At 37.5% G+C, this 57,671-nt stretch carries 62 protein-coding genes and 1 other RNA gene (3 of these 63 running past the window's edge); 49 read left to right on the forward strand and 14 right to left on the reverse strand.

Annotation, left to right across the window (positions count from 1 at the left end):
- Together queF and QA539_RS02700 are read right to left on the reverse strand one after the other, a co-directional pair.
- Positions 1-171 carry the start of a preQ(1) synthase gene (gene queF, locus QA539_RS02695; RefSeq protein WP_219494808.1) on the reverse strand. It extends 330 nt beyond the left edge of the window, so 171 of the gene's 501 nt are visible here — the first part of the coding sequence; the start codon lies at positions 169-171; its stop codon lies beyond the left edge, outside the window.
- A 10-nt stretch (positions 172-181) separates the two neighbouring features.
- Entirely contained in the window at positions 182-1,036 is an 855-nt protein-coding gene (locus QA539_RS02700; RefSeq protein WP_419895400.1) for a DMT family transporter, read from the reverse strand.
- 358 nt (positions 1,037-1,394) lie between these two features.
- On the opposite strand from QA539_RS02700, the gene nrdI reads away from it, so the two are divergent.
- From nrdI to QA539_RS02720, 4 genes are all read left to right on the forward strand, one after another.
- Entirely contained in the window at positions 1,395-1,784 is a 390-nt protein-coding gene (nrdI, locus tag QA539_RS02705; protein WP_283721821.1) for a class Ib ribonucleoside-diphosphate reductase assembly flavoprotein NrdI, read from the forward strand.
- The gene (nrdE, locus tag QA539_RS02710; protein WP_419895401.1) at positions 1,747-3,852 is read left to right on the forward strand and encodes a class 1b ribonucleoside-diphosphate reductase subunit alpha; all 2,106 of its coding nucleotides are present in this window, start codon (positions 1,747-1,749) and stop codon (positions 3,850-3,852) included. The genes nrdI and nrdE overlap by 38 nt, the downstream gene beginning before the upstream one ends.
- Before the next feature lie 61 nt (positions 3,853-3,913).
- Positions 3,914-4,882, forward strand: coding sequence for a class 1b ribonucleoside-diphosphate reductase subunit beta (gene nrdF / locus QA539_RS02715; RefSeq protein WP_283721819.1), 969 nt, complete (start codon positions 3,914-3,916; stop codon positions 4,880-4,882).
- 127 nt (positions 4,883-5,009) lie between these two features.
- Entirely contained in the window at positions 5,010-5,759 is a 750-nt protein-coding gene (locus QA539_RS02720; protein WP_419895402.1) for a FixH family protein, read from the forward strand.
- 76 nt (positions 5,760-5,835) lie between these two features.
- On the opposite strand, the gene murB is transcribed toward QA539_RS02720, so the two are convergent.
- Both murB and QA539_RS02730 read right to left on the reverse strand, forming a co-directional pair.
- Positions 5,836-6,750 (reverse strand): UDP-N-acetylmuramate dehydrogenase, encoded by a 915-nt coding sequence (gene murB, locus QA539_RS02725; RefSeq protein ID WP_413474199.1) that lies wholly within the window; start codon positions 6,748-6,750, stop codon positions 5,836-5,838.
- Positions 6,751-6,804: 54 nt separating this feature from the next.
- Entirely contained in the window at positions 6,805-7,302 is a 498-nt protein-coding gene (locus QA539_RS02730) for a GrpB family protein (RefSeq protein ID WP_219494051.1), read from the reverse strand.
- 90 nt (positions 7,303-7,392) lie between these two features.
- Here QA539_RS02730 and QA539_RS02735 point away from each other — a divergent pair, with 90 nt between their 5' ends.
- Positions 7,393-8,292: an EMYY motif lipoprotein gene (locus QA539_RS02735; protein WP_219494053.1), complete on the forward strand. Its 900-nt coding sequence runs from the start codon at positions 7,393-7,395 to the stop codon at positions 8,290-8,292.
- Between the two features lie 19 nt (positions 8,293-8,311).
- On the opposite strand, the gene QA539_RS02740 is transcribed toward QA539_RS02735, so the two are convergent.
- Positions 8,312-8,527 (reverse strand): hypothetical protein, encoded by a 216-nt coding sequence (locus QA539_RS02740; RefSeq protein WP_219494055.1) that lies wholly within the window; start codon positions 8,525-8,527, stop codon positions 8,312-8,314.
- Between the two features lie 144 nt (positions 8,528-8,671).
- Here QA539_RS02740 and ytxJ point away from each other — a divergent pair, with 144 nt between their 5' ends.
- Positions 8,672-8,992 carry a bacillithiol system redox-active protein YtxJ gene (ytxJ, locus tag QA539_RS02745; RefSeq protein ID WP_219494056.1) on the forward strand — a complete coding sequence of 107 codons (321 nt, stop codon included), beginning with the start codon at positions 8,672-8,674 and terminating at the stop codon, positions 8,990-8,992.
- 72 nt (positions 8,993-9,064) lie between these two features.
- Complete coding sequence (locus QA539_RS02750) at positions 9,065-10,135, forward strand: glycerate kinase (RefSeq protein ID WP_219494058.1); 1,071 nt, start codon at positions 9,065-9,067, stop codon at positions 10,133-10,135.
- A gap of 77 nt (positions 10,136-10,212) precedes the next feature.
- Here the strand turns inward: QA539_RS02750 and pepT are convergent, their stop codons facing one another.
- The 5 genes from pepT to QA539_RS02775 form a co-directional block, all read right to left on the reverse strand.
- A complete protein-coding gene (gene pepT / locus QA539_RS02755) occupies positions 10,213-11,436 on the reverse strand; it encodes a peptidase T (RefSeq protein WP_419895403.1) in 1,224 nt (407 codons plus the stop codon).
- Positions 11,437-11,551: 115 nt separating this feature from the next.
- Complete coding sequence (locus QA539_RS02760) at positions 11,552-12,016, reverse strand: threonine/serine exporter family protein (protein WP_419895404.1); 465 nt, start codon at positions 12,014-12,016, stop codon at positions 11,552-11,554.
- The gene (locus tag QA539_RS02765) at positions 12,013-12,783 is read right to left on the reverse strand and encodes a threonine/serine exporter family protein (RefSeq protein ID WP_120786624.1); all 771 of its coding nucleotides are present in this window, start codon (positions 12,781-12,783) and stop codon (positions 12,013-12,015) included. The genes QA539_RS02760 and QA539_RS02765 overlap by 4 nt, the downstream gene beginning before the upstream one ends.
- Positions 12,784-12,796: 13 nt before the next feature.
- Positions 12,797-13,861, reverse strand: a complete 1,065-nt coding sequence (gdpS, locus tag QA539_RS02770) for a GGDEF domain-containing protein GdpS (protein ID WP_219494062.1) — start codon at positions 13,859-13,861, stop codon at positions 12,797-12,799.
- Between the two features lie 14 nt (positions 13,862-13,875).
- Positions 13,876-14,733: a YitT family protein gene (locus QA539_RS02775; RefSeq protein WP_419895405.1), complete on the reverse strand. Its 858-nt coding sequence runs from the start codon at positions 14,731-14,733 to the stop codon at positions 13,876-13,878.
- Between the two features lie 190 nt (positions 14,734-14,923).
- Here QA539_RS02775 and QA539_RS02780 point away from each other — a divergent pair, with 190 nt between their 5' ends.
- Complete coding sequence (locus tag QA539_RS02780; protein WP_219494066.1) at positions 14,924-15,970, forward strand: glycosyltransferase family 4 protein; 1,047 nt, start codon at positions 14,924-14,926, stop codon at positions 15,968-15,970.
- 13 nt (positions 15,971-15,983) lie between these two features.
- Here QA539_RS02780 and QA539_RS02785 read toward each other — a convergent pair whose 3' ends face one another.
- Positions 15,984-16,622, reverse strand: a complete 639-nt coding sequence (locus QA539_RS02785) for a YigZ family protein (protein WP_219494068.1) — start codon at positions 16,620-16,622, stop codon at positions 15,984-15,986.
- Positions 16,623-16,755: 133 nt separating this feature from the next.
- On the opposite strand from QA539_RS02785, the gene fakB1 reads away from it, so the two are divergent.
- The 22 genes from fakB1 to whiA all read left to right on the forward strand — a co-directional run bounded on the left by fakB1 (position 16,756) and on the right by whiA (position 40,550).
- A complete protein-coding gene (fakB1, locus tag QA539_RS02790; RefSeq protein WP_419895406.1) occupies positions 16,756-17,607 on the forward strand; it encodes a fatty acid kinase binding subunit FakB1 in 852 nt (283 codons plus the stop codon).
- Between the two features lie 65 nt (positions 17,608-17,672).
- Positions 17,673-18,890 carry a DEAD/DEAH box helicase gene (locus QA539_RS02795; RefSeq protein WP_419895407.1) on the forward strand — a complete coding sequence of 406 codons (1,218 nt, stop codon included), beginning with the start codon at positions 17,673-17,675 and terminating at the stop codon, positions 18,888-18,890.
- Positions 18,865-19,545, forward strand: coding sequence for a ComF family protein (locus QA539_RS02800; RefSeq protein WP_219494074.1), 681 nt, complete (start codon positions 18,865-18,867; stop codon positions 19,543-19,545). The genes QA539_RS02795 and QA539_RS02800 overlap by 26 nt, the downstream gene beginning before the upstream one ends.
- A gap of 64 nt (positions 19,546-19,609) precedes the next feature.
- A complete protein-coding gene (hpf, locus tag QA539_RS02805; RefSeq protein WP_219494076.1) occupies positions 19,610-20,170 on the forward strand; it encodes a ribosome hibernation-promoting factor, HPF/YfiA family in 561 nt (186 codons plus the stop codon).
- Positions 20,171-20,462: 292 nt separating this feature from the next.
- Positions 20,463-22,991: a preprotein translocase subunit SecA gene (gene secA, locus QA539_RS02810; protein ID WP_419895408.1), complete on the forward strand. Its 2,529-nt coding sequence runs from the start codon at positions 20,463-20,465 to the stop codon at positions 22,989-22,991.
- Positions 22,992-22,997: 6 nt separating this feature from the next.
- Positions 22,998-24,099 (forward strand): peptide chain release factor 2 gene (gene prfB, locus QA539_RS02815; protein WP_419895409.1). Its coding sequence is split into 2 segments (ribosomal slippage): positions 22,998-23,069 and positions 23,071-24,099, totalling 1,101 coding nucleotides; the frame shifts between segments, so codons are not numbered across the junction.
- A 75-nt stretch (positions 24,100-24,174) separates the two neighbouring features.
- Positions 24,175-24,486 carry a cytochrome c551 gene (gene cccB / locus QA539_RS02820; protein ID WP_413474224.1) on the forward strand — a complete coding sequence of 104 codons (312 nt, stop codon included), beginning with the start codon at positions 24,175-24,177 and terminating at the stop codon, positions 24,484-24,486.
- 202 nt (positions 24,487-24,688) lie between these two features.
- Complete coding sequence (locus QA539_RS02825; RefSeq protein WP_419895410.1) at positions 24,689-25,705, forward strand: LysM peptidoglycan-binding domain-containing protein; 1,017 nt, start codon at positions 24,689-24,691, stop codon at positions 25,703-25,705.
- Positions 25,706-25,898: 193 nt separating this feature from the next.
- Positions 25,899-26,339: a CHAP domain-containing protein gene (locus tag QA539_RS02830; RefSeq protein ID WP_283721812.1), complete on the forward strand. Its 441-nt coding sequence runs from the start codon at positions 25,899-25,901 to the stop codon at positions 26,337-26,339.
- Between the two features lie 82 nt (positions 26,340-26,421).
- The gene (locus QA539_RS02835) at positions 26,422-26,961 is read left to right on the forward strand and encodes a TlpA family protein disulfide reductase (protein ID WP_283721811.1); all 540 of its coding nucleotides are present in this window, start codon (positions 26,422-26,424) and stop codon (positions 26,959-26,961) included.
- Positions 26,962-26,971: 10 nt separating this feature from the next.
- A complete protein-coding gene (locus tag QA539_RS02840) occupies positions 26,972-27,616 on the forward strand; it encodes a YfbR-like 5'-deoxynucleotidase (RefSeq protein WP_219494084.1) in 645 nt (214 codons plus the stop codon).
- Positions 27,616-27,849: a CsbA family protein gene (locus QA539_RS02845; protein ID WP_219494086.1), complete on the forward strand. Its 234-nt coding sequence runs from the start codon at positions 27,616-27,618 to the stop codon at positions 27,847-27,849. The genes QA539_RS02840 and QA539_RS02845 overlap by 1 nt, the downstream gene beginning before the upstream one ends.
- Before the next feature lie 168 nt (positions 27,850-28,017).
- On the forward strand, positions 28,018-30,006 hold the full coding sequence (uvrB, locus tag QA539_RS02850; protein WP_423245845.1) for an excinuclease ABC subunit UvrB: 1,989 nt from the start codon (positions 28,018-28,020) through the stop codon (positions 30,004-30,006).
- A 4-nt stretch (positions 30,007-30,010) separates the two neighbouring features.
- Complete coding sequence (gene uvrA / locus QA539_RS02855) at positions 30,011-32,830, forward strand: excinuclease ABC subunit UvrA (RefSeq protein WP_419895412.1); 2,820 nt, start codon at positions 30,011-30,013, stop codon at positions 32,828-32,830.
- A 155-nt stretch (positions 32,831-32,985) separates the two neighbouring features.
- Entirely contained in the window at positions 32,986-33,915 is a 930-nt protein-coding gene (gene hprK / locus QA539_RS02860; protein WP_283721808.1) for an HPr(Ser) kinase/phosphatase, read from the forward strand.
- 1 nt (position 33,916) lies between these two features.
- Positions 33,917-34,756: a prolipoprotein diacylglyceryl transferase gene (gene lgt, locus QA539_RS02865; RefSeq protein WP_419895413.1), complete on the forward strand. Its 840-nt coding sequence runs from the start codon at positions 33,917-33,919 to the stop codon at positions 34,754-34,756.
- A complete protein-coding gene (locus QA539_RS02870) occupies positions 34,734-35,207 on the forward strand; it encodes an acyltransferase (RefSeq protein WP_419895414.1) in 474 nt (157 codons plus the stop codon). Before lgt ends, QA539_RS02870 begins: the two co-directional genes overlap by 23 nt.
- 21 nt (positions 35,208-35,228) lie before the next feature.
- Complete coding sequence (locus QA539_RS02875; RefSeq protein WP_219494098.1) at positions 35,229-36,647, forward strand: tetratricopeptide repeat protein; 1,419 nt, start codon at positions 35,229-35,231, stop codon at positions 36,645-36,647.
- Between the two features lie 53 nt (positions 36,648-36,700).
- Positions 36,701-37,630: a thioredoxin-disulfide reductase gene (gene trxB, locus QA539_RS02880; protein ID WP_219494100.1), complete on the forward strand. Its 930-nt coding sequence runs from the start codon at positions 36,701-36,703 to the stop codon at positions 37,628-37,630.
- Positions 37,631-37,710: 80 nt separating this feature from the next.
- Positions 37,711-38,619, forward strand: a complete 909-nt coding sequence (gene rapZ, locus QA539_RS02885) for an RNase adapter RapZ (protein WP_413474230.1) — start codon at positions 37,711-37,713, stop codon at positions 38,617-38,619.
- Complete coding sequence (locus QA539_RS02890) at positions 38,606-39,598, forward strand: gluconeogenesis factor YvcK family protein (RefSeq protein ID WP_283721806.1); 993 nt, start codon at positions 38,606-38,608, stop codon at positions 39,596-39,598. The genes rapZ and QA539_RS02890 overlap by 14 nt, the downstream gene beginning before the upstream one ends.
- A 1-nt stretch (position 39,599) precedes the next feature.
- Positions 39,600-40,550, forward strand: a complete 951-nt coding sequence (gene whiA, locus QA539_RS02895) for a DNA-binding protein WhiA (RefSeq protein WP_219494106.1) — start codon at positions 39,600-39,602, stop codon at positions 40,548-40,550.
- Positions 40,551-40,632: 82 nt separating this feature from the next.
- Here whiA and clpP read toward each other — a convergent pair whose 3' ends face one another.
- Positions 40,633-41,217 carry an ATP-dependent Clp endopeptidase proteolytic subunit ClpP gene (clpP, locus tag QA539_RS02900; RefSeq protein WP_283719990.1) on the reverse strand — a complete coding sequence of 195 codons (585 nt, stop codon included), beginning with the start codon at positions 41,215-41,217 and terminating at the stop codon, positions 40,633-40,635.
- Positions 41,218-41,378: 161 nt separating this feature from the next.
- Between clpP and QA539_RS02905 the strand changes: the two genes are divergently transcribed.
- The 13 genes from QA539_RS02905 (at position 41,379) to QA539_RS02965 (ending at position 54,092) form a co-directional block, all read left to right on the forward strand.
- Positions 41,379-41,618: a glutaredoxin family protein gene (locus tag QA539_RS02905; RefSeq protein ID WP_219494110.1), complete on the forward strand. Its 240-nt coding sequence runs from the start codon at positions 41,379-41,381 to the stop codon at positions 41,616-41,618.
- Between the two features lie 133 nt (positions 41,619-41,751).
- On the forward strand, positions 41,752-42,774 hold the full coding sequence (locus QA539_RS02910) for a sugar-binding transcriptional regulator (protein ID WP_423245840.1): 1,023 nt from the start codon (positions 41,752-41,754) through the stop codon (positions 42,772-42,774).
- A gap of 137 nt (positions 42,775-42,911) precedes the next feature.
- On the forward strand, positions 42,912-43,925 hold the full coding sequence (gene gap, locus QA539_RS02915) for a type I glyceraldehyde-3-phosphate dehydrogenase (RefSeq protein ID WP_012656429.1): 1,014 nt from the start codon (positions 42,912-42,914) through the stop codon (positions 43,923-43,925).
- 106 nt (positions 43,926-44,031) lie between these two features.
- Positions 44,032-45,222, forward strand: a complete 1,191-nt coding sequence (locus QA539_RS02920; protein WP_283721804.1) for a phosphoglycerate kinase — start codon at positions 44,032-44,034, stop codon at positions 45,220-45,222.
- 16 nt (positions 45,223-45,238) lie between these two features.
- Complete coding sequence (gene tpiA, locus QA539_RS02925) at positions 45,239-45,985, forward strand: triose-phosphate isomerase (protein ID WP_219494115.1); 747 nt, start codon at positions 45,239-45,241, stop codon at positions 45,983-45,985.
- The gene (gene gpmI, locus QA539_RS02930; RefSeq protein ID WP_283721803.1) at positions 45,985-47,520 is read left to right on the forward strand and encodes a 2,3-bisphosphoglycerate-independent phosphoglycerate mutase; all 1,536 of its coding nucleotides are present in this window, start codon (positions 45,985-45,987) and stop codon (positions 47,518-47,520) included. Before tpiA ends, gpmI begins: the two co-directional genes overlap by 1 nt.
- A gap of 91 nt (positions 47,521-47,611) precedes the next feature.
- Entirely contained in the window at positions 47,612-48,916 is a 1,305-nt protein-coding gene (gene eno / locus QA539_RS02935) for a phosphopyruvate hydratase (RefSeq protein WP_219494118.1), read from the forward strand.
- A 93-nt stretch (positions 48,917-49,009) separates the two neighbouring features.
- Entirely contained in the window at positions 49,010-49,243 is a 234-nt protein-coding gene (gene secG / locus QA539_RS02940; RefSeq protein WP_012656434.1) for a preprotein translocase subunit SecG, read from the forward strand.
- A 95-nt stretch (positions 49,244-49,338) separates the two neighbouring features.
- A complete protein-coding gene (locus QA539_RS02945; protein WP_283721801.1) occupies positions 49,339-50,079 on the forward strand; it encodes an alpha/beta hydrolase in 741 nt (246 codons plus the stop codon).
- 12 nt (positions 50,080-50,091) lie between these two features.
- Positions 50,092-52,416 carry a ribonuclease R gene (gene rnr, locus QA539_RS02950; protein ID WP_219494123.1) on the forward strand — a complete coding sequence of 775 codons (2,325 nt, stop codon included), beginning with the start codon at positions 50,092-50,094 and terminating at the stop codon, positions 52,414-52,416.
- A gap of 10 nt (positions 52,417-52,426) precedes the next feature.
- Positions 52,427-52,888: an SsrA-binding protein SmpB gene (smpB, locus tag QA539_RS02955; protein ID WP_219494125.1), complete on the forward strand. Its 462-nt coding sequence runs from the start codon at positions 52,427-52,429 to the stop codon at positions 52,886-52,888.
- Positions 52,889-53,495: 607 nt separating this feature from the next.
- Positions 53,496-53,854: a transfer-messenger RNA gene (gene ssrA, locus QA539_RS02960) on the forward strand.
- Between the two features lie 76 nt (positions 53,855-53,930).
- The gene (locus tag QA539_RS02965; RefSeq protein ID WP_158552752.1) at positions 53,931-54,092 is read left to right on the forward strand and encodes a hypothetical protein; all 162 of its coding nucleotides are present in this window, start codon (positions 53,931-53,933) and stop codon (positions 54,090-54,092) included.
- Positions 54,093-54,179: 87 nt separating this feature from the next.
- Here QA539_RS02965 and QA539_RS02970 read toward each other — a convergent pair whose 3' ends face one another.
- A complete protein-coding gene (locus QA539_RS02970; protein ID WP_283721799.1) occupies positions 54,180-54,434 on the reverse strand; it encodes a hypothetical protein in 255 nt (84 codons plus the stop codon).
- 177 nt (positions 54,435-54,611) lie between these two features.
- Here QA539_RS02970 and aroD point away from each other — a divergent pair, with 177 nt between their 5' ends.
- Both aroD and QA539_RS02980 read left to right on the forward strand, forming a co-directional pair.
- Positions 54,612-55,334, forward strand: a complete 723-nt coding sequence (gene aroD / locus QA539_RS02975) for a type I 3-dehydroquinate dehydratase (protein WP_413474257.1) — start codon at positions 54,612-54,614, stop codon at positions 55,332-55,334.
- Positions 55,335-55,402: 68 nt separating this feature from the next.
- Entirely contained in the window at positions 55,403-55,936 is a 534-nt protein-coding gene (locus tag QA539_RS02980; protein ID WP_283721797.1) for a nitroreductase family protein, read from the forward strand.
- Between the two features lie 43 nt (positions 55,937-55,979).
- Here QA539_RS02980 and QA539_RS02985 read toward each other — a convergent pair whose 3' ends face one another.
- The gene (locus QA539_RS02985; RefSeq protein WP_012656442.1) at positions 55,980-56,303 is read right to left on the reverse strand and encodes a thioredoxin family protein; all 324 of its coding nucleotides are present in this window, start codon (positions 56,301-56,303) and stop codon (positions 55,980-55,982) included.
- Between the two features lie 127 nt (positions 56,304-56,430).
- Between QA539_RS02985 and QA539_RS02990 the strand changes: the two genes are divergently transcribed.
- Positions 56,431-56,784, forward strand: coding sequence for a Spx/MgsR family RNA polymerase-binding regulatory protein (locus QA539_RS02990; protein WP_219494133.1), 354 nt, complete (start codon positions 56,431-56,433; stop codon positions 56,782-56,784).
- 73 nt (positions 56,785-56,857) lie between these two features.
- A complete protein-coding gene (gcvH, locus tag QA539_RS02995; protein WP_419895415.1) occupies positions 56,858-57,226 on the forward strand; it encodes a glycine cleavage system protein GcvH in 369 nt (122 codons plus the stop codon).
- Positions 57,227-57,293: 67 nt separating this feature from the next.
- A protein-coding gene (locus tag QA539_RS03000) for a toprim domain-containing protein (RefSeq protein ID WP_219494136.1) crosses the window boundary here: on the forward strand, positions 57,294-57,671 show its 5' portion. The gene runs 12 nt beyond the window's last position; only the first 378 of its 390 coding nucleotides appear in the window; the start codon lies at positions 57,294-57,296; its stop codon lies off the right edge, out of view.
- Positions 57,655-57,671 carry the 5' end (the start) of a thioredoxin family protein gene (locus QA539_RS03005; protein WP_099482557.1) on the forward strand. Its footprint extends 295 nt past the window's final position, so the window shows 17 of its 312 coding nt (coding positions 1-17); its start codon is at positions 57,655-57,657; its stop codon lies beyond the right edge, outside the window. The genes QA539_RS03000 and QA539_RS03005 overlap by 29 nt, the downstream gene beginning before the upstream one ends.

Genomic DNA, 57,671 nt, shown 5'->3' on the forward strand with positions numbered 1-57,671 from the left:
ACATAAACTTGTGAACTCCGGACAATTAAACTTAACAAAATAGTCACGACCTTGATGTTTGTTATCAAATGACTCTAATATTGTCGGGTCATATTCATATAAATATTTATTGTTCTGATTACCAAGTAACGTAATATCCTGTAATTCTTCTTTTTGTCTTCCTGACATAATAGCCTCCTGATTAATGTTGTTTCACTTTTGCTTTTACAAACATATAGTAGCTCGCAAAGAATATTATAATATATCCGAGATAACTTAGTAAGTCCGGGGTCTCATTAAATAGAATAAATCCTATAATTGCACTGAATAACACAGTCGTATAAAAGAATATTGAAATATCTTTCGCTGGTGCATAGCTATAAGCGATTGTTAATCCGAATTGTCCGAGCGTAGCAAATAGGCCGGATAGAATCAGATAGATGATCTGCGCATTTGTCATGGGTTGATATGTCAGCAATGTGAGTGGAATAAGTACAATTGTTGATACGAACGAAAAGTAAAACACAGTCGTATAGAACTTCTCTTTTGAACCGAGTACACGTAATGTTGTATAGGCAAGTCCTGCAAACATGGCGCCAAGGACACCTATTATGGCAATATACATATCTGAACTGAAATTCGGCTTAATGATAAATAGAGCACCAATAAATGCAATTATCATGCTGATGAATTGATACTTTTTAATATATTCCTTTAAAAACCATGCACAAAATAAAATAGTGAAGAATGGACTGAGTTTATTCAGCATATCTGCATCACTTAACACCATGCGGTCAATTGCATAATAGTTAAGAAGCACACCAATCATTCCAAAGACACTTCTTAAAATAAGCGTTAGCTGGTTCTCTCTATGACCAAAAAGAGGCGCTTTATACTTGTATACGAAATACAGAGGAAGGATTATTCCGATAATATTACGAAACAATGATTTCTGTATGACTGGCAAATCTCCAGAGAGCTTTACGAAGGCACCCATTAAACTGAAACCAACCGAAGCAGCAACCAACCATAATATTCCTTTTATTTTATTATTCATATGTGTCCTCCTTTTTCAGTAATATGAATATATTTTCAATAATTTAAATACAAAATTTCTTACGTTTATCAAAGTGAGCAGTAGCAAAGGTTTGCTCGTTTTCTTCAAAAGTCAACCCTAAAAATATAAATTTTTACAAGGTTTAAACGTTGAAAACCCCTTTATAAATGCTATAATTATTCGTATATCTTGTGGTTGTTGGAAAATATACCACTATATCTTGTGTTCGGTATTGATGCGAACACAATACTTGCGAATTGCTAAAAGTCAAGCACATAATACATAAATTTTTGGGTAGTTTTAAAGATAGTTTTAATATTATTGTTCACAACTGCTTTTAAATGAGAGGAGTGATATTATGCTCATCGTCTATTATTCGCTCACTGGAAATGTGAAACGTTTTATACAGAAAACAAAGTATGCAAATACATTAACTCTAGATCAAGCGGAAGGTATAAATGAACCGTATATCATTGTAACAGGAACGATAGGGTTTGGCGAGATACCGGATCCAGTTAGACAGTTTCTGGACCGTCATAGTGCAAATTTAATAGCTGTAGCAGCCAGCGGTAACAGAAACTGGGGTCAGAACTTTGCACGTGCAGGAGACTTAATAAGTAGTACATATCATGTGCCATTATTAATGAAGTTTGAACTACACGGTAATGATAAAGATGTGAAAGAATTTAATATAAAGGTGGAAGAAATCAGTGAATATCGCACAAGAGAAACAGTACAATCATATTGAACTTAATAACCAGGTCACAAAACGTCGAGAAGATGGCTTCTTTGATATTGATAAAGATCAAGAAGCGCTTAAAGTTTACTTAGAAGAAATAAAAGATAAAACGATAACATTTGATACACCGATTGCGCGTCTTAAGTATCTCGTTGAACAAGATTTTTATTATGATTTATTTAATGAATATAACGAAACAGATTTGAACGATATTATTAAGTATGCACAAGACATTGAATTTAACTTTGCGAGTTATATGTCGGCAAGTAAATTCTTTAAAGATTATGCATTGAAAACAAATGATAAACAGCAATATCTAGAAGATTATAAAGAGCATGTTATTATTGTAAGCCTATATTTAGCTAAAGGTGATGTAAATAAGGCGAAACAATTAATCTCTGCGATGATTGAGCAACGTTATCAACCGGCGACACCTACATTTTTAAATGCAGGCCGTGCAAGACGCGGTGAGCTTGTATCTTGTTTCTTATTAGAAGTAGATGATAGTTTAAATTCTATCAACTATATCGACTCAACTGCGAAACAATTATCTAAAATTGGTGGCGGTGTTGCAATTAACTTGTCAAAGTTACGCGCACGAGGAGAAGCAATTAAAGGCATTAAAGGTGTGGCTAAAGGTGTATTACCTGTAGCTAAAGCGCTCGAAGGCGGATTTAGTTATGCGGACCAGCTAGGACAACGTCCAGGTGCAGGTGCTGTATACTTAAACATCTTCCATTATGACGTGCTTGAGTTCTTGGATACGAAGAAGGTAAATGCTGATGAAGACTTACGTTTATCAACGATTTCTACTGGACTTATCGTACCAAGTAAATTCTTTGATTTGGCGAAAGAGGGCAAAGATTTCTTTATGTTTGCACCACATACAGTGGAACGTGAATATGGTTTAACGCTAGACGATCTAAACATTGATGAAATGTATGACGAACTTGTGGAAAATCCAAATATTATGAAGAAATCTAAAGATGCACGTGAAATGTTAAACTTGATTGCTCAAACGCAACTTCAATCGGGTTATCCATACTTAATGTTTAAAGACAATGCGAACAAAGTGCATGCAAATTCGAATATCGGTCAGATTAAGATGAGCAATTTATGTACAGAAATCTTCCAATTACAAGAAACATCCATTATTAATGATTATGGCACTGAAGATGAAATCAAACGAGATATTTCATGTAACTTAGGATCATTGAATATTGTGAATGTAATGGAATCTAAGAAATTTAAAGATTCAGTACATACTGGTATGGATGCACTTACAACTGTGAGTGATGAAGCGGATATTAAAAATGCTCCTGGTGTGGCAAAAGCAAATCGCGAACTGCATTCGGTTGGGCTTGGTGTCATGAACCTACATGGCTACTTAGCAAAGAATAAAATTGGATATGAATCAGAGGAAGCGAAAGAATTCGCAGCGACGTTCTTTATGATGTTAAACTATTATTCATTAGAACGCTCTATGGAAATTGCCCTTGAACGAAATGAGACATTCGCAGACTTCGAAAAGTCAGATTATGCATCTGGTACTTATTTCGACAAATATATTGTGAAAGACTATAGACCTACAACAGACAAAGTTGTTGAACTTTTTGAAGGGATAGCAATCCCAACGCCAGAAGATTGGGCAGGTCTTAAAGAAAAAGTGATGGAAAATGGACTATTCCATGCATATCGTCTTGCTATTGCACCGACACAAAGTATCTCTTATGTGCAAAATGCAACAAGTTCTGTTATGCCGATCGTTGATCAGATTGAGCGTAGAACTTATGGTAATGCTGAAACATTCTATCCTATGCCATTTTTATCACCTGAAACAATGTGGTTCTACAAATCAGCATTTAATACAGATCAAATGAAGTTGATTGATCTAATTGCGACAATTCAGGAACATATAGACCAAGGTATCAGTACAATATTATTTGTGAACAGTGATATTTCTACGAGAGAACTTGCAAGACTATACGTATATGCACATCATAAAGGTTTAAAATCACTGTATTACACAAGAAATAAATTGTTAAGTGTTGAAGAATGTACAAGCTGCGCAATCTAAATCATTAAAGGCTGAATTATCAGCCTTTAAAATATGTATAACAATCAAAAGGACTGAAAATATGATAGCCGTTAACTGGAATACACAAGAAGACATGACAAATATGTTCTGGAGACAGAATATCTCACAGATGTGGGTAGAATCAGAATTTAAAGTTTCAAAAGATATTGCAAGCTGGAAAGAGTTGACTGAAGATGAAAAGTATACATTCAACCATGCACTTGCTGGTCTCACAGGATTAGATACACATCAAGCGGACGATGGTATGCCACTCATCGGTCTGCATACGAAAGATTTACGTAAAAAAGCAGTTTATTCATTTATGGGGATGATGGAGCAGATCCATGCAAAAAGTTATTCTCATATTTTCACTACGCTCTTACCATCTGCTGAAACGAACGATTTACTTGATAACTGGGTTGTGAATGAACCACATCTAAAGTTTAAATCAGAAAAGATCGTTTCTAGATACCATAAACTTTGGGGCAAAGAAGCAACAATCTATGATCAGTATATGGCACGTGTTGCCAGCGTATTCTTAGAGACATTCTTATTCTATAGTGGATTTTATTATCCACTATACTTAGCTGGTCAAGGTCGCATGACGACGAGTGGAGAGATTATTCGTAAGATTCTGCTAGACGAATCTATTCACGGTGTATTTACAGGATTAGATGCACAAAGTTTACGCAATGAATTAACAGATGATGAGAAATTGCGTGCAGATAAAGAGATGTATGATTTATTAAAGGAACTCTATGCAAATGAAGAGCGTTATACTAAGATGCTGTATGACCGTGTCGGGCTCACAGAGGATGTCTTAAATTATGTACAGTATAACGGTAACAAAGCATTAGCAAACTTAGGATTTGAACCTTATTTTGAAGAGAAAGGCTTCAATCCAATCATTGAGAATGCCTTAAACACTTCTACGAAAAACCACGACTTCTTCAGTGTTAAAGGTGATGGTTATGTCATTGCATTAAACGTAGAAGCATTAACAGACGAAGACTTCCAATTTGAATCTTAATATTTGACGAGCTTGTGACAAATGTCGCAAGCTCTTTTTAAGTACAGTATTTGTCACAAATTGGACATTGCTACAAATATATAAAACAGACATAATTGTAAGCGTATAAATATTGAGGAGGAACATTATGAACGCTAAAAGATTATTGATGATAGGTCTATGCACAGTTGCTTTAGCAGCATGTGGCAAAGAAGAAAAGAAAGAAGGGCATGAAAGGCATGAAAATCATGCAACAACATCTGATAAAAAAGTACAACCGTTAACGGTAGATCTAACTGTACCTGAGCATGTAGAAAAGGGGAAAACAGTAGAAATTAAAGCACTCGTGAAACATGGAAAAGAAAAAGTGAATGATGCTGATGAAGTAATGTTTGAAGTGATTAAAGATGGCGATACAAAAAATTCTGTTAAAGAAAAAGTTAAAGAAGCGAAAGATGGTGTTTACACGTTTACATATAACTTTAAAGAAGATGGCACATATAACATTATTAGCCATGTTACAGCATTTAACCAGCATACAATGCCGAATAAAGAAATAACGATTGGAGATGCTGCACAACAGCATAGTCATCAAGATCACCATCATGCCGGTATGATACATATAATGGATATTAAAGCAGAGAAAGATAAAGAAACAACATTAATGATGCATGTAATGGATGCAGAAGGCAAGCCGTTAACAGAGGCATCTGTTGCAAGATTTGAAGTGAAGACACCTTCTGGAAAGACTGAGTGGGTGGACTTGCAGGAAAGTAAACTCGGAGAATATGAAACAAAACATACATTTGCTGAGAGTGGAAAATATACCGTTACAGCACATGCAGAAAAGCAACCTGACTTTCATGTTCATAATGATACAGAATTTGAAGTGAAATAAGCGCGTCAATAATAAAGAGCTTGAGATATCATACTGTATATCTCAAGCTCTTTTTGGCTAATATTAACTCTTTTTATTATAATGGTTCTCCGATAATTCTTACTTCTGTTTCTAGCGCAATGCCTGAATTTTTATAGACAGTTTCCTGAATGTGGGCAATCATATTTTCGTAATCAGTCGCAGTTCCTTCGTTCACATTTACGATAAAACCAGCATGTTTTTCAGACACTTGCACGCCGCCGATGATGTGACCTTGTAACTGTGCCTCTTGAATAAGTTTACCAGCAAAGTGACCCGGTGGACGTCTAAACACACTGCCGCAAGATGGGTATTCTAGTGGCTGCTTTGATTCTCGACGTTCAGTGAGTATGTCCATTTGTGACTGGATAGACTGAATATCCCCAGGAGCAAGCTTAAAACTAGCTTCAAGTACGACAAAATGTTCTTTTTGGATAATACTAGTACGGTAGTCAAGTTCTAATGCCTGATTATCAAGTGAGATGATTTCACCCTCATGGTTAATGACTAAAGCATGATCAATCACATCCTTAATTTCACCGCCATAAGCTCCAGCGTTCATAAATACAGCACCGCCAACAGAGCCTGGAATACCACACGCAAATTCAAGACCGGTTAAATGATGGTCTCTTGCAGTTCTGCTAACATCGATAATCGCTGCACCACTGCTGGCAGTTATACACTGCCCATTAACTTTTATTTTGGTAAGGTTAAGTAGACTGATAACAATGCCTCTAATGCCACCATCTCGAATGATAATATTTGAACCATTTCCTAAAAATGTAACTGGGATATCATTTTGTTTAGCTACATTTAATGCGGCCTGTACCTCTGCATAGTTTGTCGGTATGACATATATATCAGCATTGCCACCAGTTTTCGTATAAGTATATTTCTTTAATGGTTCATTGATTTTTATATGTTCTGACTGAATAGATTTCTTCAGCTGATCGACTATAGTATGTAATTGCATAAATGTTCGCCCTTTCATTGAATTCATTCCTCATTATAGCAAAGGATAGCATAATTAGACAGAAAGACATTGATGAAACCATGACGATTTTTCATCTTCATATTGTTTCAAGTTGAGATGTGCATCAATCTTCTGTTTAAAATGATTATATTCCGTAATATGATTCAGTAAATAGCGTTGCCCTTCCAAATATTGAACTTGTTTTTTACTATCTTTCTCAACAATATGAAGTCGAACTTGTTCATTAAGTGTTTTAAGACTATCAAACTGAGAAAAGACACATTTTTTCTTATATGGATGATGTAATCTATAAAATCCTGATAAGTTTAAACGTTTTTCATCCAATGTCGTTATTTCATGAAGTCGCTTCACAATTACAAGAATATCGATAATTCCTGAAGTATTTGCTCCTTCAATTGCAGTTGAGCCGATATGATATGTTTTAATCACTGGTGAATCGAGCAGGTTTAATAAACTTTGCTGTATTATTTTGTACTCTGATACATAGCGATCAGGGGAATAGTTGATAAAATTATTAGGTTTTACTTTCATTTTAAATCTTCCTTTCAAGTTTGAAAAAATAAATCATGTTTTCATTCTAATCATTTTTAGGTATAATATTGATATCTAAGGAGAGCCGATATGAATAAAATTAATATATTTATATATTTAATAATGAGTATATCAATTATTCTTGCAGCGTGTGGGGATAAAGTGACATCTGATATTAAAAATTATAAAGCGGAAATGCATGATGTACAATCAGAAGAAAAGAAGCTTGTACATGAATTGGATAAACTAGGTTTAGATAAAGCTGATCAATTGCTCGGATCGGAAGTAACAGAAGAAAAGAAAAAGAAGTTGAAGTTAATTGAAGAATCGATACATAACAAGATAAGACCTCAGTTGAAAGTTTATGAACAAAAAGTGAAAGCCATTAACCCTGAAACCTCTGAAGTAAAGGAAGTTCATAACATTTATAAAAGAAATTTAATCAAGAAAAAACAGTTTATTCTGGATCTGGAACACTATATGAAGTTGTTTAATCAATCGATTCAATCTAATGAAAAGATACTTCAGTATACGGAAGTATTTGAAAAAAATAAGGCTTTAAGTGAACAATATGCAAATCAAGTTTCAGCCAATGGGAAAGACGCAAAGGAATACGAACTATTAGCGGATGTTATTAATGACAATAGTGAGCAGCTTAAAAACAAAGTTGAATATTTATCAACTGATGCAACGGTTAAACAAAAGCAGCAGTATATTGAAAGTAAACTACTCCCATTTCTAAAATCGAATATTGACAAACTTAATCAGACTCAGATCTCTTCAAAAAATGTATTGGGTATGCGTAAAGCAACAATTGAAATTTATTATAGCCTGATGAATTATTATAGAGAACGTAAGCTTGCGATGAATATTGAAACCAAGTTACAAAATATGCCGATTCAAGATATTCTGAAAAACACAAAATATATCCAGTCAATCGATGATGAATATTATGAAGCATTAGGAAAGCTAGAAGAAAAAAATAAATGATACCATTATAAGGTATCATTTATTTTTTTAAATATTGTTGTTCCTTCTGTTTCTTTGATATGATGATGTTTTTAGAAATTACTGTAAGCACCCAGATGATAAATGCAGCAATAATGATGAATGAAAGTCCACTATGATTTTTGAAATCAATGACAAACAATACTACGTAAATAAACAGACATAAATTAATAGTATCTACGAAAGTCCAGCGTTTTAATGGATATTTTTGATTCATTATAACCTCCAATAAAGATATTTATTTCATTATATCATGTGTATTATATTAAGATAGGGGTATAATAAATATTAATGCGATTGCTAAATACGTAGAAGCGTGATATATTTTATCTTTGAAGGCACAGATAGGTGGAAAAATAAGATGATGATTAAAATTAATACAATCGAGCAGTTCGAGAAGTTATTAGAAGAACATACGAATGTATATTTCCTGAAACACTCTGACACTTGTCCGATCTCTGCAAGTGCATATGACCAGTTCGAGAACTTTATGTATGAAAGAGATATTAATGGTTATTACTTAATTGTTCAGCAGGCTAGAGAACTTTCAGACTATATTGCTGATTTAACTAAAGTAAAGCATGAATCTCCTCAAGCTTTTTATTTCTCAGATAAAACTGTGAAATGGCATGACAGTCATAGAAATATTACAATAGCAAATCTTTCTAAAGCAGAAGAATAGAATGTACGATGCTTTATCAAAACAATCGATAACTAATAGAATTTCTATTAGTTATTTATTTTGGAGGAAACGATGAAGATATTAATAGCGATGGATACTTTCTTTAATACGTTGTATTCTCAACATGCGAATCAGTATGTATATGACGGGATAGAGACAGAAGATGCAAATGTAGTGATGGTACCATTATTTGAGAGCGATAAAAATATGATTGATGCTCTGCTCACATGGGAAAAAGGCGCGAAACTCTCACAGCAAGTATATAATGGCAATTTAGTTGAAACAGATATTCAAGTCGCACGTGTTGCTCACGATACAATGCTAATTGATGCAGGACAGTTCTTAAATAGTGAAGTGCCTGAAGAAACGTCAAGTTACGGACTTGGTCAGATGCTGATGAATGGTTTGGATATGGGAATGACATCCTTTATTATCTCGTTAGGAAATGTTGCAGTATTCGATGCAGGTGCAGGGATGCTACAGGCATTAGGTGCTAAGTTCTATGATCGAGATCACCAGTTGATTGATAGTGTGATGCATCAAGGGCTGCTTAAATTTGTACGTTACATGCATTTTGATGATATGGATTCAAGATTAAAACATGTGAACTTCAAAATTATTTCTGACCATAAATATCATAATTACGGAAAAAAAAGTCAAGTCAGTGCGCAGGACTATGCTTTTGACGTTAAGCAACGAGTAGATAATAGTATATGGTATATGCTACAGCAATTTAAAAAGCACGGCTTAGATTATACATACTCTCCATATGGAGGGGATGGTGGAGCGCTTAGAACAATCTTTGAACAATACTTTAAAGCAGATATCAGAACTTCCGCACAACTCATCTTTGAACGAACGCATATTGAATCTTTATTAGAAGAAGCAGATGTGATTATTTATGGTGGAGGAAGTAACGAAGAGACATCAGGCTCATTGATCGTCAGTGAAATCAACAATCGCATCGATGAAAGTAAGCAATATATTTATCTTTCTGCAGGCAAACAATTTCTTGCGCATCATATAAAGGATAGCGTCGTACCACTAAATGTCTATCCAGAAGTTACTGAGCTTACAGAAGATATACAGATCGGATTACAGTTGCAGCAAGCTATTCAAAGTATCATGAAATTAAGTAAGTAATATAAGACCCGAACAGTGTAGACATAAATTATGCCTGCGTTGTTCGGGTCTTGTTATAGTGATGAGGATGTTGAAGCTTAAGCTTTCTCTTCAAACTTCTGTAATATACCAACGATATTCATAACAGCACGTTCCATATCATCAACAGAGACGTATTCATATGGGCCATGATAATTTTCTCCACCTGTAAATAAGTTTGGTGTAGGTAAACCCATATATGATAACTGACTGCCATCAGTACCCCCACGAATCGGTTCAACAATTGGTTCTATGTTTAATGATTTCATTACTTCAAGTGGGATATCTATAAGCTGTGGATGTGGTGTAATTTTCTCGCCCATATTATAATACTGATCATTAATCTCGATATGCGCAGCTTGTTCACCATATTCTTTCTGTATAGACGTTATGATGTCACGCATCGTTACTTTACGTGCTTCAAACTGCTCACGAGAATGATCTCTTATAATATATGAAAGTTGTGCACGTTCAACATTTCCATTCAACTCCATCAAATGGAAGAAGCCTTCATAACCTTCTGTATGTTCCGGTACTTCGTTTGCCGGTAAAGAAGACTGGAAGCGTACTGCAAGGTTGAGCGCATTCACCATTTTATCTTTAGCGCTTCCCGGATGCACATTTACCCCGTTAAACGTAATATTGACGCCTGCTGCATTAAAACTTTCATATTGTAGTTCTCCACGACGGCCTCCGTCGATCGTATATGCAAAATCACAACCAAAACGTTCTACGTCAAAGTTATGCGGCCCGCGTCCGATTTCTTCATCTGGAGTAAAGCCGAAACGAATCTTGCCGTGTTTGATCTCAGGGTGGGCAATCAAGTATTCTATTGCTGTCATAATTTCAGCGATACCTGCTTTGTTATCCGCCCCAAGCAATGTAGTACCATCTGTCGTAATTAATGTGTGTCCTTTGTAAAGCGAGAGTTCTGGGAACTTTTCAGTTTCAATCTTAAGCCCACTCTTTAAAGTGATAGCATCACCATCATAAGATTGAATAATCTGAGGATTAACATTTGTTCCAGTGAAATCTGTAGCTGTATCTACATGTGCTAACAGACCGATAACAGGAACTTCTTTATCAGTATTGGATGGCAATGTTGCAAATAAGTAACCAAATTCATCGATATCCGTTTCAAGACCTAATTGCTCAATTTCCTGTTTAAGCTGATTAAGAAGATTCCACTGTTTATCCGTTGATGGTGTTGTTGTACTAGAAGCATCGGACTGTGTATCGATAACAACATAAGAAGTAAGTCTATCAATTAGTTTTTCTTTCATCTGTATTCCTCCTGTCTTCATTATTATTATTCTATACTTAAAATGAATATGTGTCATGAATAAACTACGAAATCCGAAAGAAAAATTTTAAAAAACTAGGAACGTTTATTTAACATCAAACGTTCCTAGTTTTTTTATTCTTATGTTTAAAATGTTTATACATTTTCATAGTCGTTAAAAATAGCATTTCCGCAATCAATAGACCAAATGCAATTGCGCCAGAAGATAATGTCGCCTGACTCCCTTTAATAATTGCTTCACTAAAATCAGAGATAATCAGGTTCTTTGTTGCATCGTAAGCGACACCACCGGGAACGAGTGGTATGATACCTGATACATTAAAGATGATAACAGGACGTTTATAAATTCGTGCAAGAATATGTGCACATAGACTAAGAGCGAAGCTTCCAAGGAATATACTCACAGCATCAGATAATCCATTTGAATTCGCAATGTAATAGACAATCCAGCCAATGGCACCAACAAATCCACAAGCAATAAGTAATTTTCTTGGCGCATTAAAGATAATCGAGAAGAATAAAGTCGCGAAAAAACTGATGAAAGTTTGAAAAATGATCATATTGTACCTCCAAAGATGATGAAGATCACGCCGACACCTGCACCAATTGCGAAAGCGGTAAGCGCCGCTTCTACACCTTTAGTAATACCGGCAATGAGCTGACCTGCCATCATATCACGAATTGCATTTGTGATTGGGACCCCTGGTACAAGGGGCATAACACCCGATATGATGATTTTATCGAGCGATTCACTGAAAAAGTACTGCACACATGCGATGGCAATTAAAGCAATCACGACTGAACCTGCAAACTCAGCGAAAAAACGAATCTTAAAATATGCTCCTATACGCTCACAAATATAATATCCAGCGAGTCCGCTAATAAATGCAGGTATTGCATCTGACGGGCTACCGTCAAACATAAATAGAAACAGTAAGGATACAATACCTGAAGACAAAACTTTAAGCCAGAATTTGTATTGAAGGTTTTCTTTATCTAATATAGACAGTGCCATCTTTGCGGATTCTAAAGAAACTTTTCCTGATGTAATCGCTCGTGAGATTTCATTGACTTCTGAAATCTTTTCGAGGTCGGTAGTACGGTCTGATACACGATATAAGCGTGTCGAACTTTTTTCGTTAAGAGAGAAGATGATCGCAGTAGGTGTTACAAAACTATGCGTGTTATGAAGTCCGTAAAATTCTGCGATTCGCGTCATCGTATCTTCCACCCGATAGGTTTCTGCTCCTGACTCGAGAAGGATTCTACCTGCAAGCATTGCAACATCTTTTACTTTTTGTTCATCGTAAAGTTGATTTGAAAGCATCTTTTTCTCCTTTTTACTTAATGATAGGGTTGAACATAATCGTATTTGCTCCTTGTTTTTTCGCAGCATGCAACATTTCATCTGCTTCTTTAAAGATTTTACGATGTGTCTTAATTTCAGATCTTGGAATATATCCGACTCCAATTGTTACTGTAAGATGAATCGTTTCTCTATTTTGCAGGTGGAACGTAGAGTTTATTACACCGTTTTTTATGCTTTCTGCAATCTTTACTGTATCATTTAATGACTTGTCATTAAAGATAACTGAGAATTCTTCGCCGCCATTTCTGAAGATTTTAGATTGATCAGGAACATAGTTGTTTAGAACTTGCGACATTTGTTTTAATACTGCATCTCCAGCATCATGACCAAACTTATCATTGACCTCTTTAAAGTCATCGATATCGATAAGTAATAGTGAAAGTGACTGTTTTTGCTCAGAGGACTGGCGGCTGATGACGTTTAAATATCTGTCAAATGCACGCACATTTCCTAAGCCGGTTAAATAATCCACGACATGTTCTTTGTTGAAGCGACTCAGCATTTTCTGTACACGCCATATATCCACAAACATCACGCTCGAACTTAAAGATAGTATGAAACTGGAAATAATCAAAAGTATCATCTCATTAATGATAAACATCTGTTTAATCCAGGTATATACTGCGATGATTAAGATACTGATTAAATTCAGCACTTGAATAGCTTGTATGTCCTGTAATTTGATGAACGGTCCAATCATGCTCACTACAGTAGCGATGATCAGCAAATAGAGTGAAGAAGGAAATGACGTTCCTAATAGATATATATCTACTACAACAATAATGCATGCACTTAAAAATGTATAAAAAAAGTTTGTAAATCTACCGAGAAAAAGTAGAGGAACAAAGGCAAGGTTGAACGAAATTTCTTTATAGCCAATCGGATACGTCAATAACAGTATAGCGATAGTGGTCATGAGTAGTGCGATATAAGGTTTCTTGAAGATGATTTCCCTATCTTCAAAAAACTGAATTCTATGGAATAAGTAAATACCACTGACAGTTACAGCGATATTATAGATAATTGCTTCAATCATATAAGTTCTCCTTCCTATTTTGAGCGGTATATTTTTGCAGCGCTGAACCCTCGTCCTATTATTTCAGAAGTGTTAATAAAGATTACGAAAGAATCTGGTTCTTCTTCTGTTATCAGATTTTTAAAATAAATTGCTTCTGTTTGTTCCATGACAGAAAACAATATGGTTTTACCATTGCGGTCAAAGCCACCAAAGGCATTGACAGAGGTTACACCACGCTCAATTTTATTGTGAATAATATCTATCACTTGTGCTTCCTTTGAAGTAATGATAAAAACAAGTTTGTTGTCACCAGTTCTAAGTTGAACGATATCTATTACTTTACTTGTAACAAATATAGAAATTAATGCATATAATGCAAGTTCGAAATTAAATACAAAAGCACTTAAAATTACGACAAACGCATCGACAACGAGCTGTGCATATCCACTTGATAGACCGCTATACTTTCTGACGATCTGAGCAAGGGTCGCTGTCCCACCTGTAGAACCGTTTCCTCTATAGACAAGTCCAAGCCCGATACCGAGCACGATACCACCATAGAGTGAAGCTAATAATGCATCTTTAGTGCCGTATTGTACAATATCTTGTGTTAAAAAAATTGTAAGTGGCACGAGGAACGTTGCAATTAAAGTCTTCAGGCTAAACGAACGGCCTAATGCAAACCAACCAATTATAAAAATAGGTAAGTTGAAGATAAACTGCACAATCGACGGGTCTAGATGGAATAGGTGATTAAGGATTGTACTTAAACCTGAAATCCCACCTGCAGCAATCTTGCCAGGTAACAAAAATAGATTGTAGCTTATGCCTACAATAATCGACCCGATTAAAGTATAGAGAATATCCATTATTGTTCTGTTCAATTGCATATTATCCTCTCCATCCATTAAAAAATAAGCAAAGCAAGATGCTTTGCGTAAATAATTTCATAATTAGACCTTAACCGTCTTATTATGAAATAAATAAAATGCATAGTCAATTATTACTTATTATAGAAATTAATTGATAACATCATTAATTGTGATATTATTAAGAAGAATGAATTCAAGAGGTGTACACATGCTCACATTAAAACTAATCATTATAACAGCATTATTCTCTTTCGTACTTACACCTATAATTATCAGATTTTCATACTTCATTGGTGCTGTCGATAAACCCAATTACCGTAAAGTACATACTAAACCAGTATCGATGCTGGGTGGGGTGATAATCCTATGTGCATTTTTGTTCGGTTTATGGATTGGACAGCCAGTTGAAAAAGAAATATATCCAATTATTATCGGTGCGATACTCATACAAATAACGGGCCTTATTGATGATTTTATTGATCTTCCGGCTATAATCAAGCTCATTGCACAAATCGGGGTTGCAACAATCGTCGTCTATCACGGAATTACGTTAGACTTGATTACTTTACCATTCGGTATCGTCATTGAATTTGGAATATTTAGTATTCCAATGACAATACTATGGATTGTAGCTGTAACAAATGCAATCAATCTTGTTGATGGTCTAGATGGTCTTGCAGCAGGAGTTTCCGGTATTGCCTTAGCGACGATAGGGTTTATCGCCATCATTCAGCAGAATATATTTATCATGATGCTCTGTAGTGTACTCATCGGAGCATTACTCGGCTTCTTGAAATATAACTTTTATCCGGCACGTATCTTTCTTGGAGATAACGGTGCGTTAATGCTAGGATTTATTATCGGTGTCCTTAGTCTTCTTGGGTTTAAGAATATCACGTTAATTTCTCTGTTCTTCCCTGTCATTATCCTTGCAGTGCCGTTTATCGATATGTCGTTTGCAATGATTCGTAGATATAGACAAGGCAAGCCGATTATGCAGGCAGATAAGTCACATCTGCATCACAAATTACTGCAGCTTGGTTATACGCATCCTCAGACAGTGATGCTCATCTATTCAATTGCAGCATTGTTTAGCGTTGCCTCAGTCATCTTATATCTATCCTCAGTGTGGGGTGCGATATTAATCGTGCTGCTGTTGATTATCACGATTGAATTAATCGTTGAATTTACTGGATTAATAGATGATACCCATCAGCCATTACTCAACTTCATGCGCAGCATTATAAAGAAATAACATCTAGAGCACTCTAGATGTTATTTCTGATGTCGAATGGGAGCATCAGTTCAGATTTCACTTGGATAACTGGGAGGCCTTGTGTGAGTTCTGTAACAAAGTTAATGAATTCATCTTTATCTTCAGAAACAAGTTGTACGTCATATATCACTTTATCTGTATATGTTTGATTTATGATGATAAATTTGTCGTCGATGGCGTGTTCAAACTTTCCCGAGAGCTCATAGGGTAATGTTACCTGAATCATCAGCCCGTTTTTATAGATTACTTTACCAGCTAGCTGAATCGCTTCAGACACCCTACCTTGATAAGCGCGGATTAAACCACCACTGCCAAGCTTGATACCACCGAAGTAACGTGTGACAATGGCCACAACGTTATGGATGTCATTTTTCTTCAAAGATTCTAACATCGGTACGCCTGCAGTACCACTAGGTTCGCCATCATCATTTGCTTTTTGAATCTGGTGGCTGTCACCGACTGTATAAGCTGAGCAATTGTGAGTAGCATCTTTATGTAATGCTTTTATCTCGTCAATCTTTGCCTTTGCCTCATCTTCGTTTTCGACTTTAAATAGATATGTAATAAATCGTGATTTATTAATCACTGTTTCTTGTTCAATATTCTGCTTAATTGTGATAAAGTTTTTCAAGTAGGTCACCTCTTTATATTATAATCATTATTTTAACAAAAATTTTAAAATTCTATCATATATCTTTATCCTTTATTTTTATTTATAAACTGTATAGAATATAAAATGGGATGTATTGGAATGGAGGGTATAAATGAAAACGGCAATAATTACTGATTCAACGAGCTATCTTTCACAGGAAATGATCGATCGTTATGATATACGCGTAATTTCACTGAATGTAATATTCAAAGATCAAGTCTTTGTTGAAGCTGAATATGCTGCAACGCAGTTCTACGAGCGTATGCGTTCTGAGAGACAGCTTCCTACGACAAGTCAGCCAACAACAGGCGAATATATTACATTACTAGAACAGCTGAAATCTGATGGTTATACGGATTGTATTGCGATACATTTATCAAGCGGGATCAGTGGAACATATCAGAATGCAATTACTGCAGGAGAGATGGTAGAAGGCATCAATATGCATGCCTTTGACAGTGAAATTGCGTGTATGGTAGCAGGTATGTATACACTTCGTGCAGCTGAGCTTAAGGATATATTATCACCACAACAAATTATCGAAGAATTAAAGCTGTTAAGAGCACATTCAAATGCTTATCTTCTGGTTGATGACTTGAAGAATCTTCAAAAAGGTGGTCGGCTTAATGGTGCACAGGCAATTATAGGAAGTATGCTGCAAGTAAAACCGATATTATATTTTGAAGATAAGATCATAGTTCCTTATGATAAAGTTCGCACGAAGAAAAAAGCAGTGCAGTTCGTCCAGAATAAAATTAAACAAGAAGTGGCTGCGCCAGCTACACTTGTAGTCATACATGCCAACGCAGAGGAAGAAGCAGAAGTGATCATGCAACATTTGAAATCTCAGTTTCCGGATGCAGATGTCATTAAAAGTTATTTCGGTCCGGTTATCGGTACGCATGTTGGAGAAAAAGCACTTGGTATTGGCTATGTACACCATAAGTTTGAATTTTTTCAGTAAAGTCTTTCATATTATTATTATTTCAGCACACTTATTTAAGTGTGCTTATTTTTATGGAGGTAAATATGCTGCAATATATAACTGATAATGCTGATATTCCTTCTGTAATAAAAAAAGGAAATAAATATCACTGTAACTATTGTCTGAACGATAAACAATATTTGTTTCATAGCTATTATCACGAAGGAATAGACAAGGAGATTGTATATTGTCGCACCTGTCTCTCTCATTATGCGACAACGAAAAACTTTATAGCACTTGAACCATGTCAGAAGAAGGCAGAAGTTGTAACACTACATCTCCCGTTCGAACTTACAGCCCAGCAAAAGCGTGCGAGTGATTATATTGTAGGACAGTTTCATAAGAATCAAGATAGTCTGCTCTATGCTGTGACGGGTGCAGGTAAGACAGAAATGATGTTGCAGGCAGTTGTTGAAGCTAGAAAGGAAGGATGTAACGTTGCGATTGCAGCACCGAGAACTGACGTTGTAAAAGAATTAGCACTACGCATGCAGGAATATATGCCAAGAATACAGATTGATGTGCTGTACGGAGGTCATCAGGGGCTAACAGCAGGTCGCCTCGTCGTTACAACTGTGCAGCAGCTTATTCAGTTCAATGAGCATTTTGAATTAATTATCGTGGATGAAATTGATGCCTTCCCGATGAGCTACGATCCACGCCTGTCAGAAGTACTTAAACGAGCTATGCATGAAAAAGGAACAATCATCTATCTGTCAGCCACACCACCAGCACATTTAATGAAGCTCCCTCATATTTATTTACCGTCACGATATCATAATCGTCCCTTGCCGCTACCGAAACTTCACTATTACAAAATTAATAGCAGATCGTTAGAACAGAAACTTAAAGATATTGTTAATACGACGCTCATCTTCTTTAATGATATTAAGCAAATGGAAAAATATTATGCTGCGCTTCCTGAATCTCTACAAGCGGATGGGACGATTGTTTACTCAAATGATGATGAACGCCATGATAAGGTAGAAGCCATTCGATGTGGAGAATATCGCTTCATATTTACAACGACCATATTGGAGCGTGGATTTACGCAAGAGAACTTATCGGTCTGGGTCATCAATAGTGAACGGTTCACGTGGGACAGCCTCGTACAGATTGCAGGCAGGGTCGATAGAAAAGGGGCAAGTATGAATGGAGAAGTCGTCTTCTTTCACGAAGGCCTAAGCGGCCATATGACGAGAGCGATACAAACAATTAAAAGGATGAATAAAAAGCATGGTCAATCGATGTCTGCAGTGTGAAGAGCTGATACCACTCACCCTTACAATTAATACATTATTCCATAAGCCGAAGTTTTTATGTGAACAGTGTACCGCATCATTTACGAAGATGGATACGAGACGTTGTGAACACTGTCATAAAAAACTTGCTGAGGATGAAATGGAATGCAGAGACTGCCTATTTCTTGCAAAATTAAATGTAAAAATAGAAAAAATTTATACTATTGCTGATTACACGCCCTTTGTAAAATCTATGATCTTACAGTATAAAGGACTGGGTGACTATATCCTTAGCAAGGCATTTGCGGAAATATTATTACTCCATTACTCAGCGCACTTCTTTAAAAAGTATGACCATATCATCGCGATGCCGATATCAAAAACGCGACTGCACGATAGAGGATTCAATCAAGTTGCTGCAATATTAGACGCAGCACAAATACTCCATCATGATGTGTTAGGAACGCATTATCGCGATAAGCAGTCCAGAATGACGAAGAAAGAACGCCTGCAGCAAACCAACCCTTTCTATATGAAACAACCGCTAAAACCAGGAGCACGTATATTACTAATAGATGATATTTATACGACAGGTTTAACTGTGCATCAGGCAGCGAGTGTATTATTATCCAATAAAGATTGTCGAGTAGAGGTGTTAGCGTTTGCAAGAGCCTGAATATTTGGTAAAATAGAGTTAGGAAGAAACATCATAAGAATAGTTTCAAAAGGAGCGATGCTTTATGTTTAGATTTGAAATTCATGGTGACAACATCACTGTAACGGATGCAATCAGAAATTATATCGAGGAGAAGCTTAGCAAACTTGAAAGATACTTCACGAACGTGCCGGAAGCGAATGCACATGTGAAGATTAAAACTTATCAAGACGGTAAATCTAAAGTAGAAGTTACGATTCCTCTTAAAAATGTGACATTGCGTGCAGAAGAACGTCATAATGATTTGTATGCTGCAGTCGACTTAATCGTTGAGAAATTAGAACGTCAAATGCGTAAACATAAAACGAAAGTAAACCGTAAATTCCGTGAAAAAGGTGTGGAAAATGATATTTTCCCTGTATTGCCTGGTACTGAACCTGAAGAGGAAAAAGGGGATGAAATCGAAATCATTCGTTCTAAGCAATTTGATCTTAAACCGATGGATGCAGAAGAAGCCGTGTTGCAGATGAATATGTTAGGTCATGATTTCTTCATCTTCAATGATGGTGAAACAAACGAAACAAATATTGTTTACAAACGTAAAGATGGTAAGTATGGATTAATCGAGACATCAGTTGAGCGATAGTGAGTGAAGAAAGAAGTCGGAACCTCAGTTCCGGCTTCTTTCTTTGCATGTCCTGTATTTTGCTATAGCTCATAACGCTTTTGTCATAACCTTGTTGACGGTATTCCAAAAGCTGAGCTTACGACAGAATCCAGGCCATGCAGAAAACACAAACCATTTTCTTTGCATATCCTGTATTTTGCTATAGCTCATAACGCTTTTGTCATAACCTTTATATTTCAATTACAATTAAATACATGCTATAGTTATATGTTGTATACAAATGTACTTTGTAACTAAAGGAGAGAACACGATGGGATTTATTAAGAAGATGTTTGACGGCAACAAGAAGGAAGTAAAATCCTTGAGAAAAGTTGCTGATCAAGTGCAGGCTTTCGAAGAAGAGATGAAATCTTTATCAGATGAAGCATTGCAGAATAAAACGAAAGAATATCAAGTAGAATTACAAAAGATAGAAGAATATAAACAACAAGAAGCTTATTTAAATAAGATTTTACCCGAAGCATACGCAGTAGTGCGTGAAGCATCACGTCGTGTTTTAGGAATGTTCCCTTTCCCGGTACAAATTATGGGGGGAGTGGCAATTCATCGCGGTGACATTGCAGAGATGAGAACCGGTGAAGGTAAGACGTTAACGGCGACGATGCCGGTTTATTTAAATGCGCTTACAGGTCGTGGTGTACATGTTGTTACAGTCAATGAGTATCTAGCAAGTGTACAAGCAGAAGAAATGTCTCACCTATATAATTTTTTAGGACTAACGGTAGGTGTTAATTTAAATAGTTTAACTACGGAAGAAAAACGTGCAGCCTATGCTTGTGATATTACATATAGTACGAATAATGAACTTGGGTTTGATTATTTGCGTGATAACATGGTGACATATAAGGAAGAACGTGTTATGCGTCCACTGAACTTCGCGATTATTGATGAGGTTGACTCAATCTTAATTGACGAAGCGCGTACGCCTTTAATTATTTCGGGTCAAGCGGAGAAATCGACGAGCATGTACATTCAGGCCAATGTCTTTGTTAAGATGCTTAAAGATGAAGTTGATTACAACTATGATGAGAAGACAAAAGGTATTCAGTTAACTGAAAATGGTATCGATAAAGCAGAACGTATGTTTAAGGTTGATAATTTATATGATGTAAAGAATGTTAACTTAATGCATCATATTAACATTGCTTTAAAGGCACAACGCGCTATGTTAAAGGATATCGACTATGTTGTAGAGGATGGCGAGATTGTCATCGTTGATCAGTTTACAGGCCGTACAATGCCGGGTCGTCGATTCTCTGAAGGGTTACACCAGGCGATTGAAGCGAAAGAAGCAGTTGAAATTCAAAATGAATCTAAGACGATGGCTTCTGTTACATTCCAGAACTTCTTCCGTATGTATAATAAACTATCGGGGATGACCGGGACTGCAAAAACCGAAGAAGAAGAATTATTAAATATCTATAATATGGCCGTTACTCAGATCCCTACTAACAAACCCGTACAACGTATTGATGGTGCTGATTTGATCTACGCTTCAGAAAAAGGGAAGTTCCATGCTGTTGTGGATGAAGTGATTCGTCGTCATAAAGAAGGACAACCTGTCTTATTAGGTACTGTGGCAGTTGAAACAAGTGAATATATTTCAGAGTTGCTAAAGAAAAAAGGGATACGCCATAACGTATTGAATGCGAAAAACCATGAACGAGAAGCTGAAATTGTACAAAATGCAGGTCAAAAAGGTGCTGTGACCATCGCAACGAATATGGCAGGTCGTGGTACGGATATCAAGCTCGGAGAGGGCGTTAAAGAACGCGGTGGCTTAGCAGTTATCGGTACCGAACGCCATGAGTCTCGCCGTATTGACGATCAGTTACGTGGTCGTGCAGGACGTCAAGGAGACCCGGGTTATTCTAGATTCTATTTGTCGTTACAAGATGAACTGATGGTTCGTTTTGGTTCGGAACGTATGTCTACGATGATGACAAAGCTCGGCATGAATGATGATCAGCCGATTGAATCTAAGATGGTGTCGCGCGCTGTAGAATCTGCTCAAAAACGTGTTGAAGGAAATAACTATGATAGCCGTAAACGTACGTTAGAATATGATGATGTATTGCGTAAGCAGCGTGAGATCATCTATGCGGAACGTAATGAAATCCTTGAGAAAGATGATTGTTCAGATCAAGTGAAAGCAATGATTGAACAATCTGTGCGTCGTGCAGTGGACTACCACTTTACCGGTGATGAGAGTACACATGATTATGAAGCTTTTAAAAATTATGCAGAAGATATGTATCTGACAGAAGGCGCACTATCAGTTGACGAGATTAGTCGACGAGATAACGAAGAAATCTATGACATTGTAATGAGTAAAGTTATGGCGCAATATGAACATCAAAAAGTAGAATTGCAGGAGCAGTTCCATGAGTTTGAACGCATGATCATGTTACGTACGATTGATATGAAATGGACAGATCATATCGATACGATGGATCAGTTACGTACAGGAATTCACCTGCGTAGTTATGGTCAGATTAACCCACTTCGTGAATATCAGAACGAAGGATTAACTTTGTTTGATACAATGCTTGAATCTATTGAAGATGATGTTTCGAAATACATTCTGAAATCAATCGTTGATAGAGGAGAACAAGTAGAACGAGAACAAGTCGGTAAAGGTGAAGCGATGGTTGCAAATGATGGCAAAGAAAAAGTGAAGCAACAGCCAAAAGTTAAATCAGAACCAGATATCGGTCGTAATGAATCTTGTCCTTGTGGTAGTGGAAAGAAATATAAAAATTGTCACGGAAGAGGGTAAATTGATTTGGAACAATTTGAAATAAAAAATACACTTGAAACTTTGACTGAAAAGATTGATAGTTTCAGGGGGTCTCTTTGACTTAGAAGAAAAAGAGACGAGTATTAAGGAATACGAAGAAATGATGTCTGACCCGGATTTCTGGAATGATGGAGATAAGGCTCAAGATATCATCAATAAGAATAATGCACTTAAATCAGTTGTTCAGGAGTTTAGTACACTCGAAGAAGGACTGGAAAACAGTGAAGTGCTGTTTGAGATGTATAAAGAAGAAACAGATGAGGATACACATCAGGAACTCATCGAGCAGCTCAATACACTCCAGCAAATTGCGAATGACTTTGAACTTAAGATGTTATTGAGTGGAGAATTTGATGCGAATAATGCAATATTAGAATTGCATCCAGGTGCTGGTGGTACAGAATCACAGGACTGGGGAGAAATGCTGTTAAGGATGTATCAACGATTTGCGGATAAAAAGGGTTTCAAAGTTGAAACTGTAGATTACTTACCGGGAGATGAAGCGGGGATTAAAAGTGTGACCTTACTGATTAAAGGACATAATGCTTATGGCTATTTAAAGGCTGAAAAAGGTGTTCATCGTCTCGTAAGGATTTCTCCCTTCGACTCATCCGGACGCCGTCATACTTCATTCGTTTCATGTGATGTTACACCAGAGTTTGACAATGACAATATTGAGATTGAAATTAATACAGAAGACATTAAGATCGATACGTATCGTGCAAGTGGCGCTGGAGGGCAGCACGTTAATACAACGGATTCAGCCGTGCGTATTACCCATCAGCCGACAGGTATTGTAGTAACCTGTCAGAATGAACGTTCTCAAATAAAGAATAGAGAGCAAGCAATGAAGATGCTTAAAGCGAAACTTTATCAAAAGAAAATAGAAGAACAAGAAGCAGAGCTTGCAGCCATCCGTGGTGAACAAAAAGAGATTGGCTGGGGAAGCCAGATCCGTTCATACGTATTCCACCCGTATGCTATGGTAAAAGACCATAGAACAAACGCTGAAACCGGAAATACAAATGCGGTAATGGATGGCGATATAGACTTATTTATCGATGCATACTTAAAGAGTCAGCTGTAAGATTATTTTATAAATTTTCCTTTTTTATGAATTATAAGCTATAATTAAAGTAATCATAAATTAGGGGGCTGACCGATGAAAAAATTATATGCAGGTATCATTACTTTATCGTTATTAGGTCTTGCAGCATGCGGATCAGATGAAGCGGAGAAGAAGACTACTTCATCTGATCCGGGACAAGAAATTTATGCAAATAATTCCTGTGTAGGGTGTCATGGACGTAACCTTGAAGGTGCAAGCGGGCCGAATCTACAAAAGGTAGGCAGCAAATACTCTGAGCAGCAAATTCATGATATCATCATTAAAGGTAAAGGGAATATGCCAGCAAAAGTAGTCGATGGCGAAGATGCAAAAAAAGTTGCAGCATATTTAGCAAAACAGAAATAATAATATAAAGTAGGTGAAATGATTAATATTTCATCTACTTTTTTCGTTATGAAATGATATTTCTGAAAATTACGTTCTATGATAGAAACATAACGATTACATTACAAAAATATTACATTGGTAGATATTGTGTAAGGATATGGTATATTATGTCTTGTAGAAATTTACTAAGAACACTAAAACTCAGGAGGCAACACATATAATGAAAAAAGCATTAGTTACGATTGCGGGAATCACAGCAGTTACAGGAGTAGCTTCACAAGCATACGCAAGTGAACATCATGTTCAAGCAGGTGACACATTATGGGCGATTGCACAAGAGAATGGTACAAGCGTAGATGCACTTAAAACATTAAATAATTTAAATAGCGATCTTATCTTAGTGGGACAAACATTAAAGGTAGAGAATACTGATACTTATACAGTTAAAAAAGGCGATACATTACACACAATCGCATCTCAATTTGATTTAACAGTGAATGATATTATGTCATGGAACAACTTAACTTCAGATACGATTGAAGTAGGTACAAAGTTAAACTTGACAGCACCTATTGCTAAAGTTCAATCAGAAACAGTTCAACCTGTTACACAAGCGAACGCACCAGTAGGACAACAAGCTGAAGCACCAGTACAAACGGCAGCAGTACAACAAGCTGAAGCACCAGCGCAACAGTCATACCAAGCGCCAGTACAACAATCATACCAAGCACCAGCACAGCAAACGGCAGCACCAGCGCAACAGTCATACCAAGCGCCAGCACAACAGTCATACCAAGCACCAGCGCAACAGTCATACCAAGCGCCAGCACAACAGTCATACCAAGCGCCTGCGCAACAGTCATACCAAGCACCAGCGAAGAGCTATAAAGCACCTGTAAATGGTAATGTAGCGCAAGTCGCAAATGGTATAGCGGCAGGAAAATCTTATGTTTACGGTGCGAACTCTGCTAGTGCAGTAGATTGTTCAGCATTTGCTCAACAAGTACTCGCTGCTCAAGGGAAATCAATTCCACGTACAACATATGCACAAATGGCTGCAGGAACACGTGTTTCAACACCTCAAGCAGGAGATTTAGTATATTTCAATGGTGGAAGCCACGTTGGGGTATACATTGGTAACGGTCAAATGATCGATGCTTTAAATCCATCTGAAGGTATTGGACAACGTCCAGTAAGTTACGTAAATGGTTCAGTAGCAGGATATTACAGATTCTAATAAGTCATGGGACAACCTGTCCCATGATTTTTTTAATTTTAACAATTAACTTGGAGCTGCAATCATTATGTAATAATCAAATTATTATATGTTAGTTGTATTAACCATATATTACATGTAAGTTACATTGAATTTTTCGCTTTTTCTATATGGTAATATCTATTTAGCTAATAAAACAACCGGAGGATATTACATGAAAAAAGTTATACTTTCAATAATTGCAATAATCATGCTGGGGACTACAACTGAAGCAATTTATCCAAATAGTCAACAGGCACATGCTTATAATAATCCTGTAAAGAAAGCTGGATACAATTATTATTATAAAGGGAGCTGTGTATATTATGCGTTTAATAGACGTGCACAACTTAAACGTCCTGTAAGTAACAATTGGAACAGTGCAAAATACTGGCCATCGAATGCACGACGAATGGGTTATAAAGTGAGTCGTACGCCTGTATATGGTGCAGTCATGATTTCTCAAAAAGGTTATCATGGGCATGCAGCAGTTGTAGAACGTATCAATCGCAATGGAAGTATACTCGTCTCTGAAATGAACTATCCACGTAGTGGCGTGAAGACTTATAGAACAATTTCAAAAGCACAGCGCTCTCAGTTTGAATATATTTACTAATAAAATAATATTAAAATGATTAAATCTTACACACCGTTCGTGTTGTAAGGTTTTTTTGTTATAATATGTCATGAGGTGTCCTATGAGAAGATTGATAACAATTCTGTTAGCTGCTATATTTGTTGCACTAGCAACTTATTCAATTTATACTGTAATACAATTTAATAAAGGCAATGAGAAGCCGGGTAATATTGTGACACATAATCACCCGCTTAATAATAAGCAGATTGGTGATATAGCTGTTACAGATATGAATGGTCAGAAAAAAGAAATTGCATCACTTTTAAAACATGATATTACGATAATCAATGTTTGGGCATCGTGGTGCGAGCCGTGTAAGAAAGAGATGCCTGAGCTTGTGACGTATGGAAAAGAGAAACCTAATCATGTCGGTCTTATTGGATTCAACGTGCAGGATAAAATAGAAAAAAGAGACGCGTTTATCGATAACTATAAACCGACATATCCGATGTACACGTTAGATGAAGCGTCGATGAAACGATATAAAATCTACAATATTCCTACGACGGTATTCGTCGATAAACAAGGTAAAGTATTGAAGACATATGTAGGCGAACTTAATCAACAGAAAATAGAAGAAATTATCATGCAGATTCAATAGGAGGGATTCAATGGGTGTCCATCAATATTTCAAAAGTTTGTCGGATCTGGAAAAGTTAATACGATGTCCCGGCAAATTTAAATACCAGGAACATAATGTTGCCGCACATTCATTTAAGGTCACTAAGATTGCACAATACTTAGCAACTGTCGAGGAGTATCATGGCGCAGAGATTAACTGGAAAAATGTATATGAGAAAGCATTAAACCATGATTACCCTGAAATCTTCACCGGAGATATAAAGACGCCTGTTAAATATGCGTCGAAAGAATTGAAACGCTTATTCAGTGAAGTTGAAGAAGAAATGATCGGTAAGTTTATTGACAGTGAGTTTCCGGAAGCTTATAGAGAAATATATCGAGAACGCTTAAAAGAAGGTAAAGACGATACACTTGAAGGTCAGATTCTGTCTGTAGCAGATAAGATTGATTTGTTATATGAATCTTTTGGAGAGATTCAAAAGCGGAACCCAGAACCATTATACTTTGAAATTTATGACAAAAGTTTAAGAACGATTATAAAATTCAAGCACCTTTATTGTGTGCAGGATTTTCTGGATAATATTCTTCCGGATATGCTTCAGGAGAAATTTATTCCAAGATCTGAACTGCGTGAAATAACGATGGCAATCTTGCAGCAAAAGGACAATATATAATGACAATATGGTATATATTAGCATGTACATTACCTGCATTTCTGGTGATTTGTTTCAGTATGATTGTACGTAATAAATATACAGGATTACTGTTGTCGGTTATTGTTATCGGCGTATCTGTTTACAAAGGATTCTTTCATTCACAGATGATTGTGTTTTTAGATACGCTGAGCCTGATAGTCGGCTATTTGTTCGTAGAGATGTACAACCTGGATAAAGATAATCAAACATAGGAAGTTGAATACTAAAGGCGACTTTTCAAAATAGAATCCGGTAAATGCAAGACATTTAATAGTGTCTATACGTTTATCGGGTTTTGTCATATGATGCACGTTAAACGAATGAAGATTTACGAACAAATGTTTGTACCTTAAGCGTATATTTTGGTAAAATGTAAATCGATGAGGAGGGGACGTATGGAACATCATGACTTTAAGATACATTCAGACTATCAGCCAGCAGGAGATCAGCCTGATGCGATAGAGAAAATCGTACAAGGAATCAAAGAAGGTAAACGCTATCAGACGTTATTGGGTGCTACTGGTACAGGGAAGACGTTTACGATGAGTAATGTCATTGAACGTATCGGTAAACCTACGCTGATCATGGCGCATAATAAAACATTAGCAGGTCAGCTCTATAGTGAGTTTAAAGAGTTTTTCCCAGAGAACAGAGTTGAATATTTTGTAAGTTACTATGATTATTATCAGCCCGAAGCTTATGTACCTTCTACAGATACATTTATAGAGAAAGACGCATCGATTAACGATGAAATTGATAAGTTACGTCACTCAGCGACAAGTGCCTTATTTGAGCGTGATGATGTGATTATTATTTCTTCCGTCAGCTGTATATATGGTTTAGGGAACCCAGAAGAGTATCGGGATCTTGTTGTCAGCGTACGTGTAGGTATGGAGATGGAACGCAACCAATTATTACGCAAGCTTGTAGATGTGCAGTATACGCGTAATGATATAGATTTTCGTCGTGGTACATTTCGTGTTCGAGGAGATGTTGTGGAAATCTTTCCTGCATCTCGTGATGAGCAGTGTATACGTATCGAGTTCTTCGGTGATGAGATAGAACGCATACGTGAAATCAATTATTTAACAGGTGAAGTGCTGAAAGAACGAGAGCACTTTGCGATATTCCCGGCAAGTCACTTCGTCACACGTGAAGAGAAGATGAAGCTTGCGATTGAAAGAATAGAGAAGGAACTAGAGGAACAACTGAAGAAGTTTCGTGACGAGGGGAAGCTGCTTGAGGCACAGAGACTTGAACAACGTACGAATTACGATCTTGAAATGATGCGAGAAATGGGCTTTTGCTCAGGAATAGAAAACTATTCTTTACATCTGACTTTAAGACCTAGAGGGTCGACGCCATATACGTTGCTGGATTATTTCGGTGACGACTGGCTGATCATGATGGATGAGTCTCATGTTACGGTGCCACAAGTTCGTGGTATGTATAATGGGGATCAGGCGAGAAAGAATGTTCTCGTAGAGCATGGTTTCAGATTGCCGAGCGCGCTGGATAATCGTCCGCTGAAGTTTGAAGAGTTTGAACAAAAAGGACATCAGTTTCTCTATGTTTCTGCTACACCTGGTCCTTATGAGATTGAGCATACAGACGAGATGGTGGAACAAATTATCCGACCGACAGGATTGCTGGATCCTATTATAGAAGTGCGACCATCACAACATCAGATAGATGATTTGATGGAAGAGATTCGTGTGCGTATCGAAAAGAATGAGCGTGTACTTATTACGACACTTACTAAGAAAATGAGTGAAGACTTAACAATTTACTTAAAAGAAGCTGGAATAAAAGTTAATTACCTGCATTCAGAGATTAAGACGTTAGAGCGTATAGAGATTATCCGTGATCTAAGACTAGGAGTATTTGATGTATTGGTCGGCATCAACCTGCTTAGAGAAGGTCTGGATATTCCCGAAGTGTCGCTCGTCGCGATATTAGATGCGGACAAAGAAGGATTTTTGCGCAGTCAGCGTTCATTGATTCAGACGATTGGACGTGCTGCCCGAAATGAACAGGGGCGCGTCATTATGTATGCAGATAAGATAACAGAGTCTATGCAGTTTGCGATTGATGAAACATCACGTCGTCGTTCGATACAAGAAGCATATAATGAAGAACATGGAATAACTCCGACAACCATCAATAAGAAGATTCGTGATGTCATCAGTGCCACATTAGAAACAGATGAGGAACAAAAACCCGTACAGAAGAAGAAATTAACGAAGAAGGAAAGATCACGTACAATAGAGCAGCTTGAACATGAAATGAAAGAAGCGGCAAAAGCTTTAGATTTTGAACGTGCTACAGAACTCAGAGATGCACTGTTTGAGTTAAAAGCAGAAGGGTGAGCGGATGAAGAATAAATCTATTATCGTCAAAGGCGCAAGAGCGCATAATTTAAAGAATGTTGATATTGAAATTCCGAGAGATAAACTCATTGTTATGACAGGATTATCAGGTTCAGGTAAATCTAGTCTTGCATTCGATACCATCTATGCTGAAGGTCAGCGTAGATATGTGGAATCATTGAGTGCATATGCCAGACAATTCTTAGGACAGATGGATAAACCGGATGTGGATACGATAGAAGGTTTATCCCCTGCAATTTCGATTGACCAGAAGACAACAAGTAAGAACCCGAGAAGTACAGTTGCAACTGTTACAGAAATTTATGATTATTTAAGACTGCTATATGCTAGAATCGGCACACCTTATTGTCCGAATCATGGTATCCCTATCGAGTCACAGACGGTACAGCAGATGGTGGATCAAGTTATGGCATTAGAGGAAAGAACAAAGATACAAGTTATGGCTCCAATAGTGCAGGGCCGAAAGGGAACGCACAAGAAACTCATAGAAGAGATCTCAAAAAAAGGATATGCACGTATCATGGTAGATGGTGAAGTTTATGATGCTTCTGAAACAATCGATCTCAATAAAAATACAAATCATGATATCCATGTTATCGTAGACCGACTTGTTGTGAAACCAGGCATTGAGACCCGCCTGGCAGATTCTCTCGAAAATGCATTGAAACTTGCAGAAGGTAACGTTGTCATTGATTTGATCGACGGAGATGAATTGAAGTTTTCAGAGCATCATGCCTGTCCAATTTGTGGATTTTCAATAGATAAGCTAGAACCTCGAATGTTCTCGTTTAATAGCCCGTTTGGTGCATGTCCCGATTGTGATGGACTAGGTACAAAATTAACAGTTGATTTAAATCTTGTCATTCCTGATGATAGCAAATCATTAACAAATGGTGCATTAGTGCCATGGGAGCCCATCAGTTCGAACTATTATCCGACATTACTCAAGCAGGCATGTAAACATTTTGGAATTTCTATGAAAGCACCTTTTAGAGATTTATCTAAGAAAGATCAGGACATCATCCTGTATGGACATTCAGACGATATTTCCTTTACATTCAGACAGGATAATGGTGTATCACGTAAACGTGTAATGAAGTTTGAAGGTATTGTGAATAATATCGAACGTAGATACAAGGAAAGTCCTTCAGAATATACACGTGAACAGATGAAGAAATATATGGTGGATGAGGTCTGTGATACGTGTCATGGCTATCGTCTTTCTGAAGAAGCGATGAGTGTTAAGATTAATAATCAGCATATAGGAGAAGTTGTAACGTTATCTATCAGAGAGGCATTACAATATTTCAGTAAGCTTGAACTTTCAAAGAAAGAACAGCAAATTGCTGAACTCGTGCTGAAAGAAATCACTGAAAGGTTGGCGTTCTTATATAATGTAGGGCTGGAATACCTCACTTTAAATAGAACAGCAGGAACGCTTTCTGGTGGAGAAGCCCAACGTATCCGACTTGCAACGCAGATTGGTTCAAGATTAACAGGTGTAATGTATGTTCTGGATGAACCGTCCATAGGTCTGCATCAGAGAGATAACGACCGTCTCATTGATACATTGAAATCGATGAGAGATATTGGGAATACCCTTATTGTCGTTGAACATGATGAAGATACGATGCTTGCCGCTGATTATTTGATTGACATTGGTCCAGGAGCCGGCGTGCACGGAGGAGAGATTGTCGCACAAGGTACACCTAAGCAAGTGATGAAGAACAAGAAATCGCTGACAGGTCAGTATTTGAGCGGTGCAAAAAAAATAGAGCTTCCTGAAAAAAGACGTACACCGGATGGAAGATTCTTATCGGTAGAAGGTGCAATAAGTAATAACTTGAAGGACGTGGACGTTCAGATTCCACTGGGTATGATGACGGTGGTAACCGGAGTCTCCGGTTCCGGAAAGAGTACGCTTGTTAACGATGTGCTGTATAAGGCACTTGCTCAGAAGCTATATAAATCGAAAGAAAAACCGGGACCTCATAAAGCGGTAAAGGGGATAGAGCATATTGATAAGATAATCGATATTGATCAATCTCCTATAGGTAGAACACCACGTTCAAATCCTGCGACGTATACGAGTCTCTTTGATGATATACGTGATGTCTTTGCGCAGACGAATGAAGCGAAGTTAAGAGGCTATCAAAAAGGTCGATTCAGCTTTAACGTTAAAGGCGGACGCTGTGAGGCTTGTCACGGAGACGGCATTATCAAGATAGAGATGCACTTTCTTCCTGACGTCTATGTGCCATGCGAAGTCTGCCATGGCAAACGCTATAATCGTGAAACGCTGGAAGTGAAATATAAAGATAAGAATATTGCAGATGTACTCGAGATGACGATAGAAGATGCGTATCATTTCTTTGAGAACATTCCTAAGATTAAGCGTAAACTTAAGACCATCATGGACGTCGGACTAGGATATATTCAGCTTGGACAACCTGCTACAACACTTTCAGGGGGTGAGGCACAACGTGTCAAATTAGCTTCGGAACTGCATAAACGCAGTACAGGTAAAACGTTATATATTCTAGATGAACCGACGACTGGATTACACGTTGATGATATTGCAAGGCTACTGAAAGTTTTGCAGCAACTTGTTGACAATGGGGATACGGTTCTGATCATCGAGCATAATCTGGACGTCATCAAGATGGCCGATTACATTGTTGACCTCGGTCCAGAAGGTGGAGATAACGGTGGACAGATTATCGCAAGCGGCACTCCAGAACAGATTATGCAAGTGCGTGAGTCATACACAGGTCAATATTTAAAACATCATATAGAGAAATAACTGTTGAGATCATTGTCAAATCATCTCTAGCTAAACCCGGGCGCTGTAGAAATTGTTAATAATTTTCTGCAGCGCTCGGGTTTTGTTGGTGATTATGAATTGTAAATTGATATAAAGTTATTTAATATAAATGATAAGAGAAAGTGAGGATAATTATGATAACAAGTATAGAACTAATTGATAAATTTGACCTTAAGTTTTTAGCGGGCAATGTCGCAATAGAAATCCCGGTGGCTAATGCAGATATTTCGCGACCGGGCCTTGAGATGGCAGGCTTCTTCTCTCACTATTCTTCCGATCGCATACAAATACTGGGGACGACTGAGATGTCTTTCTTTGAAACGTTGTCGAAGGAAGAACGTGCAGAACGAATGGTAAAGCTTTGTCGTAAGGAAACACCGTGTATTATCTTAACAAGAAACATTCCGGCCCCGCAGGAACTAATCGATGCATGTAATCGTAAAGGGACACCACTCCTGCAGAGCAAAGAAGCGACGACAAGTTTAATCAGCAAGATTACATCTTATCTTGAGAGTGAGCTTGCGCCTGAAACGACGATGCACGGAGTTCTGGTCGATGTATATGGGGTAGGTGTATTGATTACCGGTGATTCTGGAGTAGGTAAGAGTGAGACAGCACTGGAACTTGTCAAGCGTGGACATCGACTCGTTGCAGATGACAATGTGGAGATAAAGGAAGTTTCACGTAATGTACTGATGGGCAAAGCACCAAAGCTGATAGAACATCTTCTTGAAATTAGAGGACTAGGAATCATCAATGTAATGACCTTATTTGGCGCAGGGAGTGTCCTTCCAGAGAAACGTCTAATGCTCAATATGAATCTAGAAACATGGGATAAAGATAAAGTTTACGACCGCATAGGATTAATCGAAGAAAAATTATCGATCCTTGATTCTCAAATTACGAAGAAGACGATCCCTATCAGACCAGGGCGTAACTTAGCAGTAATCATAGAAGTTGCTGCGATGAACTATCGTCTCAATAAGATGGGAACAAACACCGCAAAAGATTTTAATGAACGCCTGAATGAACAAATTAGAAAGCAGTCGATAAAGGAGATTTAACATGACACCATTTAATCCAGTTGCATTCGAGCTCTTTGGCTATCCTGTAAGATGGTACGGTATTATTATTGCATTTGGTATTTTAGTCGGATATCTTATCGCTCAAAAAGAGACAGAAAAAAAGCATTTTAAAGAAGATACGTTGATCGATATTGTTATGTGGTCTATCATTTCGGGGATAATTTGTGCTCGTATCTATTATGTATTATTTAAATGGGATTATTATCAGGATCATTTTTCTGAAATTCCGTTGATTATGAACGGTGGCATAGCAATACACGGTGGTTTGATCGGTGCAATTGGTATGGCATATTTCTTATGTAAAAAGAAAGGAATATCGTTTTTTCAGCTTGGAGATATTGCGGCACCGAGTATCATTCTCGGACAGGCAATTGGTAGGTGGGGAAACTTTATGAATCAGGAAGCTCATGGTGGTATGGTTTCAAGAAGTTTTCTGGAGTCATTGCATTTACCAAAATTTATAATCGATCAGATGAATATTGGTGGAGCATATTATCATCCGACCTTCCTCTATGAATCGTTATGGAGCTTCACAGGATTTGTTATATTATTATTGATACGTAAACGACTGAAGATTGGTCAGACATTTCTTTTATATACGATATGGTATTCGATTGGGCGTGTGTTTGTGGAAGGATTAAGAACAGATAGTTTGATGCTCACATCAAATCTGCGTATTGCCCAAGTGATTTCGATCGTGATTATGATTGCAGCGACTTTAATATGGCTCTATCGTAATTATAAATATCGACTGCCGCGTTATGGTGAAGTAAATGAACCTATAAGGAGCTCCGCTTATGCGTCAGTTAAATCGCTATAGATTAGAGGGGCCTAACCCGTTATGGCAGATGTATAAGACGGTCTCATTCTTTAAGGTTAGCCGTAACTTTGTTGTTATTGAATTGTGTCGCATTCTGCCATCAGTGAAATGGAAACATTACCTGTTCAGTAAATGTCTGAAGATGCAGCTCGGACATCATGTGTCATTTGCTTATAAGGCGATGCCTGATCTGATGTTTCCTGAACTGATAAAAATAGGTGATAACTCAATCATTGGGTATAATGCAACGTTACTTGCACATGAATATTTGACGGACGAGTATCGCACTGGAAAGATTACGATTGGTAGAAATGTATTAATTGGTGCAAATGTTACAGTCTTGCCGGGGGTCACAATAGGTGATGGTGCGAAGGTTGGCGCAATGACAGTTGTATCGAAAGATATTCCTGCGAATGCCTTTGTATACGGTAATCCGATGCACATAAAATAATAACGAACGGAGGTGAGATGGATGAGTAATGTTATCCGTTTTCCAGCAACTGAAGATGAATATTATCAAATTGGAGTAAAGAAGCAGAGTGAACATCATTACGAAGAGGCCATCTCATTCTTCATAAAATCACTGGATTTAAATCTCAGATACGATACAGTACAGCACATTGCTTTTTGTTTTTCGGAACTTGGTAATTTCGATAAAGCACAGCATTATCTAATAGATTATTTTAAAGATGATTTTAATGAAGAAGATGTCTTCTATGATCTGAGCCAGCTCTTTATTAGACAACGTGATCCTAATAAAGCCTTTTTATTCGGTATGTATTATTGTCTGCTCACAGATGACCATGTATATCTTGACGAGCTGAAAAAAATGTTTGAAGTCGTTTATAATGACGTCACTAAAGTAGAGATAGAAAGTGAAAACTTTGTTGTCCATTACATCTTTCAGTATTTTTTTGAGCATATGAATTATGATCTTGCCTTAGAATGGATTGATTTTCAGCCTTATAATATTCAGATGCGTACTGAAGTGCGCAATTTGAAGGCCATGACTTTACTATTTAATAGCAAGTACCATGAAGCGGCAAAGATATTAAAGCAATTACTTGAGGAAAATCCTGCTGATATTAATGCGCTCTGTCACTATACTTTACTGCTATACAATACACATCAGACGAAAACTTATGAATCCTATTTGAAGAAACTTAGAACGATTATCCCGATTAACGATGACGAAAAATTTAAACTGGGTATCGTACTTAGTTTCCTGAAGGAATATACAGAATCCTATCAACTGCTGTTTCCACTATATCAAAAAGGAAAGTTTCACAGTTCACAGATGCTGCATGCGTTAAGTTATTCAAGCTATGCACTTGGTTATGTATCGCAGTCTGATATGTTCTTTCAGCAGCTCGGTGAGATTGTAAGCCACCCTGGTGTAAGTCCACGTAAGATGGCTGAAGGTGAAGCCTATATTATGGATGATGTTATGCCGCTTTTAAATAGTGAAGATCAGCACCGTCGTATTATTGGCATCTTTCTGTTATCGCGTCTCAAGGATAAGACGTTGATGATCAATCAGAAAGTATGGAATCAGCTTGAAGAGATGGGAGATTACGAAAAGTTATATCTCTCTTATATCTTTCATAATATTCAGCTTGTTAAACTAGACTTCATTCATAGAGGTCTTGAATTAATCTATGATCAGGATGGCAGGCTGGAGCTGATGGAGCGATGGATTGATATGGCAGAGGCCATCATAGACAAAAAATTAAATCTTAAGCAGATCAATGCATATACAGCGGTTTGCTACTTCTTATTTGAAAGAGCACGAAATGAAAAATTATCAAAACGTGCGGTGATAGAAAAATTTAACACGACGCGCTACCATTTTATGAAGGTGTATGAACAGTTCAAGCAAAATAATATTTAAAAATCTGGAATTCATGTATATTATAAGTACTGAACAAACATGGAGGTATAATTATGAGTGAAATTAAAGAATATGACGTAATCATTGTTGGTGCTGGTCCAGCCGGGATGACAGCAGCAGTCTATGCGTCTAGAGCAAACCTATCTACGATTATGATTGAACGTGGTATGCCTGGTGGACAGATGGCCAATACTGCAGATGTCGAAAATTTTCCTGGATTTGATTTGATCACAGGACCTGACCTTTCAACGAAGATGTTCTCTCATGCACAGAAATTCGGTGCAGAATATACTTATGGTGATATTAAAAATATTACTGTTGAAGGCGATGACAAGATTGTGGATTTAGGTGACAAGCAGTTAAAAGCAAAAGCTGTTATTATTGCGACAGGTGCAGAATATAAGAAAATTGGTGTGCCAGGAGAATCAGAGCTTGGTGGACGTGGTGTATCTTACTGTGCTGTGTGTGATGGTGCATTCTTCAAGCAGAAGAACTTAGTAGTAATTGGTGGGGGAGATTCTGCAGTTGAAGAGGGTGTATATTTAACGAAATATGCAGACAAAGTAACAATCGTGCATAGAAGAGATACATTAAGAGCTCAGAAAATTCTTCAGGAACGTGCATTTAAAAATGATAAGATTGATTTTATCTGGAATAGTACGTTAAAATCAATCAACGAAAAAGAAGGAAAAGTCGGATCTGTAACATTGATCGATAATGAAGGTAAAGAGACAGATGTTGAAACAGATGGAGTATTCATCTATATCGGTATGCAGCCACTGACAAAACCATTCCAGCATCTTGGTATAACTGACGAAATTGGCTATATTATGACGAATGAAGAGATGGAGACGAATATTCCTGGAATATTCGCTGCTGGTGACGTTAGACAGAAGAAGCTTCGTCAAATCGTAACAGCGACAGGTGACGGCAGTATTGCTGCACAGAATGCTCAGCATTATATTGAAAGCTTGAATGATTAATATATTCATAAAAATAGATACGCATTTTGTGCGTGTCTATTTTTATGAATTCATGTAGAATGAAATTAAGATGAGGAGGAATGTATATGTCGAACGAAGATACATATAAACGACTGGTTGTTGTCACTGGAATGAGCGGTGCGGGGAAAAGTGTAGCAATTCAATGTCTTGAAGACTTAGGTTATTTCTGTGTTGATAACCTGCCCCCTATATTGCTGCCGAAGTTTATCGAACTGATGAATAATAATACAGAATCTCTGTCACGCGTAGCTATCGGGATTGACTTGCGTGGGAAAGATTTCTTTAATAGTTTACAAGAAGAAATTCAAAATATTATCAATCTAAATGAAGTACTCGTACAAGTTTTATTCGTCGAAGCAAGCGATCAAATATTAGTTTCTCGTTATAAAGAAACAAGACGTACACATCCGCTTCAGGATAACATTTCATTGATTGATGCGATTCAGGAGGAGAGAATGCTGCTTGCTGATTTAAGAGGGGTTGCAACACACATTATTGATACCTCTGAGTATAAGCCAAAAGCATTGCGCTCTAAAGTGATTGAAATCTTTGGATCTGGCAAAGATAATATATTCACGATTAATGTGATGAGTTTCGGCTTCAAGCATGGATTGCCCATCGATGCTGATATCGTATTCGATGTGAGGTTTTTACCGAATCCATATTACATAGAAGAAATGAGAAAATTAACAGGTCTCGATCCCCTTGTATATGACTATGTCATGAAATGGAAAGAGACTGAAATGTTCTACCAGAAATTAATCGATCTGCTGAAGTTCGTCATTCCTGGTTATATGCGCGAAGGTAAAAGTCAAGTTGTCATCGCTATCGGATGTACAGGTGGACAGCACCGTTCAGTTGCATTAAGTGAACGTATCAGTAATGAATTAAAGGACTTCTTTGACTTTGAGCTTCATACTCGCCACAGAGATGCACTTATTGAGGGAACGATCAATGAAAAGGCTTAAAGTCTGTCTTATCGGTGGGGGTACAGGTCTTTCAGTTATGGCGAGAGGGCTTAAAGAATATCCTGTTGATATCACCGCCATTGTAACTGTTGCAGATGATGGAGGAAGTACAGGTAAGATAAGAGATGTCATGGATATCCCTGCACCTGGAGATATTAGGAATGTACTTGCAGCCTTAAGTGACGTAGAACCCATGCTTGAGAAATTATTTCAGTATCGCTTTAATTCGGATACACTCGGAGGGCATCCTGTAGGCAACTTAATGATTGCAGCAATGACAGACGTCACGGATGATTTCGGTCATGCTGTCAAAGAACTAAGTAAAATATTGAACGTTAAAGGGACGGTGATTCCTTCGACAAATACAAGTCCGATATTGAATGCCGTAATGGAAGACGGTGAAATTGTTGTCGGGGAATCTCTTATTCCTTTAAAGTTCAAAAGAATAGATAGTGTCTTCTTGACACCTGGATATATCAAACCGATGCAAGAAGCTATAGATGCAGTTCTGGAGGCGGATCTCATTGTATTGGGACCAGGCAGTCTTTATACAAGTATCATTCCAAACTTAGTCATCCGTGAACTAGGGGACGCTGTTATTGAAAGTAAAGCGAAGAAGCTCTACGTTTCTAATATTATGACACAACCAGGTGAAACGACAGATTACTCGGTATCAGACCATATAGAAGCGATTCATAAACATGTTGCCTTCCCATTTATTCAGTTTGTCATTGCCAATGAACTTGTACTTCAAAATAAGATTAATGAGAATTATGAAAAGCGTAATTCAAAATTTGTAACGTGTGACTCTGAGAATATTAAACGTTTGGGAATCACGCTTATCACAGATGATAATCTCGTTGAAATCAACGAGGAAGGTGCGGTACGTCATAATAATGAAGTGCTCGCTGAAATGATTTATGAATTAGCATTAAGTGAAATCAGTACAATTGAATTCACTCAGAAAGAGGGAGAATAAATTGTCATTTGCTTCAGAGATGAAGAATGAATTGACGCGGATAGAGACAGATCTCTGCTGTAGTAAAGCAGAACTTGCCGCGCTCATTCGGATGAACGGAAATTTAAATATACAGAATATGCAGTGGGTGATTAATGTACAATCAGAAAACGCAGCCATTGCACGACGTGTATATAGTTTGACAAAGAAAATATTCGGTGTTGATATTGAATTACTCGTACGTAAGAAAATGAAATTAAAGAAAAATAATGTCTATATTTGCCGCATCAAGATGAAGACAAAAGAAATTCTTGATGAACTAAGCATATTGCAAGATGGCCAGTTTGTGCAGCATATCGATCAATCACTGATCAAAGAGGAATGTTGTAAACGCAGCTATTTAAGAGGGGCATTTTTAGCAGGAGGATCTGTGAATAACCCAGAGACATCTTCGTATCATCTTGAAATATTCTCGTTATATGAAAGTCATTCTGAAGGATTAACAGAAATGATGAATGGTTATGGACTGAATGCGAAGACTTTGGAACGTAAGAAAGGATATATTTCGTACTTAAAAGAAGCGGAAAAAATCTCAGACTTTCTGAGTATTATAGGTGGATATCAGGCATTACTTAAGTTTGAAGATGTGAGGATTGTCAGAGATATGCGAAATTCCGTGAATCGTCTTGTCAATTGTGAAACGGCCAACTTAAATAAGACGATTGGTGCTGCGATGCGCCAAGTAGAGAATATTCGATTGATTGATGAAGAAGTTGGTATCGATGAACTTCCAGAACGATTAAGAGAGATTGCGAGACTGCGTGTGCAACATCAGGATATCTCCTTGAAAGAACTTGGCGAGATGGTTTCTACCGGTGTGATATCGAAGTCGGGAGTGAATCATCGATTAAGAAAGATAGATGAGATTGCTGAGAAATTAAGAAATGGGGAACATATTGAATTGAAGAAATAAAATATTAGTTATTTTCCATTTTAACTACAAAAAAATAGCGTGTACTAAGAGCTTTTACTTAGTACACGCTATTTTTATATCTTTATTCTGCTGGATGCATAACTTCGTCGATCAAGCCATAAGCTTTCGCTTCATCAGCTGTTAAGAAATTATCACGATCTGTGTCTTTTTCAATCTTTTCGATAGGTTGACCTGTACGTTCAGCTAAGATGCGATTTAATTTTTCGCGAGTTTTTAAAATGTGTCGTGCAGCAATTTCAATTTCGGTTGCTTGCCCTTGTGCGCCACCTAATGGCTGATGAATCATAACTTCAGCATTCGGTAGAGCGAATCTTTTTCCTTTTGTACCCGCTGCGAGTAGGAATGATCCCATCGATGCTGCCATACCGATACAGATTGTCTGTACATCAGGTTTGATGTGCTGCATTGTATCATAGATAGCCATACCAGCAGTCACGCTACCACCTGGTGAGTTGATGTATAGGTAGATATCTTTCTCAGCATCTTGTGCTTGTAGGAATAATAATTGAGATACGATAGAGTTTGCCACGTTGTCATCGATAGCCGATCCTAACATAATGATACGGTCCTTTAACAGACGTGAATAAATATCATATGCGCGTTCTCCGCGATTTGTTGATTCAATTACTGTAGGTATTAAGTTCATTAGTAAATCCTCCTTAAGATTCGTTTAAAGTTCGTTAAATTTAATATACACTATAAAGTCAAAGATAGTCAAAAAAAGCGCTCATATCATTCATATTTTTAACGTTACTGCTAATATTATAGTATTATTTAGGTCGAAATCACATTAAAAGGAGTGTATTTATGAAAGAACTTACTTTATTAGTAGGAAATCAATGTGGACTTTGTAATGATGCAAAGATTCAAATTGCCCTAGCACAAGAAGATATTGATTTCACTGTGAACGAAATCAATATTACGAGCGATCCAGCATTAGAAGTGCAATATTTCATGTCGATTCCAGTACTATTACATAATGATGTTGTGATACAGGAAGGCCAGATTGATTTTGTGACCATTCTGGAATATTTAAGCGATAACTGAAGAAAGCGTATTCATTATTTTTTTAGGAGCTTTTACTTGCTTACTATAGATGGACTTGCTATTATGTATGTGTAACGCAAGTTACTTTTTGACCCGAGCGGGACAAATTTTGTCCATAACTAATTGAGGAGGGATGTATTTGAATGCTTTATTTGAGGTTCAAAAGAAGCTTGTCCCTGATTTAGTTGACAAGATGTACCGAAGATTTCAAATACTCTCTGCAATTGAGCTGCAACAGCCGATTGGCAGACGGGCACTTAGTGAAACGGTTCACCTCAGTGAACGCATCCTTAGAACTGAGACGGATATATTAAAAACACAGGGTTTGATTATCATTACGTCTAAAGGAATGTCAGTAACTGAAAGTGGCGAAGATGTGCTTTACAAGATGAAAGCTTCTATGGATAGTTTGACTAGGCTAGAACATATTGCACATGCAATTGAAAGTCGTTTTGCTATTCAAAAGGTGATCGTTGTAAGTGGTGATGCAGACATCGATGATGAAGTGAAGCTTAGGATGGGTCAGGCGACAAGCGAGTATCTAGAAAGCTGTTTTGAAGATGGGACTAGAGTAACTGTAACTGGAGGATCCACAATGGCACACATTGCGCGTTCAATGCGTCCTACAGATAAATCTATCAATTTTATTCCTGCGCGTGGCGGATTAGGTGAAGAAGTTTCTTTTCAAGCTAATGCGATAACGCATTTGATGGCTGAACAGACGGGTGGGACGTTCGAAGTTCTTTATGTCCCGGACCAAGTAAGTGAAGCAGGTTATAATGCACTTCTTGAAGAACAGTCTGTTAGACGTGTATTACATCATATTCAACAGGCAGATATTGTACTGCATGGCATTGGTTCAGCTCAGAAGATGGCGGAACGAAGACACTCGTCACCACAAGTTATGAAGAAACTGATGGATGGCAATGCTGTTGCCGAAGCTTTCGGTTATTATTTTGATGAGGATGGCAACATCGTTTATCGTGTAAGAACAATTGGTATACATCTTGATGATCTTACTGAAGATAAAAGAATCATTGCTGTAGCAGGAGGAAATAGTAAGAAAGAAGCGATAGCTTCCTATCTGAAGATAGCTCCGAAGCATACAGTATTGATTACAGATTCAGTTGTAGGTAACTGGCTGATGAATCAGTAGTTTCAAAGGAAATCTTAATATCAGAAGTGTAATATTTTTATTTTTCTGTGTATTTTGATTATAATAAGGATGTATGATGAAGTTGGTAGTAAAGGGTATACCCCTTAAAAATAGACATTTAAAGGAGGCCATACATTATGGCAGTAAAAGTAGCAATTAACGGGTTTGGTAGAATCGGACGTTTAGCATTCAGAAGATTACAAGAGGTAGAAGGTATTGAAGTAGTAGCGGTTAACGATTTAACAGACGATAAAATGTTAGCGCATTTATTAAAATATGATACAACACAAGGGCGTTTCAAAGAAGAAGTTGAAGTTATTGAAGGTGGATTCCGTGTCAACGGTCGCGAAGTTAAATCATTCGAAAATCCTAACCCTGCTGAATTACCATGGGGCGAACTTGGAATCGACGTAGTTTTAGAATGTACTGGTTTCTTCACAGATAAAGAAAAAGCTCAAGCGCATATCGAAGCAGGCGCTAAAAAAGTATTAATTTCAGCGCCAGCAAAAGGTGACTTAAAAACTGTAGTATATAACGTTAACCATGACGTATTAGATGGTTCAGAAGAGATCGTTTCAGGAGCTTCATGTACTACAAACTGTTTAGCACCAATGGCTAAAGTATTAAACGACGAATTCGGAATTATCGAAGGTTTAATGATGACAGTTCACGCATTTACTGGTGATCAAAACACATTAGATGCACCACACGCAAAAGGTGACTTCCGTCGTGCACGTGCAGCAGCGAACAACATCGTACCTAACTCAACAGGTGCTGCAAAAGCAATCGGTTTAGTTATCCCTGAATTAAAAGGTAAATTAGATGGATCAGCGCAACGTGTTCCAGTTCCAACAGGTTCAGTAACTGAGTTAACTACAATCTTAGAAAAAGAAGTTTCAGTTGAAGAAGTAAATGCTGCAATGAAAGCTGCTTCTAACGAATCATTCGGTTACACTGAAGACGAAATCGTATCATCAGACATCATCGGTATTACTTACGGTTCATTATTCGATGCAACACAAACACGTGTAATGACTGTTGGTGAACACCAAATGGTTAAGACAGTTGCTTGGTACGATAACGAAATGAGCTACACTGCACAATTAGTTCGTACATTAGAATTCTTAGCTGAACAAGCACAAGCTAAATAATAGTTTATTCACGCGTAAGCGGGGGAAGATTTCGCTTCTCCTGCTTTTTTTAATAAGTTATTTGGTATAATTATATTGTAAGAATATATTATTAGGAGGCCATAACATGGTTAAAAAGGTTGTTTCAGATTTAGAGTTAAAAGATAAAAAAGTACTCGTGCGTGCTGATTTCAATGTACCGATGAAAGATGGGAACATTACGAACGATAATCGTATCGTTGAAGCATTACCTACTATTAAATATATTATCGAACAAGGCGGGAAAGTGATATTATTCTCTCACCTTGGTAAAGTGAAAACCGAAGAAGATAAGGCGAATTTATCACTTCAACCTGTAGCAAATCGTTTATCAGAACTACTCGAAAAAGATGTTCAGTTTGTAGCTGAAACACGTGGAGAAAAGTTAGAATCAGCAATTAATGCATTACAATCAGGTGAAGTATTATTATTCGAAAACACACGTTTCGAAGATGTTGATGGTAAGAAAGAAAGTAAGAACGATGCGCAACTTGGGAAGTATTGGGCATCACTTGGAGATGTATTTGTGAATGATGCGTTCGGTACTGCCCACCGTGAGCATGCATCGAACGTTGGTGTTGCGACACATATAGATACTGCTGCAGGATTCTTGATGGAAAAAGAAATTAAGTTTATCGGTGGTGTCGTTGAAAAACCAGAACGTCCTTTCGTTGCCATTTTAGGTGGTGCGAAAGTATCAGATAAAATCGGTGTTATCGAGAACTTATTAGAAGTAGCTGATAAAGTATTGATCGGTGGCGGCATGGCGTACACTTTCTTAAAAGCGCAAGGCAAAGAAATCGGTCATTCATTATTAGAGGAAGATAAAATTGACTTAGCGAAAGGTTTAATGGAACGTGGTAAAGATAAACTTGTTTTACCTGTTGATGCGAAAGTGACAAAAGAGTTCTCAAATGATGGAGAAATAGAAGCAGTAGCAATCGATCACATTCCAGCTGATTTACAAGCTTTAGATATCGGTCCTAAAACAGTTGAATTATTTGGCAAAGAACTTGAAGGCGCTAAAACTGTCGTATGGAACGGACCGATGGGTGTATTCGAAATGAGTAATTTTGCGAAAGGTACCGTAGGAGTATGTAAAGCAATTGCTGAATTGAAAGACGCGACTACAATTATCGGCGGTGGAGATTCAGCAGCAGCAGCAATGGACCTTGGATTCGCAGATAAGTTCACGCATATCTCAACAGGCGGCGGCGCTTCGTTAGAGTACTTAGAAGGTAAAGAACTACCAGGTATTAAATCAATTTCTGACAAATAAAAAGGAGTTTTTATAAATGAGAAAACCAATTATCGCAGGAAACTGGAAAATGAACAAAACGGTAAAAGAAGCGAAAGCATTTGTTTCAAGCTTACCAGAGTTACCGGCAGAAGGTGTTGATGCAGTAATCTGTGCACCACATATTCAATTAGATGCAATTATTTCTGCTGATGTTAAAAACTTACAAGTTGGTGCTCAAAATTGTTATTTTGAAGATAGCGGTGCATTCACTGGCGAAACATCTCCAGCAGCATTAAAGGATCTAGGTGTACAGTATGTAGTTTTAGGACATTCTGAACGTCGTGAATATTTTAGTGAAACAGACGAAGATATTAATAAGAAAGCATTGGCTGTATTTAAACATGGGATGACACCAATCATTTGTTGTGGTGAAACAGACGAAGAACGTGAATCAGGTCAGTTTGAAGCTAAAGTAGGTGCTCAAGTAAGCAACGCGCTTAAAGGTTTTGACGCTGAACAAGTGAAGCAGCTTGTTATTGCCTATGAACCTATCTGGGCAATCGGAACAGGTAAATCTGCAACAAGTGAAGATGCTGAAGCAAGCTGTAAGTTCGTGCGTTCAGTTGTGGAAAAAGACTTCGGTAAAGATGCAGCTGCAGCTGTGCGTATCCAATACGGCGGATCTGTTAAACCAGGTAATATTAAGGAATATATGGCAAACGAAAACATCGATGGTGCATTAGTAGGTGGCGCATCGTTAGAAGTGGATTCTTTTGTTCAATTGTTAGAAGGTGCTAAGTAATGAAAAGCCCGACAGCTTTAATCATTTTAGATGGTTTTGCAAACCGTAAAGAAACATTTGGGAATGCAGTCGCTCAAGCACATAAACCAAATTTTGACCGTTACTACAATCAATATCCACATAGCGAACTGAAAGCATGTGGATTGGATGTAGGATTGCCTGAAGGACAGATGGGGAATTCTGAAGTGGGCCATTTAAACATTGGAGCAGGCCGTGTTGTCTATCAGTCTTTGACACGTATCAATAAATCGATTGAAGATGGTGACTTCTTTAAGAATCAGGTGCTGCTAGACGCAATGCAGCATGTGAAAGAGAATCATACAGTGCTGCACTTAATGGGATTACTCTCTGATGGTGGCGTGCATAGTCACTATGAACATTTATTTGCGTTACTTAAACTTGCGAAAGAGCAAGGGGTGGACAAGGTTTATGTGCATGCGTTTTTAGATGGTCGCGATGTCGGTCAGCAGACAGCGCTTAAGTATATCGAGACAACTGAAAAGCAGTTTGAAGAGATTGGTATCGGTCAATTTGCTTCTGTTTCTGGTCGTTACTATGCGATGGATAGAGACAAACGCTGGGATCGTGAGCAATTAGCATATGATGCTATGACATACGGAAAAGGTGTAGAATATAGTTCAGCCGCTGCAGGTGTAGAAGCAAGTTATGCAGAAGGTGTAAATGATGAGTTCGTTGTTCCGTTTGTGGTTAAAGACCACGAAAAAGGAGAAGAGAACACGGGTGTAAACGACGGAGATGCGATGATTTTCTTCAACTTCAGACCTGACCGTGCAGCACAGCTTTCAGAAGTATATACGAATGAAGAATTTGACGGCTTCAAGATGGATAAGCGTCTAATCGGGATTAAGTTCGTAACATTTACTAAGTACAACGATCAAGTGAAAGCAGATGTTGTGTTTGAAAAGGTAGATTTAGTGAACACAATCGGTGAAGTCGCAGCAAGTAACAACTTGACACAACTGCGTATCGCTGAAACAGAAAAGTATCCGCACGTCACTTACTTTATGAGTGGTGGACGTAATGATGAGTTTCCAGGCGAACGTCGTGTGTTGATAAATTCACCGAAAGTTGCAACCTACGACTTACAGCCTGAAATGAGTGCATATGAAGTACGCGATGCATTGCTTGCTGAACTTGATAAAGGCGATTTAGATTTAATTATTTTAAACTTTGCTAATCCTGATATGGTTGGACATTCTGGCATGCTGGAACCAACGATTAAAGCGATTGAAGCGGTGGATGAATGTCTAGGTGCAGTAGTAGACAAGATCTTGGAAATGCAAGGGACAGCGATTATTACAGCTGATCACGGTAATTCGGATGAAGTGGTAAAGCTTGATGGTAGTCCGATGACAGCACATACAACAAATCCAGTACCTGTGATTGTGACGCGTGAAGGTATTACGTTGCGTGACGGCGGCCGTCTAGCTGATCTAGCACCGACATTAGTCGATTTATTGGGTGTTGAACAACCTGAAGATATGACTGGTGAGTCGTTGATTCAAAAAGGTTAATGTGATACAGAAAATGAAATACAAATAATTGATTATTTCAATTAAATCAATAATAATAAATAAGAACACAAATTGAGAGGAGTTTTTATAAATGCCAATTATTACAGATGTTTATGCACGCGAAGTATTAGATTCAAGAGGTAACCCTACAATTGAGGTAGAAGTATTTACTGAAAGTGGCGCACTAGGGCGTGCATTAGTACCATCAGGAGCTTCAACAGGTGAACACGAAGCAGTAGAACTACGTGATGGTGATAAAGACCGTTATATGGGTAAAGGTGTTTTAAAAGCTGTAGAAAACGTAAATGAAATTATCGCACCTGAGATTATTGAAGGTGACTTCTCGGTACTTGATCAAGTATCAATCGACAAAATGATGATCGCATTAGATGGTACAGATAATAAAGGTAAATTAGGTGCCAATGCAATTTTAGGTGTCTCTATCGCTGTAGCTCGTGCTGCTGCTGACTACTTAGGTATGCCTTTATACAAATATCTAGGTGGATTTAACGGTACTGAATTACCAGTTCCGATGATGAACATCGTTAACGGTGGTTCTCACTCAGATGCACCGATCGCATTCCAGGAGTTCATGGTATTACCAGTAGGGGCACCAAACTTCAAAGAAGCATTACGCTGGGGCGCTGAAATTTTCCACAACTTAGCGAAAATCTTAAAAGGCCGTAATTTATCTACTGCTGTAGGTGATGAAGGTGGATTCGCACCGACATTTGAAGGTACTGAAGATGCTGTTGAAACAATTTTAGAAGCGATTAAAGCTGCAGGACTTGAGCCAGGTAAAGATGTATTCTTAGGATTTGACTGTGCTGCTTCTGAGTTCTTCGAAAACGGTGTATATGACTACGCTAAATTTGAAGGTGAAAACGGTAAAAAACGTACTTCTGCTGAACAAGTAGATTATTTAGAAGAATTAGTAAACAAATATCCAATCATCACAATTGAAGATGGTATGGATGAAAATGACTGGGAAGGCTGGAAAGCATTAACAGATCGTTTAGGCAATAAGGTACAACTTGTTGGTGATGATTTATTCGTTACGAACACTAAGATTTTAGAACGTGGTATTAACGAAGGCGTTGGTAACTCAATCTTAATTAAAGTGAACCAAATCGGTACTTTAACTGAAACATTCGAAGCAATCGAAATGGCTCAAAAAGCTGGGTACACTGCAGTTGTTTCACACCGTTCTGGTGAAACTGAAGATACTACAATTGCGGATATCGCAGTTGCAACAAACGCTGGACAAATTAAAACAGGTTCATTATCACGTACTGACCGTATTGCGAAATACAATCAATTGTTACGTATTGAAGATGAATTATTTGAAACTGCAAAATTTAAAGGTTTAAATGCATTCTACAACTTAAATAAGTAATTATATTTATAAAGGAGAGGCGTGACGACGTCTCTTCCTTTTTTTATGTATATATGGTAAAATGTTAAAAGTTATCATATAGGAGGACCACTCATGAATACGCTATTAACCGTTTTATTAATTATAGATTGTTTCGTATTAATCACAGTTGTACTTTTACAAGAAGGTAAGAGCAGTGGTTTATCAGGTGCGATCAGCGGCGGTGCTGAGACACTTTTCGGTAAACAAAAACAACGTGGTGTAGAATTAATATTAAATAGAATCACAATTGTTGCATCGGTATTATTATTCTTAATTACTATTGCTATTGGTTACTTTAATATTTAAAACAGGTCCGGACAATCGCGTTCGGGCTTTTTTATTTTAAATCTGTTCGAAAAAACTTACAATAGTAGATGAGGTTATTAAAAGGAGAATGTATTATGAAAATGAGATTACCAGAACCGTTCTTTTTTGAAGAGGGAAAAAGAGCAGTCCTATTATTACATGGGTTTACAGGAAATTCATCAGATGTGAGACAACTTGGAAGATTCCTGCAGAAAAAAGGTTATACAAGTTATGCACCGCACTATGAAGGTCACGGGGTACCCCCGGAAGAACTGCTTGCATCTAGTCCCCACGTATGGTGGAGCCAAGTCCTAGAAGCTTATGATTTCTTAGTTGAAAAAGGGTATAATGAAATTGCAGTAGCAGGACTATCGCTTGGTGGTGTCTTCGCTTTGAAACTGGCGCAATATCGTGATGTGTTAAGTGTAGCTACAATGTGCAGTCCGATGTATATTAAGACAACTGGCAATATGTATGAAGGTGTCCTGGCATATGCACGTGAATTTAAGAAGCGTGAAGGTAAACCTGAAACTCAGATTAATCAGGAAATGGAAAATTTCCATCCGACAGATATGCTTGTAGATTTACAAATGACGATTCAAGATGTCCGAGATACAGTAGATAATGTATACGCACCACTGTTTGTAGCTCAAGGTAGACTAGATACGATGATTAATCCAGATTCAGCGAACATCATCTACAATGAAGCAGGAAGCGATGACAAAGAAATGCATTGGTATGAACAAAGTGGTCACGTTATAACAATAGATAAAGAAAAAGAACAGTTATTTGAAGATTATCATCAGTTTTTAGAACAATTAGACTGGTCAAATTAAAGGAGGAATTATATGCATCTGTATGAACATGAAGTAATTGCATATTTAAAATCATTAAAGGGTAGTGCAGTTACGATAGAAGCAATAGAAGCGCATCTAAATCTTGAGAGTGCAGATGCATTTAAAGATTTAGTTAAAACGCTTGTACATTTAGAACAAACAGGAAAATTGAGTCGCACGAAAAACGATAAGTACTACATTGCATTTGATGGTAGTAAAGCACTCGTAAAAGGAACACTGAGTCAGCATAAGAAAGGTTTTGCATTCGTAAGAGCAGAGGACGAAACAGTAGATGATGTATTTATTCCACCGAATAAGATTAATCGTGCTATGGATGGAGATACGGTACTCGTGAGCGTATCAAAGGCGCGAGATGGTCGTAATGAAGGTGAAGTAAAGGCAATTGAAAAGCGTGCAATTACTCAAGTTGTCGGTACTTATACTGAAGCGAAACATTTCGGTTTTGTATTACCCGACGACTCAAGAATTACACAAGATATCTTTATTCCAAAAGGTAAAAATTTAGGGGCAGTTGAAGGTCATAAAGTACTCGTAGAACTTACGCAGTATGCTGATGGTACGAATAATCCTGAAGGTATGGTAAAAGCCATTCTTGGTCATAAAAATGATCCAGGCGTTGATATATTATCGATAATTTATCAACACGGGATTAATATTGAATTCAATCCAGCGACGATTGAAGAAGCTAATAATGTACCAGATGAAATCAGTCCCTCAGAAATCACAGGAAGAACGGATTTACGTGACGTTCTGACGATTACAATTGATGGAGCCGATGCAAAAGACTTAGATGATGCAATCAGCGTTGATAAGCTGGATAATGGGAACTACCGTTTAATCGTCTCTATTGCTGATGTCAGCCACTATGTAACAGAAGGATCTAGTCTTGATGCAGATGCATATGAACGTGGCACAAGTGTGTATCTAGTGGACCGCGTAATTCCGATGATACCACATCGACTCAGCAATGGTATTTGTTCACTTAATCCACACGCAGACCGTTTAACATTAAGCTGTGAGATGGAAATCACACCAAATGGACATACTGTAAATCATAAAATCTATGAAAGTGTGATACATTCGGACGAACGTATGACTTATGATGACGTGAATGCAATATTAGAGGATAAGGATGAAGCTTTAATCAATAAATATGCACATATTCATGAACTACTATTACACGCCAAAGATTTAGCAGCGATTCTTAAACGTATGCGCGAAGCACGTGGAGAGATTGATTTCGATTTAAAAGAAGCAAAGATATTAGTAGATGAAGACGGCGTTCCTAGAGAAGTAGTGATAAGAGATAGAGGGCTCGGTGAGCGCTTGATTGAATCCTTTATGCTTGCAGCAAATGAAACAGTTGCAGAACACTTTGCAAAGATGAAAGTACCGTTCATCTATCGCGTACATGAAGAACCGAAAGCGGATCGCCTGAAACGTTTCTTTGAGTTTATTACAAACTTCGGTATATTAGTTAAGGGTGGCACAGAGAATATTCATCCGAAAACGTTGCAGAATATCGGTAACGAAATTCATGGTAAACCTGAAGAACTCGTTATCTCGACACTTATGCTGCGCTCGATGCAACAGGCGAAGTATTCAGAAGAAAACTTAGGTCATTTTGGATTATCAGCTGAATATTATACGCACTTCACATCCCCGATACGACGTTATCCAGATTTAATCGTGCACAGACTGATTCGTAAATATTTGTTCGAGAAATCTATGGACGATAAAGCACAGGATTTCTGGGCAGAAGCATTGATCGAGATTAGTGAACATACTTCTAAACGAGAACGCCGTGCCATCGATGCCGAACGTGATACAGATGATCTGAAGAAGGCAGAATACATGGTGCAGCATATCGGTGAAGAATTTGACGGGATTATCAGCAGTGTTGCAAACTTCGGTATGTTCGTTGAACTTGAGAATACAATCGAAGGTATGGTTCATAATTCAAACATGACAGACGATTACTATAACTTTGATGAACGTCATATGGCGATGATTGGTGAACGTCACGGTAAAGTATACAGAATCGGTCAGAAAGTGCGCGTAAAAGTTGTGAATGTCAACGTTGATGAACGCATGATTGACTTTGCGATTGTTGGTATGGATATGAAGAAGATTGAAGATAAGATTCGCGAAGTGAAAATTAAAGCGAAAAGGAACACAAAATCATCTGATGAAAAACCGCAAAAAAAAGGACGCGGTAAAGCGCGTGGCACAGAAATGAGTAAGAAGCATAAAAATAAGAAACCGTTCTATAAAGCGAAAGCGGTGAAAAATTCAGGACGTAGAAAGAAGAAGTAGAGGTGACGTTATGCCTAAAGGAACCGGAAAAGTATTAGCACAAAATAGAAAAGCGAGTCACGATTATACGATTGAAGAAACGATAGAAGCGGGAATCGAACTTAAAGGAACAGAAATTAAGTCCATTCGACGTGGAAGCGCAAACTTACGTGATTCCTATGCACGCGTGTATAATGGTGAAATGTATGTCTACAATATGCACGTTGCACCTTATGAAGAGGGTAATCGATTTAACCATGATCCACTTAGAACACGCAAGTTACTATTGAAAAGAAAACAGATCGATAAACTGTTTGGACAGACTCGTGAACAAGGCTACACGCTTGTACCACTGAAGCTATATATTAAAAACGGCTACTGCAAGATGCTGATCGGTGTAGCGAAAGGTAAGAAAGACTACGACAAGCGTCATGCCCTAAAAGCAAAAGAAGCGAAACGTGAAATGGACCGTGCAATGAAAGAAAGATATTAGAATAAGTACGACCTGCTTATGTGGCAGGTCGTATTTTGATGTGTGAGATTAAGATGAAGTAGCGATTGCTGCTGAAGATGGCTCATAAATAAAAAACATGAGCCAAGATGAGGGTATACTGCTGAAGATGGCCCATAAATAAAAAACATGGGCCAAGATGAATGCCGAGAGCAGGGTATGGTGCTGAGGATGGCCCATGAATTAAAAACATGGGCCAAGATGAATACCAAGAACAGGGTATAGTGCTGAGGATGGCTCATAAATAAAAAACATGGGCCAAGATGAATGCCAAGAGCAGGGTATACTGCTGAAGATGGCCCATAAATAAAAAACATGGGCCAAGATGAATACCAAGAACAGGGTATACTGCTGAAAATGGCCCATAAATAAAAAACATGAGCCAAGATGAATGCCGAGAGCAGGGTATGGTGCTGATTATGGCTCCTAAATAAAAAACATGGGCCAAGATGAATGCCGAGATGAGGGTATACTGCTGAAGATGGCCCATAAATAAAAAACATGGGCCATCTTCAATGCAATCATTTTTCTTGATACTCACTTATAATTTTGTTATATTAGAAAATGCTAGTTAGAAAATACTAACCACGGGGGCGTTACGGATTCGACAGGGGTCACTTGGGCTGGTATAGCGTGTCGGAGGGTTGTCTTCGTCATCAACACAACAGTTTATAATAACTGGCAAAACAAACAATTTCGCAGTAGCTGCCTAATCGCACTCTGCACCTCTCTCAAGCATCGCCTATGTGCCTGATGTAGAGGTTCAACTTAAGTAGGATACGCTGTACACCTCCGCTTGCGGTCTGTACAGAAGAGATTAATCGAGCTAGCTATTAACCAGGATGTCCGTTTTCAGGTTAATAGCGAAACTTAATAACAGGACTACACACGTAGAAGTATCAGCTGCAGGATCCTTGGACGCGGGTTCGACTCCCGCCGTCTCCATACATTAGCCTATAACACCAAGTGTTATAGGCTATTTATTTTGTGCTATATTGGTTATAGACGAACAAAGGAGGATGTTATGAATAATTTTATGAATGGTCTAGCGGTTATATTGTTTATTGCATTTTTACTGTCATTTGTTATACCGTCAATCGATGATTATAAGTATTATTTCTTAGGATTGGCAGTATTGTTATCGATATTAACATTATCACAAGAAGTGAAACGATCTGATAAATAGGTGAGTATAAGCAAAGTGGCGCGTGTATAAATTTACGAGCCACCTCGAGACATCACATCATCAACCGAATGCATAAATTAATAACCGTTAATCACGCGGGTTAACGGTTATTTCTTTCGTGTCATGATTAATTGCTATAGCAATCTGGTTACTGTTGTTCGGATTGGTGAAAGCAACAGGTTCTCCATTATTAAATTCAATGATATCAAGAATACTATGACTTTTGTAAATAGGTTTCGTTACTGCGATATAAGATTTATTTTCTACTAATCGAATCGGAATTTTAGTATTATTCGTTAATGACCAGCCTGGTAAATATTTAAGATTGAATGTATTTTTCATAGTATCACCTTTAAGTTAAATTTGTGTTCCGCCATTTAAATTGAGATACAAATTTAAAATGAGGTTATTTTCATATAATAAAGAACAAAGATGTTGTAGAATGGAGAAAACAGCTCGTTTCAAACACATATATACATTTTACCACAGTTTCGGGCTTTCATTTGAGGAGGATTTAAATTGAGTGATAAAGGTTTAGCGATTCCAAAGATTATCGTTACATTATCAGATGTGCAAAATAAGGATAATATTCATGTAAAAGAGGCTGAGGAAAACAGTGCTTTCTTTGATATTATTGAGTACCGTGCAGATTTAAAGGTGATGACAATAGCGGATTATAAAGATGAACTTCTATATATTAGAAGCCGTTTTCCAAATAAGAAGATGTTGTTTACATATCGTATGTTCGATGATAGAGACCGAGCAACGATAGAAGCTGCAGATTATTATGAGATTATTAAGTTTATAATTTCAAATGACCTCTGTGATATTATTGATATTGATTTAATGATTTATGAACAATACATGACAGATTTATTACAGCTCGCGCGTCAGCATCAAATTGAAGTACTGATCAGTCATCATGAATTTCAGTACACACCTCGTATAAAAGATATGCTTGCGATGTACAAGAAGATGATTACACTAGATGCAGATTACTGTAAGCTTGCAGTAATGCCTCATGATGGTAAAGATGTGCTGAATCTAATGGATGCAGTGTATGAAACGAAGCAAGCTTATGATACGAATGTTATTGGTATAGCGATGGGTGAAATCGGTAAGATAACACGACTTGCATGTGGTGTATTTGGTTCGTCAATGACGTTTGGCTATGTAGGTGAACCTGTAGCACCAGGACAGATTCATGTACGTGATCTGCATCATCGGCTTGCACTGTATTAAGTTTACAAATGAACATCCTTTTACTATAATTGATAATAGTTATCAATTAGTGTGAGAGGATGTTTTTTATGGAATTAAAACAGGCAATTAAAGAGAGAAGAAGTATTAAGCAATATGAAGATACGACAGTTGACGACAGCGTGGTTAAGGATTCTATCGAACTCGCGACATATACACCAAACCATGGTATGCGTGAACCGTGGCGTGTAGTATGGGTGAAGAAAGAACGCTTAGCTGATTTTGGACAATTGTTTGCTGATATCGCATTTAAAAACAATGAAGAGAAGTATCAGACGCATATTGAAACAGTTAAAAAGTTAGCTGGAGTACTCGTCATAGTTGGAAAACGCGATCGTCGTCAGAAAGAAAACTTCGAAGATTTACTTGCAGTTGGCGGGTTTATGCAGACACTATCACTCGCTCTATTTGAAAACGGTGTTGGTAGCTGCATAAAAACACAGCCCCCCTATCTAAATCCAAAAATGAACGATGCATTAAATGTTCAAGATGATGAAATAATCTATGGTGTAATTTATTTAACAGCACAAACTGAAGCACCGCACAAGGAGAGAAAGAAAGAAAACTTGATTACGCTATTTTAAAATAAAAACTGCGCATCCAGTTAACCGGACGCGCAGTTTTTTGTTATTTTGTTAAATGTTCTGCTAGAAATGCTTTCACTGATTCAGGTGTTTTGGCGTTCGCTGAATGCAAGTGTGCTAGCTTTTCACTATTCTTAAAAATTAAGATGCTTGGAATACCCATAACGTCGTTTTCATCTGCTGCTTCAGGCACTTGGTCACGATTAATCTTATACCAGTTATAGTTGTGATATTCGTCAACAATTGGATCGATCCAAAAGTCCATACGCGTACAGTCTGGGCACCAATCTGCGAAGAACTTGATAACAACAGGTTCCTCACTTGCAATAATTTCTTTAAACTCTTCGTATTGACTAATTGTTCTCACTTTTATTACTCCTTATATACTTTTCTTATATTATACTTCTTTTTAAGAAGTAAAGAAAAGAAAACGCTTAGTTGTCGTAATCTTACAAAGTTGTTATGATTGAGGTATCACATTCAGGAGGTTACATATGATTAAATTTTATCAGTTACCCAGCTGTACAACCTGTAGAAAAGCAGCAAAATACCTTGCGGATAATGGTGTGAGTTTCGAGCCGATTCACATTGTGGAACATACACCCACTGCAAAAGAGTTTGATACAATTATTAAGAATACTGGTGTTGATGTGGATTTATTATTCAACAGGCTAGGCACAAAGTATAAGGAGCTTGATTTAAAGGAAACATTGCCGGATAAATCGTATGAAGAGAAATTAGAGCTTCTTGCCTCAGATGGAATGCTTGTAAAACGTCCTTTAGCTGTAAATAAGGATAGAATCACTTTAGGATTCAAAGAAGCGGACTATAAACAAACTTGGTTATAAAAAAGATTGAAGATACGCTTACATTATGTCATTATAAAAGTGTTAAGTATTTTATTTATATGGAGGGCTTATAATGTCGAACTTAAAATTTTCAAAAGATCATGAGTGGGTTAAATTAGAAGATAACGTAAAAGTAATCGGAATTACAGACTTTGCACAATCAGAACTAGGGGATATCGTATTCGTTGAACTTCCTGAAGTAGGCGATGAAATTACTACTGGTTCACCATTTGGTAGCGTTGAGTCGGTTAAAACTGTTTCTGAATTATATGCTCCAATCTCAGGCAAAGTTGTTGAAGTTAACTCTGGATTAGAAGATTCTCCTGAATTAGTAAATGAATCTGCTATGGATCAAGCATGGATGATCAAAGTTGAAGCAGATGACAGCGAACTTGATGAATTAATGGATCAAGCGCAATATGATGAAATGATTAATGCATAAATGATATACTTTCCTTGATAATAAATTTATCAAGGATTTTTTAATATGACGAAAAAGGTGATGGAAAATGTCTGTAATTCAGAAGGTCATCGTGGTAGAGGGTAAGCGAGACAAGAAAAGATTACAAGAAGTATTAACGGAACCTGTACATATTATTTGCACGAATGGCACAATGGGTATCGAGAAGTTAGATGCCATGATTGAAGACTTGTATCATCATAAAGTGTATATCATGACCGACAGTGATAAAGCAGGGCGCAAGATCAGAGCGTGGTTTAAGCGTCATTTAAGCGAAGGACATCATATTTATATCGATTCAAAGTATGGTGAGGTGAGTAATTGTCCGCTTGATTACTTAGCGAAAGTTGTCAGTCGTCATGACTTTGAAATTAAAGAACAGTTTGAATGGAAAGGTAAGTCGCAACCTTATGAGTATCAGAACGCA

The sequence above is a fragment of the Macrococcus psychrotolerans genome, assembly GCF_038095555.1.
GTDB classification, from domain to species: Bacteria; Bacillota; Bacilli; order Staphylococcales; family Staphylococcaceae; genus Macrococcoides; species Macrococcoides psychrotolerans.

Bases quoted from the DNA above. Each gene is read 5' to 3' on its own strand.
- QA539_RS02700 (WP_419895400.1), bottom strand. From the start codon at position 1,036: ATGAATAATAAAATAAAAGGAATATTATGGTTGGTTGCTGCTTCGGTT.
- nrdI (WP_283721821.1), top strand. From the start codon at position 1,395: ATGCTCATCGTCTATTATTCGCTCACTGGAAATGTGAAACGTTTTATA.
- nrdF (WP_283721819.1), top strand. From the start codon at position 3,914: ATGATAGCCGTTAACTGGAATACACAAGAAGACATGACAAATATGTTC.
- QA539_RS02720 (WP_419895402.1), top strand. From the start codon at position 5,010: ATGAACGCTAAAAGATTATTGATGATAGGTCTATGCACAGTTGCTTTA.
- murB (WP_413474199.1), bottom strand. From the start codon at position 6,750: ATGCAATTACATACTATAGTCGATCAGCTGAAGAAATCTATTCAGTCA.
- QA539_RS02730 (WP_219494051.1), bottom strand. From the start codon at position 7,302: ATGAAAGTAAAACCTAATAATTTTATCAACTATTCCCCTGATCGCTAT.
- QA539_RS02735 (WP_219494053.1), top strand. From the start codon at position 7,393: ATGAATAAAATTAATATATTTATATATTTAATAATGAGTATATCAATT.
- QA539_RS02740 (WP_219494055.1), bottom strand. From the start codon at position 8,527: ATGAATCAAAAATATCCATTAAAACGCTGGACTTTCGTAGATACTATT.
- ytxJ (WP_219494056.1), top strand. From the start codon at position 8,672: ATGATGATTAAAATTAATACAATCGAGCAGTTCGAGAAGTTATTAGAA.
- QA539_RS02750 (WP_219494058.1), top strand. From the start codon at position 9,065: ATGAAGATATTAATAGCGATGGATACTTTCTTTAATACGTTGTATTCT.
- pepT (WP_419895403.1), bottom strand. From the start codon at position 11,436: ATGAAAGAAAAACTAATTGATAGACTTACTTCTTATGTTGTTATCGAT.
- QA539_RS02760 (WP_419895404.1), bottom strand. From the start codon at position 12,016: ATGATCATTTTTCAAACTTTCATCAGTTTTTTCGCGACTTTATTCTTC.
- QA539_RS02765 (WP_120786624.1), bottom strand. From the start codon at position 12,783: ATGCTTTCAAATCAACTTTACGATGAACAAAAAGTAAAAGATGTTGCA.
- gdpS (WP_219494062.1), bottom strand. From the start codon at position 13,861: ATGATTGAAGCAATTATCTATAATATCGCTGTAACTGTCAGTGGTATT.
- QA539_RS02775 (WP_419895405.1), bottom strand. From the start codon at position 14,733: ATGCAATTGAACAGAACAATAATGGATATTCTCTATACTTTAATCGGG.
- QA539_RS02780 (WP_219494066.1), top strand. From the start codon at position 14,924: ATGCTCACATTAAAACTAATCATTATAACAGCATTATTCTCTTTCGTA.
- fakB1 (WP_419895406.1), top strand. From the start codon at position 16,756: ATGAAAACGGCAATAATTACTGATTCAACGAGCTATCTTTCACAGGAA.
- QA539_RS02795 (WP_419895407.1), top strand. From the start codon at position 17,673: ATGCTGCAATATATAACTGATAATGCTGATATTCCTTCTGTAATAAAA.
- QA539_RS02800 (WP_219494074.1), top strand. From the start codon at position 18,865: ATGGTCAATCGATGTCTGCAGTGTGAAGAGCTGATACCACTCACCCTT.
- hpf (WP_219494076.1), top strand. From the start codon at position 19,610: ATGTTTAGATTTGAAATTCATGGTGACAACATCACTGTAACGGATGCA.
- secA (WP_419895408.1), top strand. From the start codon at position 20,463: ATGGGATTTATTAAGAAGATGTTTGACGGCAACAAGAAGGAAGTAAAA.
- cccB (WP_413474224.1), top strand. From the start codon at position 24,175: ATGAAAAAATTATATGCAGGTATCATTACTTTATCGTTATTAGGTCTT.
- QA539_RS02825 (WP_419895410.1), top strand. From the start codon at position 24,689: ATGAAAAAAGCATTAGTTACGATTGCGGGAATCACAGCAGTTACAGGA.
- QA539_RS02830 (WP_283721812.1), top strand. From the start codon at position 25,899: ATGAAAAAAGTTATACTTTCAATAATTGCAATAATCATGCTGGGGACT.
- QA539_RS02835 (WP_283721811.1), top strand. From the start codon at position 26,422: ATGAGAAGATTGATAACAATTCTGTTAGCTGCTATATTTGTTGCACTA.
- QA539_RS02840 (WP_219494084.1), top strand. From the start codon at position 26,972: ATGGGTGTCCATCAATATTTCAAAAGTTTGTCGGATCTGGAAAAGTTA.
- QA539_RS02845 (WP_219494086.1), top strand. From the start codon at position 27,616: ATGACAATATGGTATATATTAGCATGTACATTACCTGCATTTCTGGTG.
- uvrB (WP_423245845.1), top strand. From the start codon at position 28,018: ATGAGGAGGGGACGTATGGAACATCATGACTTTAAGATACATTCAGAC.
- uvrA (WP_419895412.1), top strand. From the start codon at position 30,011: ATGAAGAATAAATCTATTATCGTCAAAGGCGCAAGAGCGCATAATTTA.
- hprK (WP_283721808.1), top strand. From the start codon at position 32,986: ATGATAACAAGTATAGAACTAATTGATAAATTTGACCTTAAGTTTTTA.
- lgt (WP_419895413.1), top strand. From the start codon at position 33,917: ATGACACCATTTAATCCAGTTGCATTCGAGCTCTTTGGCTATCCTGTA.
- QA539_RS02870 (WP_419895414.1), top strand. From the start codon at position 34,734: ATGCGTCAGTTAAATCGCTATAGATTAGAGGGGCCTAACCCGTTATGG.
- QA539_RS02875 (WP_219494098.1), top strand. From the start codon at position 35,229: ATGAGTAATGTTATCCGTTTTCCAGCAACTGAAGATGAATATTATCAA.
- trxB (WP_219494100.1), top strand. From the start codon at position 36,701: ATGAGTGAAATTAAAGAATATGACGTAATCATTGTTGGTGCTGGTCCA.
- rapZ (WP_413474230.1), top strand. From the start codon at position 37,711: ATGTATATGTCGAACGAAGATACATATAAACGACTGGTTGTTGTCACT.
- QA539_RS02890 (WP_283721806.1), top strand. From the start codon at position 38,606: ATGAAAAGGCTTAAAGTCTGTCTTATCGGTGGGGGTACAGGTCTTTCA.
- clpP (WP_283719990.1), bottom strand. From the start codon at position 41,217: ATGAACTTAATACCTACAGTAATTGAATCAACAAATCGCGGAGAACGC.
- QA539_RS02905 (WP_219494110.1), top strand. From the start codon at position 41,379: ATGAAAGAACTTACTTTATTAGTAGGAAATCAATGTGGACTTTGTAAT.
- QA539_RS02910 (WP_423245840.1), top strand. From the start codon at position 41,752: ATGTATTTGAATGCTTTATTTGAGGTTCAAAAGAAGCTTGTCCCTGAT.
- gap (WP_012656429.1), top strand. From the start codon at position 42,912: ATGGCAGTAAAAGTAGCAATTAACGGGTTTGGTAGAATCGGACGTTTA.
- QA539_RS02920 (WP_283721804.1), top strand. From the start codon at position 44,032: ATGGTTAAAAAGGTTGTTTCAGATTTAGAGTTAAAAGATAAAAAAGTA.
- tpiA (WP_219494115.1), top strand. From the start codon at position 45,239: ATGAGAAAACCAATTATCGCAGGAAACTGGAAAATGAACAAAACGGTA.
- gpmI (WP_283721803.1), top strand. From the start codon at position 45,985: ATGAAAAGCCCGACAGCTTTAATCATTTTAGATGGTTTTGCAAACCGT.
- eno (WP_219494118.1), top strand. From the start codon at position 47,612: ATGCCAATTATTACAGATGTTTATGCACGCGAAGTATTAGATTCAAGA.
- secG (WP_012656434.1), top strand. From the start codon at position 49,010: ATGAATACGCTATTAACCGTTTTATTAATTATAGATTGTTTCGTATTA.
- QA539_RS02945 (WP_283721801.1), top strand. From the start codon at position 49,339: ATGAAAATGAGATTACCAGAACCGTTCTTTTTTGAAGAGGGAAAAAGA.
- rnr (WP_219494123.1), top strand. From the start codon at position 50,092: ATGCATCTGTATGAACATGAAGTAATTGCATATTTAAAATCATTAAAG.
- smpB (WP_219494125.1), top strand. From the start codon at position 52,427: ATGCCTAAAGGAACCGGAAAAGTATTAGCACAAAATAGAAAAGCGAGT.
- QA539_RS02965 (WP_158552752.1), top strand. From the start codon at position 53,931: ATGAATAATTTTATGAATGGTCTAGCGGTTATATTGTTTATTGCATTT.
- QA539_RS02970 (WP_283721799.1), bottom strand. From the start codon at position 54,434: ATGAAAAATACATTCAATCTTAAATATTTACCAGGCTGGTCATTAACG.
- QA539_RS02980 (WP_283721797.1), top strand. From the start codon at position 55,403: ATGGAATTAAAACAGGCAATTAAAGAGAGAAGAAGTATTAAGCAATAT.
- QA539_RS02990 (WP_219494133.1), top strand. From the start codon at position 56,431: ATGATTAAATTTTATCAGTTACCCAGCTGTACAACCTGTAGAAAAGCA.
- gcvH (WP_419895415.1), top strand. From the start codon at position 56,858: ATGTCGAACTTAAAATTTTCAAAAGATCATGAGTGGGTTAAATTAGAA.